At 70.9% G+C, this 56,076-nt stretch carries 51 protein-coding genes (1 of these 51 cut by a window edge); 29 read left to right on the plus strand and 22 right to left on the minus strand.

What is annotated here, in order from left to right:
• Nucleotides 1–111: 111 nt before the first annotated feature.
• A complete protein-coding gene (locus tag ACFXC1_RS23870) occupies nucleotides 112–507 on the minus strand; it encodes a hypothetical protein (RefSeq protein ID WP_381245603.1) in 396 nt (131 codons plus the stop codon).
• A 37-nt stretch (nucleotides 508–544) separates the two neighbouring features.
• Nucleotides 545–1,333, minus strand: a complete 789-nt coding sequence (locus ACFXC1_RS23875; RefSeq protein ID WP_019074910.1) for a hypothetical protein — start codon at nucleotides 1,331–1,333, stop codon at nucleotides 545–547.
• A 504-nt stretch (nucleotides 1,334–1,837) separates the two neighbouring features.
• On the opposite strand from ACFXC1_RS23875, the gene ACFXC1_RS23880 reads away from it, so the two are divergent.
• Nucleotides 1,838–2,560: a transglycosylase family protein gene (locus ACFXC1_RS23880; protein WP_381245605.1), complete on the plus strand. Its 723-nt coding sequence runs from the start codon at nucleotides 1,838–1,840 to the stop codon at nucleotides 2,558–2,560.
• Between the two features lie 76 nt (nucleotides 2,561–2,636).
• On the opposite strand, the gene ACFXC1_RS23885 is transcribed toward ACFXC1_RS23880, so the two are convergent.
• The 3 genes from ACFXC1_RS23885 to ACFXC1_RS23895 are packed head-to-tail and all read right to left on the minus strand — an operon-like array spanning nucleotide 2,637 to nucleotide 6,699.
• Nucleotides 2,637–3,272: an ATP-binding cassette domain-containing protein gene (locus tag ACFXC1_RS23885; RefSeq protein ID WP_381245607.1), complete on the minus strand. Its 636-nt coding sequence runs from the start codon at nucleotides 3,270–3,272 to the stop codon at nucleotides 2,637–2,639.
• On the minus strand, nucleotides 3,269–6,223 hold the full coding sequence (locus tag ACFXC1_RS23890) for an ABC transporter permease subunit (RefSeq protein ID WP_381245609.1): 2,955 nt from the start codon (nucleotides 6,221–6,223) through the stop codon (nucleotides 3,269–3,271). Before ACFXC1_RS23890 ends, ACFXC1_RS23885 begins: the two co-directional genes overlap by 4 nt.
• The gene (locus ACFXC1_RS23895; RefSeq protein WP_381245611.1) at nucleotides 6,223–6,699 is read right to left on the minus strand and encodes a hypothetical protein; all 477 of its coding nucleotides are present in this window, start codon (nucleotides 6,697–6,699) and stop codon (nucleotides 6,223–6,225) included. The genes ACFXC1_RS23890 and ACFXC1_RS23895 overlap by 1 nt, the downstream gene beginning before the upstream one ends.
• 122 nt (nucleotides 6,700–6,821) lie before the next feature.
• Between ACFXC1_RS23895 and ACFXC1_RS23900 the strand changes: the two genes are divergently transcribed.
• From ACFXC1_RS23900 to ACFXC1_RS23915, 4 genes are all read left to right on the plus strand, one after another.
• A complete protein-coding gene (locus ACFXC1_RS23900; RefSeq protein WP_381245613.1) occupies nucleotides 6,822–7,379 on the plus strand; it encodes a hypothetical protein in 558 nt (185 codons plus the stop codon).
• Nucleotides 7,348–8,643, plus strand: coding sequence for an ABC transporter substrate-binding protein (locus ACFXC1_RS23905; protein WP_381245615.1), 1,296 nt, complete (start codon nucleotides 7,348–7,350; stop codon nucleotides 8,641–8,643). The genes ACFXC1_RS23900 and ACFXC1_RS23905 overlap by 32 nt, the downstream gene beginning before the upstream one ends.
• 14 nt (nucleotides 8,644–8,657) lie before the next feature.
• A complete protein-coding gene (locus tag ACFXC1_RS23910) occupies nucleotides 8,658–9,659 on the plus strand; it encodes a helix-turn-helix transcriptional regulator (RefSeq protein ID WP_381245617.1) in 1,002 nt (333 codons plus the stop codon).
• 262 nt (nucleotides 9,660–9,921) lie between these two features.
• Nucleotides 9,922–10,137, plus strand: a complete 216-nt coding sequence (locus ACFXC1_RS23915) for an I78 family peptidase inhibitor (RefSeq protein ID WP_381245619.1) — start codon at nucleotides 9,922–9,924, stop codon at nucleotides 10,135–10,137.
• A 95-nt stretch (nucleotides 10,138–10,232) separates the two neighbouring features.
• Here ACFXC1_RS23915 and ACFXC1_RS23920 read toward each other — a convergent pair whose 3' ends face one another.
• Nucleotides 10,233–11,270 carry a phosphatase PAP2 family protein gene (locus tag ACFXC1_RS23920; RefSeq protein WP_381245621.1) on the minus strand — a complete coding sequence of 346 codons (1,038 nt, stop codon included), beginning with the start codon at nucleotides 11,268–11,270 and terminating at the stop codon, nucleotides 10,233–10,235.
• Nucleotides 11,271–11,507: 237 nt separating this feature from the next.
• Nucleotides 11,508–12,650: a mannosyltransferase family protein gene (locus ACFXC1_RS23925; RefSeq protein WP_381245623.1), complete on the minus strand. Its 1,143-nt coding sequence runs from the start codon at nucleotides 12,648–12,650 to the stop codon at nucleotides 11,508–11,510.
• Between the two features lie 259 nt (nucleotides 12,651–12,909).
• Here ACFXC1_RS23925 and ACFXC1_RS23930 point away from each other — a divergent pair, with 259 nt between their 5' ends.
• Nucleotides 12,910–14,511 carry an MFS transporter gene (locus ACFXC1_RS23930; protein ID WP_381245625.1) on the plus strand — a complete coding sequence of 534 codons (1,602 nt, stop codon included), beginning with the start codon at nucleotides 12,910–12,912 and terminating at the stop codon, nucleotides 14,509–14,511.
• 172 nt (nucleotides 14,512–14,683) lie between these two features.
• The gene (locus ACFXC1_RS23935) at nucleotides 14,684–15,874 is read left to right on the plus strand and encodes an acyl-CoA dehydrogenase family protein (RefSeq protein WP_381245627.1); all 1,191 of its coding nucleotides are present in this window, start codon (nucleotides 14,684–14,686) and stop codon (nucleotides 15,872–15,874) included.
• A 54-nt stretch (nucleotides 15,875–15,928) separates the two neighbouring features.
• Here the strand turns inward: ACFXC1_RS23935 and ACFXC1_RS23940 are convergent, their stop codons facing one another.
• Nucleotides 15,929–16,369 carry a cell division protein SepF gene (locus tag ACFXC1_RS23940; RefSeq protein ID WP_043681262.1) on the minus strand — a complete coding sequence of 147 codons (441 nt, stop codon included), beginning with the start codon at nucleotides 16,367–16,369 and terminating at the stop codon, nucleotides 15,929–15,931.
• 333 nt (nucleotides 16,370–16,702) lie between these two features.
• On the opposite strand from ACFXC1_RS23940, the gene ACFXC1_RS23945 reads away from it, so the two are divergent.
• From ACFXC1_RS23945 to ACFXC1_RS24000, 12 genes are all read left to right on the plus strand, one after another.
• Entirely contained in the window at nucleotides 16,703–17,896 is a 1,194-nt protein-coding gene (locus ACFXC1_RS23945; protein ID WP_381245629.1) for a DUF5685 family protein, read from the plus strand.
• A 205-nt stretch (nucleotides 17,897–18,101) separates the two neighbouring features.
• Nucleotides 18,102–20,345, plus strand: coding sequence for a sensor histidine kinase (locus ACFXC1_RS23950; RefSeq protein ID WP_381245631.1), 2,244 nt, complete (start codon nucleotides 18,102–18,104; stop codon nucleotides 20,343–20,345).
• Nucleotides 20,342–20,770 carry a roadblock/LC7 domain-containing protein gene (locus ACFXC1_RS23955; RefSeq protein WP_381245633.1) on the plus strand — a complete coding sequence of 143 codons (429 nt, stop codon included), beginning with the start codon at nucleotides 20,342–20,344 and terminating at the stop codon, nucleotides 20,768–20,770. Before ACFXC1_RS23950 ends, ACFXC1_RS23955 begins: the two co-directional genes overlap by 4 nt.
• On the plus strand, nucleotides 20,767–21,123 hold the full coding sequence (locus ACFXC1_RS23960; protein ID WP_381245635.1) for a DUF742 domain-containing protein: 357 nt from the start codon (nucleotides 20,767–20,769) through the stop codon (nucleotides 21,121–21,123). The genes ACFXC1_RS23955 and ACFXC1_RS23960 overlap by 4 nt, the downstream gene beginning before the upstream one ends.
• Complete coding sequence (locus ACFXC1_RS23965; protein ID WP_381245637.1) at nucleotides 21,107–21,706, plus strand: GTP-binding protein; 600 nt, start codon at nucleotides 21,107–21,109, stop codon at nucleotides 21,704–21,706. Before ACFXC1_RS23960 ends, ACFXC1_RS23965 begins: the two co-directional genes overlap by 17 nt.
• 403 nt (nucleotides 21,707–22,109) lie before the next feature.
• Nucleotides 22,110–23,918, plus strand: coding sequence for an FAD/NAD(P)-binding protein (locus ACFXC1_RS23970; protein WP_381245639.1), 1,809 nt, complete (start codon nucleotides 22,110–22,112; stop codon nucleotides 23,916–23,918).
• Nucleotides 23,919–24,001: 83 nt separating this feature from the next.
• Nucleotides 24,002–25,081 carry an LLM class flavin-dependent oxidoreductase gene (locus ACFXC1_RS23975; RefSeq protein ID WP_381245641.1) on the plus strand — a complete coding sequence of 360 codons (1,080 nt, stop codon included), beginning with the start codon at nucleotides 24,002–24,004 and terminating at the stop codon, nucleotides 25,079–25,081.
• Nucleotides 25,078–26,382 (plus strand): NtaA/DmoA family FMN-dependent monooxygenase, encoded by a 1,305-nt coding sequence (locus ACFXC1_RS23980; protein ID WP_381245643.1) that lies wholly within the window; start codon nucleotides 25,078–25,080, stop codon nucleotides 26,380–26,382. The genes ACFXC1_RS23975 and ACFXC1_RS23980 overlap by 4 nt, the downstream gene beginning before the upstream one ends.
• Nucleotides 26,383–26,387: 5 nt before the next feature.
• Nucleotides 26,388–27,176, plus strand: coding sequence for a DUF1684 domain-containing protein (locus ACFXC1_RS23985; RefSeq protein WP_381245645.1), 789 nt, complete (start codon nucleotides 26,388–26,390; stop codon nucleotides 27,174–27,176).
• 252 nt (nucleotides 27,177–27,428) lie between these two features.
• Nucleotides 27,429–28,328, plus strand: coding sequence for a S1 family peptidase (locus ACFXC1_RS23990; RefSeq protein ID WP_381245646.1), 900 nt, complete (start codon nucleotides 27,429–27,431; stop codon nucleotides 28,326–28,328).
• Nucleotides 28,329–28,487: 159 nt separating this feature from the next.
• Nucleotides 28,488–29,381, plus strand: coding sequence for a slipin family protein (locus ACFXC1_RS23995; protein ID WP_381246117.1), 894 nt, complete (start codon nucleotides 28,488–28,490; stop codon nucleotides 29,379–29,381).
• A gap of 229 nt (nucleotides 29,382–29,610) precedes the next feature.
• A complete protein-coding gene (locus ACFXC1_RS24000) occupies nucleotides 29,611–30,693 on the plus strand; it encodes a S1 family peptidase (RefSeq protein WP_381245648.1) in 1,083 nt (360 codons plus the stop codon).
• A gap of 97 nt (nucleotides 30,694–30,790) precedes the next feature.
• On the opposite strand, the gene ACFXC1_RS24005 is transcribed toward ACFXC1_RS24000, so the two are convergent.
• Nucleotides 30,791–31,855 (minus strand): DUF3533 domain-containing protein, encoded by a 1,065-nt coding sequence (locus tag ACFXC1_RS24005; RefSeq protein WP_381245650.1) that lies wholly within the window; start codon nucleotides 31,853–31,855, stop codon nucleotides 30,791–30,793.
• A 302-nt stretch (nucleotides 31,856–32,157) separates the two neighbouring features.
• Between ACFXC1_RS24005 and ACFXC1_RS24010 the strand changes: the two genes are divergently transcribed.
• Both ACFXC1_RS24010 and ACFXC1_RS24015 read left to right on the plus strand, forming a co-directional pair.
• Nucleotides 32,158–35,649, plus strand: coding sequence for a DNA polymerase III subunit alpha (locus ACFXC1_RS24010; RefSeq protein WP_381245652.1), 3,492 nt, complete (start codon nucleotides 32,158–32,160; stop codon nucleotides 35,647–35,649).
• On the plus strand, nucleotides 35,646–36,626 hold the full coding sequence (locus ACFXC1_RS24015; RefSeq protein ID WP_381245654.1) for a DNA polymerase Y family protein: 981 nt from the start codon (nucleotides 35,646–35,648) through the stop codon (nucleotides 36,624–36,626). The genes ACFXC1_RS24010 and ACFXC1_RS24015 overlap by 4 nt, the downstream gene beginning before the upstream one ends.
• A gap of 15 nt (nucleotides 36,627–36,641) precedes the next feature.
• Here ACFXC1_RS24015 and ACFXC1_RS24020 read toward each other — a convergent pair whose 3' ends face one another.
• Together ACFXC1_RS24020 and ACFXC1_RS24025 are read right to left on the minus strand one after the other, a co-directional pair.
• Complete coding sequence (locus tag ACFXC1_RS24020) at nucleotides 36,642–36,845, minus strand: hypothetical protein (RefSeq protein WP_381245655.1); 204 nt, start codon at nucleotides 36,843–36,845, stop codon at nucleotides 36,642–36,644.
• Nucleotides 36,846–37,029: 184 nt separating this feature from the next.
• Nucleotides 37,030–37,404 carry a cupin domain-containing protein gene (locus ACFXC1_RS24025; protein ID WP_381245657.1) on the minus strand — a complete coding sequence of 125 codons (375 nt, stop codon included), beginning with the start codon at nucleotides 37,402–37,404 and terminating at the stop codon, nucleotides 37,030–37,032.
• 93 nt (nucleotides 37,405–37,497) lie between these two features.
• Here ACFXC1_RS24025 and ACFXC1_RS24030 point away from each other — a divergent pair, with 93 nt between their 5' ends.
• Complete coding sequence (locus ACFXC1_RS24030; protein ID WP_381245659.1) at nucleotides 37,498–37,944, plus strand: MarR family winged helix-turn-helix transcriptional regulator; 447 nt, start codon at nucleotides 37,498–37,500, stop codon at nucleotides 37,942–37,944.
• A 146-nt stretch (nucleotides 37,945–38,090) separates the two neighbouring features.
• Nucleotides 38,091–38,948 (plus strand): esterase/lipase family protein, encoded by an 858-nt coding sequence (locus ACFXC1_RS24035; protein ID WP_381245661.1) that lies wholly within the window; start codon nucleotides 38,091–38,093, stop codon nucleotides 38,946–38,948.
• A 64-nt stretch (nucleotides 38,949–39,012) separates the two neighbouring features.
• Here the strand turns inward: ACFXC1_RS24035 and ACFXC1_RS24040 are convergent, their stop codons facing one another.
• Nucleotides 39,013–40,023, minus strand: coding sequence for a lytic polysaccharide monooxygenase auxiliary activity family 9 protein (locus ACFXC1_RS24040; protein ID WP_381245663.1), 1,011 nt, complete (start codon nucleotides 40,021–40,023; stop codon nucleotides 39,013–39,015).
• A 193-nt stretch (nucleotides 40,024–40,216) separates the two neighbouring features.
• Here ACFXC1_RS24040 and ACFXC1_RS24045 point away from each other — a divergent pair, with 193 nt between their 5' ends.
• Both ACFXC1_RS24045 and ACFXC1_RS24050 read left to right on the plus strand, forming a co-directional pair.
• Complete coding sequence (locus ACFXC1_RS24045; RefSeq protein ID WP_381245665.1) at nucleotides 40,217–40,573, plus strand: cupin domain-containing protein; 357 nt, start codon at nucleotides 40,217–40,219, stop codon at nucleotides 40,571–40,573.
• Complete coding sequence (locus ACFXC1_RS24050) at nucleotides 40,570–41,016, plus strand: GNAT family N-acetyltransferase (protein ID WP_381245666.1); 447 nt, start codon at nucleotides 40,570–40,572, stop codon at nucleotides 41,014–41,016. Before ACFXC1_RS24045 ends, ACFXC1_RS24050 begins: the two co-directional genes overlap by 4 nt.
• A 6-nt stretch (nucleotides 41,017–41,022) precedes the next feature.
• On the opposite strand, the gene ACFXC1_RS24055 is transcribed toward ACFXC1_RS24050, so the two are convergent.
• Entirely contained in the window at nucleotides 41,023–41,157 is a 135-nt protein-coding gene (locus tag ACFXC1_RS24055; RefSeq protein WP_381245668.1) for a hypothetical protein, read from the minus strand.
• Nucleotides 41,158–41,292: 135 nt separating this feature from the next.
• Here ACFXC1_RS24055 and ACFXC1_RS24060 point away from each other — a divergent pair, with 135 nt between their 5' ends.
• Complete coding sequence (locus tag ACFXC1_RS24060) at nucleotides 41,293–41,892, plus strand: class I SAM-dependent methyltransferase (protein WP_381245670.1); 600 nt, start codon at nucleotides 41,293–41,295, stop codon at nucleotides 41,890–41,892.
• A 7-nt stretch (nucleotides 41,893–41,899) separates the two neighbouring features.
• On the opposite strand, the gene ACFXC1_RS24065 is transcribed toward ACFXC1_RS24060, so the two are convergent.
• A complete protein-coding gene (locus ACFXC1_RS24065; RefSeq protein WP_381245672.1) occupies nucleotides 41,900–42,400 on the minus strand; it encodes a ribonuclease FAU-1 family protein in 501 nt (166 codons plus the stop codon).
• The gene (locus ACFXC1_RS24070; protein ID WP_381245674.1) at nucleotides 42,381–43,310 is read right to left on the minus strand and encodes a GNAT family N-acetyltransferase; all 930 of its coding nucleotides are present in this window, start codon (nucleotides 43,308–43,310) and stop codon (nucleotides 42,381–42,383) included. Before ACFXC1_RS24070 ends, ACFXC1_RS24065 begins: the two co-directional genes overlap by 20 nt.
• Nucleotides 43,311–43,381: 71 nt before the next feature.
• Between ACFXC1_RS24070 and ACFXC1_RS24075 the strand changes: the two genes are divergently transcribed.
• The gene (locus ACFXC1_RS24075; protein ID WP_381245676.1) at nucleotides 43,382–43,750 is read left to right on the plus strand and encodes a GntR family transcriptional regulator; all 369 of its coding nucleotides are present in this window, start codon (nucleotides 43,382–43,384) and stop codon (nucleotides 43,748–43,750) included.
• A gap of 28 nt (nucleotides 43,751–43,778) precedes the next feature.
• Here ACFXC1_RS24075 and ACFXC1_RS24080 read toward each other — a convergent pair whose 3' ends face one another.
• Nucleotides 43,779–44,873 (minus strand): DUF5925 domain-containing protein, encoded by a 1,095-nt coding sequence (locus ACFXC1_RS24080; RefSeq protein ID WP_381245678.1) that lies wholly within the window; start codon nucleotides 44,871–44,873, stop codon nucleotides 43,779–43,781.
• Nucleotides 44,874–45,061: 188 nt separating this feature from the next.
• On the opposite strand from ACFXC1_RS24080, the gene ACFXC1_RS24085 reads away from it, so the two are divergent.
• Nucleotides 45,062–46,477: a GH39 family glycosyl hydrolase gene (locus ACFXC1_RS24085; protein ID WP_381245680.1), complete on the plus strand. Its 1,416-nt coding sequence runs from the start codon at nucleotides 45,062–45,064 to the stop codon at nucleotides 46,475–46,477.
• Nucleotides 46,478–46,501: 24 nt separating this feature from the next.
• Here ACFXC1_RS24085 and ACFXC1_RS24090 read toward each other — a convergent pair whose 3' ends face one another.
• From ACFXC1_RS24090 to ACFXC1_RS24115, 6 genes are all read right to left on the minus strand, one after another.
• Entirely contained in the window at nucleotides 46,502–50,350 is a 3,849-nt protein-coding gene (locus ACFXC1_RS24090; RefSeq protein WP_381245682.1) for a lipopolysaccharide biosynthesis protein, read from the minus strand.
• Nucleotides 50,343–51,143, minus strand: coding sequence for a polysaccharide deacetylase family protein (locus ACFXC1_RS24095; RefSeq protein WP_381245684.1), 801 nt, complete (start codon nucleotides 51,141–51,143; stop codon nucleotides 50,343–50,345). The genes ACFXC1_RS24090 and ACFXC1_RS24095 overlap by 8 nt, the downstream gene beginning before the upstream one ends.
• Nucleotides 51,136–52,137, minus strand: coding sequence for a glycosyltransferase family 2 protein (locus ACFXC1_RS24100; protein ID WP_381245686.1), 1,002 nt, complete (start codon nucleotides 52,135–52,137; stop codon nucleotides 51,136–51,138). Before ACFXC1_RS24100 ends, ACFXC1_RS24095 begins: the two co-directional genes overlap by 8 nt.
• Nucleotides 52,134–52,952, minus strand: a complete 819-nt coding sequence (locus tag ACFXC1_RS24105) for a glycosyltransferase family 2 protein (RefSeq protein ID WP_381245688.1) — start codon at nucleotides 52,950–52,952, stop codon at nucleotides 52,134–52,136. Before ACFXC1_RS24105 ends, ACFXC1_RS24100 begins: the two co-directional genes overlap by 4 nt.
• 367 nt (nucleotides 52,953–53,319) lie before the next feature.
• On the minus strand, nucleotides 53,320–53,646 hold the full coding sequence (locus tag ACFXC1_RS24110; RefSeq protein ID WP_381245690.1) for a hypothetical protein: 327 nt from the start codon (nucleotides 53,644–53,646) through the stop codon (nucleotides 53,320–53,322).
• 274 nt (nucleotides 53,647–53,920) lie between these two features.
• Complete coding sequence (locus ACFXC1_RS24115) at nucleotides 53,921–55,129, minus strand: S8 family peptidase (RefSeq protein ID WP_381245692.1); 1,209 nt, start codon at nucleotides 55,127–55,129, stop codon at nucleotides 53,921–53,923.
• Between the two features lie 283 nt (nucleotides 55,130–55,412).
• On the opposite strand from ACFXC1_RS24115, the gene ACFXC1_RS24120 reads away from it, so the two are divergent.
• Nucleotides 55,413–56,076 carry the 5' portion of an SGNH/GDSL hydrolase family protein gene (locus ACFXC1_RS24120; RefSeq protein ID WP_381245694.1) on the plus strand. 143 nt of this gene lie beyond the right edge of the window, so 664 of the gene's 807 nt are visible here — the first part of the coding sequence; its start codon is at nucleotides 55,413–55,415; the stop codon falls past the right edge of the window.

Below are 56,076 nucleotides of genomic sequence, written 5' to 3' on the forward strand. Positions count from 1 at the left end.
CAGTGGGGGGGGTCGGCTTTCTCGGGCTCAACACATAGTCTATCAGTGTCTGCCTTCGTGGGGGGCCCCCGGTCCCCCACCGGGCCCCGCCCTCCTCGTGTGCGTGCCGCGTCAGATGCCCCGGCGTGGGCCGGGCGGCAGGGCCGGGATGTGGTGCATCCCGGTGTGGCCGTGCTGCTGGCCGATGTGGCCGAGCTGTCCCACGCGCTGCCACTGCGACTGCTGCCGGGCGCTGTAGGCCCCCGCGCTGTACGCGCTGTACGAGCTCCCGCCGAACGAACCGCCGCCGAACGAGCCCGTGCTGTGCGGGCTGTGCCCGAAGGCCGTGAAGCCCAGCTCCTCCTCGCCGGTTCGGTCACCCGGCAGCGAGCGGAAGGTCTTGACCCACTCCGAGTAGAGCCGGTCGTAGATCGGCGTGGCCGAGGGGCCGCCGGGGCTGTCCCGGTCCGATCGCGAGGACGGGATCGGCTGGTAGGGCCGGCTGCGGGGAACATCGTATGCGTGCACGTATGTCCAAACGACGCGTGACCTGAAGGGATGCGGCTCAGGTGCCCGCGAGCGGGAGCGCGGAGCCGACCAGCTTGCCGTTGGCCGCCGCCTTGTCGAGCGCGCTGCGCAGCAGGTCCTCGCGGGGCTGGCGGCCGATCGAGCCCACCGGTGCCGCGAACATCAGCACCTGCTGGTGCTTGTTGGCGGCGGCGCGCCAGCTGTCGGTGACCTGGAGCGGCTGGTGCGCCTGCCACCAGGCCACCGGGGAACCGCCGTTGGAACTCGGCTGGAGCACCGCGTGCAGCTGGCCCGCGGCGAGCAGCACCGACCAGCCGTGCAGTACCGGCGGCACGGTGGTGATCTCGCTGAGCGGCATGAAGCCCTGCTCGATCAGCAGCGGCAGGAAGTCGTCGCCGGCGCCGGTCGAGCCGGGCCGCACGATGGCCGCGGTCGGCTCCACCACCAGGGCGGGGTGCAACTCCCCTGAGATCAGGACGAGTCCGCTGGTCACCCCGAGCACGGCCTGCTCGGGTACGGCCTTCTCCGGTTCGCCGGCCGGGGCGTGCGCGTTGCCGCTGATGGAGCGGACGGCGCCCTGCAGCTGCTCCTCGGTGACCTGGACGATCTGGGAGGGCAGGCAGGTGGCGTGGGCGAAGGCGAGGACGGCGGTCTCGTCGCCGATGAACAGGACGGTGCTGGTGCGCTCCTGATCGGAGTCGCCCTGGGTGCGGCACGACGTGCAGTCGTAACTGCCCGGGGCGTTGTCTCCGGCGAGCAGCCGGTCGGCTTCTTCGTCGCCGATCTCGGCGCGTACGTCGTCGCTGACGTCGAGCATGCGCGGCACGGGTGGCTCCCTCGGAATGCGGTGCCCGGTGGGTCCCGGGCTCATGAAGAAGACAACGGAGGATCTGTGGCGGGAGTCACGCTCCGGGGCGAACCGAATCGAACCGACCGACGCGGACGGTCACGACTGGTACGGAATCGGACACTCCCTGTCAACTCTTTGAAAGGTCAAGGGAGTTGGTTGCGTGAACCGAGTCACAGCGTTTGTCGGCAACTGGTCGAAAAATCGTGAAATCAGCGAATGTAGTGGGTGGCCGAAAAATGCCGATACCCACGGTAACGGTGAACTGGCCTGCGGCGACGGGCAGTTGGTCGACATCGCCTCGTCCACCTCCGTACATTCCTCCGCCGTGTGCAACGAGCACCGCTCGGGACACGTCCGCCGGCCGAACAAGCCAGCAAGCAGCACCACTTCCGGCGGACGGGGAGGAGCGCGAGCACCACGTCGATGCGTGGGAACCGCGAACCGCCTTGGGGGACCCCGGGTTGTTGGAGAGGGAACTACATGTCCGAATGTGCCGATACCACTCGCGACAACACGCCTGAGACCCACCGCAAGGGTCAGGCGCGGACCGCGGCGGTCCTCGCCGGAGCGGCCCTGCTCGCCCCCCTGGGCGTGCTGGCGGCCACCGGCAACGCCGCGGCGGCCGACAGCGGAGTGTGGGACCGCATCGCCCAGTGCGAGAGCGGCGGCAACTGGCACATCAACACCGGCAACGGCTACTACGGAGGACTCCAGTTCTCCGCCGGCACCTGGCGCGCCTACGGCGGCTCGGCCTACGCGGCCACCGCCGACCAGGCCTCGCGGTCCGCGCAGATCGCCGTGGCCACCAAGGTCCAGCACGCCCAGGGCTGGGGCGCCTGGCCGGTCTGCTCGGTCAAGGCCGGAGCGAACGGCAGCGCACCCGCGGCCTCCTCGGGCAAGGTCACCGAGCAGTCGACCAAGGCGAAGACGCCGAAGACGACGAAGAAGTCGTCCACCGGGTCGACGGTCGAGTCGGCCAAGAAGGCGGCTCCGTCGAAGCCGGCGGCGAAGACGCCGGACCGCGGCACGAACAACGCCTCGCGCGGCACGTCCCGCGGCGACTACACCGTCCGCAAGGGCGACACCCTCAGCGGTATCGCCGCCGAGCACGGGACCACCTGGCGGAAGATCTACGCCGCCAACAAGGCCGTCATCGGCGGCGACCCCGATCTGATCGTGCCGGGCCAGCAGCTCGACCTCTGAGCCGACTCGGCCTCTGGGCCGAACCGCTCCCGCGCCGCCCCCGCCAGGTCCGTCGACCGGGCGGGGGCACGCCCTTTTACGCCAGTTCGGCCGCCTCGCCGCCGAACACGACCGCCCCGCGCCGCAGTTCGTAGACGAGGGCGGCCCGGCCGCGCAGCACGGGCGGCAGCCGCTGCTCGGCGACGACCACGCACGCGTCCAGCCCGCCCAGCAGTTCGTACGTGCGGTCCGCGACCGCCGGTGACATGCCCTGCGCCGGTTCGTCGACGAGCACCACGCGCGCGCGTGCCAGCAGGGCACGGGAGAGGGCCAGCATGCGTTGCTCGCCCCCCGAGAGGGTGCCGGCCCGGCGGGGGAGCAACGGGCCCAGCTGTGGATACGCGTCGAGAGCCACGGAGTGGTCCCGCGCCGCGAGTTCGAGGTTCTCGCGGACGGTGAGGGACCCGAACACGGCCCGCCGCTCCGGCACCAGACACAGCCCCCGGCGGGCTCGCTCATAGGCCGGCATACGGGTCACGTCGGCGCCGTCCCACACCACCACGCCGCCCGACAGCGCGACCGTACCGGCGAGGGCGCGCAGCGCGGTCGTACGGCCCGAGCCGTTGCGGCCGAGCAGGACGGTGAGCCCGTGGGCGGGGGCGGCGAGGGTGACGCCGTGCAGGGCTTCGAGGGGGCCGTAGCGCACGCGCGCGTGGCGCAGGGAGATGGTCATGCCGGGGTCTCCCAGCTGCCGGGTGCGTCCAGGACATGATCCGGAGGCCCGGAGGCGACGATGCGCCCCGCCGTCATCACATGGACCACGTCCGCGAGGTCGGCGACCAGATCGAGGTCGTGCTCCACGACGAGCAGCGCGGTGCCCTCGGCGGCCAGCGCCCGTAACACCAGGGCCAGCGCGGCCACTTCGGCGGTGTCGAGCCCGGCGGCGGGCTCGTCGAGCAGCAGCACGCGCGGGCTGCCGGCGAACGCCCGCGCCAGTTCGACCCGGCGCAGCGTCCCGGTGGGCAGCCCGGCGGCGGGCAGCGACCGCAGCTCCCCGTCGAGCCCGAACAACCGCAACGCCCGCTCCACGGCCGCCGGTTCGGCGACCCGCCCCTGCTCGGCCCCCACCCGCACGTTCTCGGCGACGGTCAACGAGGGGAAAACGGCGAGCTGTTGAAAGGTCCGGGCGACCCCGAGCCGCGTCCGGGCATGCGCGGGAAGCCTGGTGATGTCCCGCCCACCGAGCCGAACCCGCCCGCGCACGGGCCGCACGGTCCCGGCCAGACAGTGGAACAGAGTGCTTTTTCCAGCCCCGTTGGGCCCGACGACAGCGGTCACCTGCCCCGCCCGCACGACGAGATCGACACCGTCGAGGGCGATGAAGCCGCCGTAACGGGCGTAGAGGGCATGGGCGGTGAGAACGGGCGGGGTCCGTGGCGGGGCGGTGCGCCTCCGCGGGTCCCGAGCCCTGGAGGGTCGCCCGGGGGCGGTCTCCGCTGGGCGGGCAACGCCCTTGCGGGTGGCTGCTGTTGGGTCGATCTTGCTCCTGTGGGTGGCTGCCGTTGAGTCCGGCTCGTCCGGGTGCCCGGGCCCGGAGGTGCGTCCTCGCGGGTCCCGCGCCCCGGACATCAGCTCGGAGTCGGCTTGTGCAGGGCGCGCAGCACCCCCGCGGGTTGCTGCCGTCGTGCCCGCCTCGTCTGGCTGCCCGAGCCCGGCGGCGCGCGGGCGTGGGGCCCGGGCGCCCTCGGACACCCGGCCGGCGCCGAGCTCCACGCGGTGTACAACACCCGCGTGCGCAGGAGCCGTTGACCCCGTCCGCCCCGGCACAGCCACCAGCCGCAACCTCCGCCGCACGCCCAACCCCATCGGCGTGAGCCGCGCCCGGTGTTGGGGCCGCAGGTGCCCGACCGTCGTTCGCAGTGCCTCGTAGGGCCCTCCGGGAAACCGCCCCACGCACACCGCCAGCACCCCGATCAGTGCGGCCGCAACCCCGCCGCGCGCGCCCGCGTCCAGGCCCACCAGGAGGGCCGCGGCCGTCAGTGCGCCCAGTGTGCTGTCGGCGCCCAGGACGACCACCGCGGCGAACCAGAGCAGGCCGCGGACGGGGTCGTAGGCCGAGGGGTCGAAGGCGCGCAGGCCCATGCCGAGCATGGCGCCGCCGAGGGCGGCAAGCGCGGCGCCCGCGACGAAGGCCAGGAGTTTCAGGGAGGGGACGCGGACGCCCGCGGCGGACGCGCCTGCCTCGTGGTCGCGCATCGCGGCGAGGGCGCGGCCCGTGCGGCTCCGGCGCAGGGCGTGGGTCGCCAGCAACGCGCCTGCCAGGAGGACGAGTTCGAGGACGTAGTAGGCACGGTCCCCGTCGAAGCCGGCCGGGCGACCCAGCGACAGGCCCGACGTGGCGTACGGCTGGGCGAAGACGAAGCGGCTGACCCCGACGCCGACCGCGAAGGTCGCGAGGGCGAGGGACAGGCCGTGGCGGCCGATCGCGGGCCAGCCGGTGAGCAGGCCCAGGGGAGCCACCAGGAGGACCGCCACCGCGAGCGCGGCCAGCTCCGGGAGGCGGGGCAGGCCCGGGAAGCGGCCCGCCGCCAGCAGCGCCGTGAACAGGGCGCCCAGGCCCGCGTACGCCGCTTGCCCCAGTGAGAGTTGGCCGCCGCGCCCGGTGACCACCACCAGGGACAGCAACACCACGCCCAGCGCCGGGACTTGGACCGAGGTGTGCAGGTCCGAGCCCGCGAAGCCGAGGGGGAGCAGGAACAGCACCCCGGCCACGATCCAGGCCCCGGCAGGCGTCGCGACGCGCGCGGAAGCCGTACGGGGGAGGGCGTCCCTCGCACCGAGACCCGGTAGCACCAGCGCCGCGACCAACAGAGCCACCACGAACAGGTTCGCGCCCACCGCCTGCACCAACTGCCCGCCCCAGCCGGACAGATGAACCCTCGTCAACTGGCTCTGCCCGACCCCGATCCCCAGCGCCACCACCACGGCGACCGGCAGACTCCGCATCCGCGCGGCCACCGCGACCGCCACCACCTCCATGACGAGCAGGGGCAGGCCGTACGGGTCCAGGCGCACGTAGGGGGCGAGGAGCACGCCCGTCAGCCCCGCCGTGAAGGACCCGAACGCCCAGCCCGCCGCCGCGACCCGGTCCGCGTCCACACCGGCCAGCACCGCGAGCTGCCGGTCGTCCACCACGGCCCGCAGCTCCCGCCCGAAACGCGTCCAGCGGATCACCGCCCCCACGCCCGCCGCGAGCACCAGCACCACCGCCAACTGCCCCCAGGGATCGGCCGACACGAGCTCCGGCGCGTCGTCCCGGGCGCCCTGCCCCCACACCAGCGCGGCCCCGCCGACCAGCAGCACGAACACGCCGATGGACGCCACCAGGGTCTGCGCCGGATCGCCGCCGAGGACCGACAACGGCCGGAAGACGAACCGTTCCAAAACGACCCCGATACCCGGCGCGAGGAACAGCAACGTCACCACCGCACCCAGCCACAGCGGCCAGCCCCACCCCACCACGCACTGCCGCAGCACGTACGCGCACACCATCGCGACCGCGCCGTGCGCGAAGTTGAGGACGCCGGTCGCCCGGTACGTCACGATCAGGCCGATCCCGGTGAGCGCGGCGGCGCTGCCGACGGACAGGCCGGCGAGGGTGAGGTCGTAGGTCAGCGAGGACATCAGTCGTCGGCTTCGGCGGGCTCGCAGATCGGGCAGGGGCCCAACTCGCCGTTGGCCACGAGCTTCGAGTCCACCGGCACCGCCTCCGCCTTCCCGGCGACCAACGGGCAGTCCGCGCGGTGCCACAACGTGCCGCCCGGCACCATCAACAGGTCCCCGCTGACCGCCACGGGCGCGGCGGCGGCCTCCGCCGACTCCTCGGCGTCGTCGGGCTCGGAGGCCACGAGAAGGGCGTACAGCTCCTCCACGCGCGCGGTGGCGAGGACGCCGCGGCCGTGGGTGAGCAGGATCGCGCCGGCGACGATCAGCGCGGCGCCGGGGATCGTGCAGGAGGCCAGGTAGGGGAGTTGCCGTTCGGCGTAGCGCTCGCCGGAGACGCCGTACCAGCCGAGCACGCACAGCACCGCACCCGCGGCGAGCGCGGCCCAGCCGGCCCACAGGACGGGACGCACGGTCCGCAGTCGGGCTGTCCGCATTTACGGCTCCCACATGTCATGTGTCTGTCCATGCCGGCCAATGGCTTGCACTATGCCTTCTGACACCCGACCTGAAAACACCGGGCGCGCACGGCCCGGACCGACACCCGGCGGTGAGCCAGATGGTTCTCGGGAGCGACCTCAGGCGAAGGAACACAAGGCGCGGACGGGGCACGGCAGTTACGGCCGCCGCCCTCATGCTCGCGCTCGGCCCCGCCCTGGCGGCCTGCAGCGACGACAGCGGGGGCGGCAGCGGCGCACCACCGCCCACCCCGTCCGTCGAGCGGACGACGAGCGCACCGGCGACCGCGCCCGCCGACCCGGCTGCCGCCACCACCCAGATCAAGGCCAACTGGAAGAAGTTCTTCGACCCTGCCTCCTCCACCAAGGACAAACAGGCCGTCCTGGAGAACGGCGACAAGATGGGCGCGGTCCTGAAGGCTTTCAACGGCGACAAACGCGGCGGGCAGGTACAGGCGGAGGTCACCAAGGTCGAGTTCACCAAGGCGGACCAGGCGACCGTGACCTACACCCTGACCCTCAACGGCGCCACCGCCCTCCCGGACGCCTCCGGGACCTCCGTCGAGCAGGGCGGCACCTGGAAGGTGTCCGTCAACACCCTGTGCGCGCTGGTGGCGTTGAGCGGCGATGCCTCGTCGTCGCCCGGGTCGGGCTGCTGAGACCGCTGCCGCGGTGCTGCTGCTCCTGGTGGGCACGGCCTGCGGCAGCCGTCTCCCGGAGAGCGACTTCGACCATGGCGGCACCCGTACGCCCGTGCCGAGCACCGGCGCGCCGATCCGGGTCGGCATCATCACCAGCGCGACCAGCCCGGTCGGCGGCGACACCTTCACCGGCCCCCGCGACGGTGCCCAGGCGTACTTCGACCGCGTCAACGCGCGCGGGGGCATCGGCGGGCGCCGGGTCGAGGTGCGGTTGTGCGACGACGGCGGCAGCGGGGTCGGCGACAACGAGTGCGTGCACCGGCTGATCGACGAGGACAAGGTCGTCGCCCTGGTCGCCACCACCGCCCTCGACTACGCGGGCGCCAACCGCGTCTCCCACGCGCGCGTGCCCGACATCGGCGGCCAGCCCATCGGCGCCGCCTACGACACCTGGCCGCACCTCTACGGCATCTACGGCAGCCTCGCGCCCCGCGCGGGCACCCCGGGCTGGGGCGGCAAGCTGTACGGCGGCACGGAGGTCTACCGCTACTTCAAGCGCGAGCAGGGGGCCCGTACCGCCGCCGTCGTCTCGTACAACCAGGCCGCGTCCGCCGCCTACGCCCGGCTTGTCGAGCAGGGGCTGAAGGCCGAGGGCTACAAGGTCGTCCCCGAGCAGGTCGACTTCGCGCTGCCCAACTTCCGCGCGGCGGCGGCCGACCTGAAGCAGCAGGGCGCCGACCTCGTCTTCGACGCCCTGGACACGCACGGGAACGCCCGGTTGTGCGCGGCGATGGACCAGGTCGGCGCGCAAGTCGTCGCCAAGGTGACGAACGTACAGAATTGGACATCCACCGTCCCGGAGGACTACAAAAACGCCCCGCGCTGCCGCAACGCCCTGTGGGCGACCGGGTCCAGCCGGGATTTCGACGACGTGTCGCAGCCGGCCGTGAAGGAGTTCCGGGAGGCGACCAAGGGGCTGAAGGCGCATTCCCAGTGGCAGTTGGAGGGCTGGGCGGCGGCGATGTGGTTCACGGACGCGGCGAAGGCATGCGCGAAAACGGGCGTCACGCGCGCGTGCGTCGACGGATTCATGAACCGGAGCGAGCACTACACCGCCGACGGCCTGCTGGTTCCCGTCTCCTTCGAACGGCTGGCGGAACCGCCGAAGACGCGCAGGACCTGTCTGTCGGTCGCGCGGTGGCAGGACGGGAGGGGGTGGGTTCCGCAAGGAGACATGAACAGCACCTGCTTCGAGGTGCCCCAACTCCCCTACAGCCCTTGATACAGACTTCGACCATGTTGGAGACCTCGGCACGACTCCTGCGTCTGCTCTCGCTGCTCCAGGCCCACCGCGAGTGGTCCGGCGCCGACCTGGCCGACCGGCTCGGGGTCACCCCGCGCACCGTGCGCCGGGACGTCGACCGGCTGCGCGAGCTGGGCTACCCCGTCAACGCCAGCCCCGGCACGGGCGGCGGGTACCAGCTGGGCGCGGGTGCCGAGCTGCCGCCGCTGCTCCTGGACGACGACGAGGCGGTCGCCGTGGCGGTCGGCCTGCGCACCGCCGCCGGACAGGGCATCGAGGGCATCGGCGAGACCTCCGTACGCGCCCTCACCAAGCTGGAACAGGTCCTCCCGAACCGGCTGCGCCGCCGGGTGGGCGCCCTCAACGCCTTCACCGTGCCGATGCTGCACAACACCCTGCCGTCCGCCGTGGACCCCGCAGTGCTGACCGAGCTGGCCGCCCTGTGCCGGGACGCCGAGCGGCTGCGCTTCGAGTACGAGAGCCACGACGGCGCCCCGACCCGCCGTACCGTCGAACCGCACCGCCTGGTGTGCACCGAGCGCCGCTGGTACCTGGTCGCCTGGGACCTGGACCGCGAGGACTGGCGCACCTTCCGCGTCGACCGCGTCACGCCCAGGCCGCCGCACGGGCCGCGCTTCACCCCGCGCGAGCCACCGGCCGAGGATCTCGCCGCGTACGTCTCGAAAGGGGTCTCCACGCGCGCGTACGCCTCGCAGGCCGTCGTCCGGCTGCTGGTGCCCCTGGAGCGGGCCGCCGAGCGGATCTCACCGTCCGCCGGGACGCTGGAGGCGGACGGGCCGGACACCTGTCTGCTGCGGACCGGGGCGCCGAACCTCGATGTGATGGTGATCCATGTGGTGATGATGGGCTTCGAGTTCGAGGTCCTGGAACCTCCGGAGCTGACCGGGGCGATCAGGAGGGCCCGGGACCGGCTGTCCCGGGCGCTGGACCGGGACAGCCGGGGGCCGCACGGCGATTCTGTGCCGGAACGGTGAAACTCTTATGCCGTGTCAGCTCCCGCCGTACGGCACGGAATCGGAATGGAATGGGGTGCCCGGCCGGTTCTCGCGGAACTTTCCGCCGGGCTATTCGACGGGCCGGACCGACAGGCGGGAATTACGTTCGAATGCCCGCGTAAGGCGTACGGAACCGCTCATACGTGTGAGGTGGGCAGAACAAAACACACGTCCTGATCCTGTGACAGAAGTGTGACCGGAGAGGGTCATGGAGAGCCGGAGAAGGGCTAGCGTGGCGGGCATGGCACCCATTCCGACTCCACCGGCAGCGCCCCAGGACAGCCCGAACACCTACGTCGGCCTCGACGCGCCCGAGGCCGAGCGGCTCGCGCGGGAACGGGGGTGGTCGACCGTGCGGTCGCTGCCGCCGGGGGCGATCATCACCATGGAGTACCGCGAGGGCCGGCTCAACTTCGAGGTCGAGGACGGCACGGTGGCGCGCGCCTGGAAGGGCTGAACGCGCACATCACGAAGGCCCCGGTTCCGCAGGAGGAACCGGGGCCTTCGTCATGCGGGGATGGGTTGTGCGTACCGGCCCCGCCGCTGGGTGGGTCAGCCGCCCGCCGCCGGACGGGCCGTCGTGGAGGTGGTGCCACGTGCCACCCGGTCCGGATGCGGCGGGCGGCGGCTGCCGATCGGGGTGACCGGGGTGCGCTCCGAGCGGGTCGTGTGCGGGCTCGGCGCGAGATGGACGGCAGGCCGTGCCGCACGGCTCGCGGTGACCGTCTCGCGGGCCGCCGGGACCTCGTCGCCCGAGGCGGAGGCGCGTGGCTTGAGCAGTACGGGCGCGGTGACCGGCGGCGCGGGTACGGGGGCGGGCGCCGTACCGCCGCGGCGGGCGCGCCAGCGGTCGCGGTAGTCGAAGATGCGGGTCTCGGCCAGCGCGATCAGCGGCTCGCACCACGGGAGGGCGAGCAGGACCAGCAGACCGGCGGCCCAGCCGAGCAGTACGTCGCTCAGCCAGTGCGTACCGAGGTAGACCGTGGCGAGGCCGACGCCGAGCGAGGTGACGGCGGACGCGGCGGACAACCAGCGGCGGGCTCTCGGCGTGGAGGCCAGATACGCCAGAATTCCCCAGGTCACGACCGCGTTGGCGGTGTGGCCGCTGGGGAATATATCGCCGCCGAGGCCCATTTCGTTCGAACCGATGACGGTGGCGTAGTGCGGGCCGAGGCGGCCCATGCCGAGCTTGGCGGCGCCGACCGTGATGTTCAGCAGGAGCAGCAGGGTGCCCAGGGTCAGCAGCGGGCGCAGGGTGTGCTGCCGCCACGAGCGCCAGCCCAGCCAGGCCGCGACCATCACCGCGGTGGGGCCGCGCTGGCCCAGCACCACGTAGTAGTCGACGAACCAGTGGATGCCGGCCCATTGCTGGTACGGCCGGAAGAACATGACCTGCCAGTCGAACCGGACCAGCCAGGAAGTGGTCACGACAAGCCACACGATCGCCAGATAGAAGGCCAGGGTCGCCGCGAACAGCACGACCCTGTGCCGGCTCATCTTCGGCACATCGATGTTGGCCGGCCGTTCCGGTTCCCGGTCCAGCCGCGCGAACACCCGGTCCAGACGGGTGAGGTTTCGTTCGGTACGCACCCAATCGACGTTACAGCGAGTGAGTGTGGATGCCCGTCGAATCAGCGGCTTTGTGATGACGATGTGATGTGGGAAAGCTCTCAGGGACAGGTTTATTTCCGAGGATTCCGCAATCCCCGATGGCTCCGCCCTTCAATTCCTTTGATCATGCCGGGCCTCAGTTTTATGGCACTTATGAATTAGTTCACCAAATGCTGGGGTGAAATTAGCCGGACGCTCACCGGCCGCCGGAGTGGATCATGGCGGACCGGTGCCGTTCAGCCAGAACGCCCCGTACACGGCCGAAGCCACCGCGACACCGCCCACCACCCACGCTGACCTGGAGATACGCAGCCGCGCCAGGGCGAGCGCGAGGGGGAACAACAGGGGGAACGCGGGCATCAGCAGGCGCGGTTTCGAGCCGAAGTAGCTCGACGCGCACAGCGCGAGCGCGGTGACGACCCCGGTGAACACCAGGAGCGGCAGCGGCTGGCCCTGCCGGACGCCCACGACGTACAGCCAGAGGACCAGCCCGACCCCGACGATCAGCCCGACCCCGGCCAGGGCCGACGGGAACGAGGTGAACTTCTCGCCGACGAACCGGGCGAAGGCGGCGCCCCCGTCGAAACCGTTCCGCCAGCCCGCCTGCACGTCGAGATAGCCCAGCGGACCCTTGCCGGTGTGGTGGCCGACCCACAGGACGTACCCGGCGGCGCCCAGGGGCGCGAGCGCCAGACCGAGGGCGCACCGCCAGTTCCGTGCGCCGGGCGCGGGCGCCGTGCTGCGGTCCCGCACGAAAGAGGTGACGCCGGCGACCCACACCGCGGCCACCACCGCGAGCCCCACGGGCCGGGTCAGCCCGGCCAGCAGCGCCAGGGTGCCCGCCGTCAGCCGCCGGCCGGTCAACGCGGCGTACAGCGACCAGGCGGCGAGCGCCGTGAACAGCGACTCGCTGTACGCCATCGACTGCACGATCCCGACCGGGAGCACGGCCCACAGCAGCACGGCGTACACGCCCACGTGACGGCCGTATACATGCTCGGCGACCGCGAAGATCCCCCAGGCCGCCGCGAGCGACGCGAGCAGGCTCACCACGAGGCCGCCGTCGGCGTACGACAGCGGGAAGACCGCGTGCATCAGCCGTTCCAGCCAGGGCAGCAGCGGGAAGAAGGCGAGGTTCGAGTGGACGTCGCCGTTCGGGAGCCGCACCTCGTAGCCGTAACCGAGGTCGGCGACCCGGGTGTACCAGAGGGAGTCCCAGCGGGCCGTCAGCAAGGTGTGGGCGCTCTTGCCGCGCGCCGCGCTCCACACCGTGAGCACCACCAGGCTCAGGGCGCGGACGGCGGCGTACCCGAGGAGGGCCGGGGCCGCCCGGCGCAGGGGTGCTTCAAGATCGGTCACGGGCTCGATTATCGAGGGGGTGCGGAACCGGCAGGCCCGGCGGGGCGTGGTCCACAAGAGGGGAAGTGGTGTACGCCACACGTGTTGTCCGGGGAGTGTGAGAGGTCCGCCACGTGGCATTGGCGTGAACTCGCGTACTCTGACGGCTCACTCGCCTTCGTTGCGCGGGTCGGAGACACCGCTCCTCTCCGGCCCGAGGCACGGGGAGTCCCCACCCCGTGAGCCCGCCGAACGCGAGGGAACATCTGGGAGGTAGTACATGTCCGGGACGACCACGGCCGCCGCAGCGCTGCGCCGTCGGGCGGCCGGGGCCGGTGCCAACCGCTGGGTCGTCCTCGTCGTCCTCTGCGTGAGCCTGCTCCTCGTCGCGCTCGACGCCACCGTGCTCCATGTCGCGGTGCCCGCCGTCACCGAGGACCTCAAACCCGGCGCGATAGAGCTGCTCTGGATCGTCGACGTCTATCCGCTGGTCTGCGCCTCGCTCCTCATCCTCTTCGGCACGCTCGGCGACCGGGTGGGCCGCAGACGCATCCTTCTCCTCGGCTACGGCCTCTTCGGCATCGCCTCCGGCCTGGCCGCCTGCGCCCACGACGCCCAGGTCCTGATCCTCGCGCGGGCGCTGCTCGGCGTCGGCGGCGCCATGATCATGCCGGCCACGCTGTCGATCCTCCGCCAGGTCTTCCCCGACCGGCGCGAGCGCGCGGTGGCGATCGGCGTGTGGAGCGCGGTGGCGGCGGTCGGCGCGGCGGTGGGCCCGCTGCTCGGCGGCTTCCTCCTCGAACACTTCTGGTGGGGCTCGGTCTTCCTGGTCAACATCCCCCTGATGCTGATCAGCCTGCCGATCGGCCGCCTCCTGCTCCCCGAGTCCCGCGGCGACCGCAACGGCCCGTGGGACGTCGTCGGCGCCCTGATGGCCGCGGGCGGCCTCTTCGGGGTCGTCCTGGGCGTCAAGCGGCTCGGCGGCGGAGAGCCCGTGGAGAGCGCCTGGACCGTGGCCCCGCTGCTCGTGGGCGCGGTGCTGATGGTTCTCTTCGTACGACGGCAACGGCGCCGTACGCATCCGCTGGTGGACCTGAGCATGTTCCGCAGGCCGGCGTTCAGCACCTCCGTCGGCTGCATCGTGCTGGCGATGCTGGCCCTGGTGGGCCTGGAGCTGATCGCGGCCCAGTACCTGCAACTGGTCCTGGGCCTGTCGCCCCTCCAGACGGGTCTACGACTGCTGCCGCTGACCTTCGCGGCGATGGCGGCGGGGCTGTTCGGGGCGCGCATGCTCCGGCGTTTCGGCCCGCGCCGGATGGTGTGCTTCGGCTTCTGCCTGACCGCGTTCTCGGTGCTGACGCTCACCATGATGGGCGGCCGGGACAACACCGGGCTGCTGCTCTTCGGGTTCCTGCTGCTCGGGTTCGGCCTGGAGATGACGCTCTTCGGGGCGTACGAGTCGATGCTCAGCGAGGCACCGCCGGCCCAGGCGGGCGGCGCGGCGGCGATCGGCGAGACCTCCTACCAACTCGGCGCCGGCATCGGCATCGCGCTCCTCGGCAGCGTCATGAACGCGGCGTACGCGCCCGGACTGCGGTCCGTACCCGGGGTACCGACCTCCGCGTCGGCCTCGGCGGGCCATTCACTGGGCGAGGCGTACGACGTCGCGTCGCGTCTCGGTGGAGTGCGTGGTGCCGCCCTGCGCGACGCGGCGCGGCACGCCTTCGTGCACGGGCTGCATGTCACGCTCCTCGTCAGCGCGGGCCTGCTGCTGCTGGGCGCGGTGATGGCGTTGCGCCTGCCGCGAGTCATGCAATGCGAGGCACCTCTGGCAAAGGTCCCTGCCCCTCGCGAGGTCGCACAGCCCCGCGTCTCCGCCTGAACAACCCTCTCCCACCCACGCACCGCCCGTGACGCACCCTTCGGACGCCCGTGGACGGGCGGGCGGGTGGGAGAAGGTTTGGGGGGTGCTGGACGTGCCTGACTCGTCGTCGTAACGTCGACCCCGTTGTCGTAACTAGCGGTGATAGTTTTTAGGTGCCGGAGGCTGAGCCATGTCATCGTCCTCGAAGTTGCCCCCCTTCGACCCCGCCGACCCCCTCGGCATCGACGACCTGCTCGACCCCGAGGACCTGGCGATCCGGGACACCGTGCGCGCGTGGGCCGCCGACAAGGTGCTGCCGTACGTCGCCGAGTGGTACGAGAAGGGCGAGTTGCCCGGGATCCGGGAGCTCGCGCGGGAGTTGGGCGGGATCGGGGCGCTCGGGATGTCGCTCGACGGGTACGGGTGCGCCGGTGCCTCCGCCGTCCAATACGGGCTCGCCTGCCTGGAGTTGGAGGCCGCCGACTCGGGGATCCGGTCGCTCGTGTCCGTGCAGGGATCCCTCGCGATGTACGCCGTCCACCGCTTCGGCAGCGAGGAGCAGAAGCAGGCCTGGCTGCCGCGCATGGCCTCCGGCGAGGTCATCGGCTGCTTCGGGCTGACCGAGCCCGACCACGGCTCCGACCCGGGTGCGATGCGGACGTACGCCAAGCGCGACGGCGGCGACTGGGTGCTCAACGGGCGAAAGATGTGGATCACCAACGGATCGGTGGCCGGGGTCGCCGTCGTGTGGGCGCAGACCGACGACGGGATCCGGGGGTTCGTCGTGCCCACCGACAGCGCCGGATTCTCCGCGCCCGAGATCAAGCACAAGTGGTCACTGCGTGCGTCCGTCACCAGTGAACTCGTCCTCGACGACGTGCGGTTGCCGGCCGATGCCGTGCTGCCGGAGGTCGTCGGGCTGAAGGGGCCGCTCAGCTGCCTGTCGCACGCTCGTTACGGAATCGTGTGGGGTGCGATGGGCGCGGCGCGCGCTTCCTTCGAGTCCGCCGTCGAATACGCGAAGACGCGGGAGCAGTTCGGGCGGCCGATCGGCGGCTTCCAGCTCACCCAGGCCAAGCTCGCCGACATGGCGGTCGAACTGCACAAGGGGATTCTGCTCGCCCATCACCTGGGGCGGCGCATGGACGCCGGGCGCCTGCGTCCCGAGCAGGTCAGCTTCGGCAAGCTCAACAACGTACGGGAGGCCATCGAGATCTGCCGTACGGCACGGACGATCCTCGGTGCCAACGGGATCTCGCTGGAGTACCCGGTGATGCGGCACGCGACGAACCTGGAGTCGGTGCTCACGTACGAGGGCACCGTCGAGATGCACCAGCTCGTGCTGGGCAAGGCGCTCACCGGACTCGACGCCTTCCGGTAGACCGGCGGCTCGGGAACAACCCTGCGGGAGGCAGGGCCGGTAAGCGGCCCTGCCTCAGCTCTGGTTGAAGAAACCGTCCTCGCGGCGCGCGACCGGGTCGCCGCTGACGATCTCGGTGTTGGCGGGGGTCAGCAGGAAGACACGGTTGGCGACCCGCTCGATCGTGCCGCGCAGGCCGAAGGTCAGGCCGGCCGCGAAGTCGACCACGCGCTTGGCGTCGGTCGCCTCCATCGCCGTGAGGTTCACGATCACCGGGACACCTTCCCGGAACAGCTCACCGATGGCGCGGGCGTCCCGGAAGCTGTCCGGGGTGACCGTGCCGATGCGCCGGCCCTTCACCTCGGCGACGTCCTCGGCCACCTTCACTCGCGGGTCCGTCACCCAGGCATCCCCGGGCTGCTCGGTCCCTTCGGAGTAGTCGTCGTCGTAGTAGCGCTCGTCATCGTTGTCGTCAACGAGCCCAAGCCAGGCACTCGCCTTGCGTACCGATCCCATGGACGCCTCCTCTCACAGCGGTCTTTATTGCTATCCGCATCCCTATGGTCATCCATGATGCGGATCGCGCGCCAAGTGGATAGACGCCGCGCGGGGGGTTTGTGACGCTACTGGTGCACAGCCAATACGTCGAGGGCCCCCGTGTATCAAGGGTGTTGCCGCATACGGCTGCTGACTGAGAGTGAAATATGATTCTTCCCGGCGTCCGGGTGACGGCTGGTGCGTACGGGTGAACGGAGTGGTCGATGCGATGCGGCTGCTCAACGCCCGGTCAGATGCCATGTCGAACTCCGGATGCCCTGTCAGATGTCGTTCACGCCGCGGGGGGTTGTCGTGTTCGGAATGGTCCGGCCTTGCAGTCATCGGCTCGGCGAGAACCTCAAGAACCAGTGGCTGGCGCATTTGTGCGGGCTGTGCCTCGCGCTGCGCGGGGACCATGGGCAGTTCGCGCGGATTGTCACCAATTACGACGGTTTGCTGCTCTCGGTCCTGACGGAGGCTCAGGTCGAGCGGGAGGGCGGTGGATGGCGGCGTACGGCCGGGCCCTGCCCATTGCGCGGGATGCGGACCGCGTCCGTCGCACAGGGGGAGGGGGCGCGCCTCGCGGCGGCCGTCTCGCTGGTGCTGGCCTCCGCCAAGGTGCGTGACCATGTCGCCGACGGGGACGGGCTGCTGGCCCGCAGGCCGGTGGCGCTGGCCGCGCGGCGCGTCGCCGGGAGCTGGGGGCGGGCCGGGGCGCGGACCGGCGCGGGCGTCGGGTTCGACGCCGGTGTCCTCGTCGAGGCCGTGGAGCGGCAGTTCGGCATCGAGGCGCTCGCCGGGCCGGGCACGCCGATCCTGACCGTCACCGAACCGACCGAGACCGCTACCGCGGCCGCCTTCGCGCACACCGCGCTCCTGGCCGGACGTCCCGGCAACGCCGTACCGCTGGCCGAGGCCGGGCGCCTCTTCGGCCGGCTCGCGCATCTCCTGGACGCCGTGGAGGACCGGGAGTCCGACGCGGCGTCGGGCGCCTGGAACCCGCTCACCGCGACCGGCACCCCGCTCACCGAGGCCCGGCGGCTGGCCGACGACGCGCTGCACGGGATACGGCTCGCACTGCGGGAGACGTCCTTCACCGACGGCAAGTTGGCGCATCTGCTGCTCGCGCACGAACTCGGGCGCTCGGTGGACCGGGCCTTCGGGACACAGTCGTGCGGGCACGGACCCGAGGCCGCCTTCGGGCCGCCGCAGACGCCCTACCTGCCGGGCGATCCACGCCACGACGGCAATCCCTACGGCGGCAATCCCTTCGGCGGGAATCCCTTCGGCGGTGAGCCGCCGCGGCCCGACAAGCGCGGTTTCTGGGCCGGGTGCGCCGCCGCGCTCGGGCTGTGCTGCACCTGCAAGGTGTGCTGTGCCGACGAGTTCGAGGGGCCGTGGTCGCGGCAGCGGCGAGAGGGATGCTGCTCCAGCTGCGACTGCGACTGCTGCGACGCCTGCGAATGCTGCGAGTGCTGTGAATGCCTTTCGTGCTGCGACTGCTGACCGTGACAGGCAGTCACCAGCGTTGTATACGACCGCCTCGCGGGCCATTGCCGACCTGCGAGGCCGGGCGGCCCGCGTTTCGGCACGGTAAAACAAAAACATGATCCGGTGACCGGTGTGCCGTGAGGGTCGTTGGGCGGGAGCAGAACCATTTCTGCCTCAGGTTCGACTCTTGATCAACTCGCCACCCACTTAAGGCACTTCAGTGGACGTCACAACAAAAGCGACCACCAGCATCCGCGCCAGGCTGCTGAGGATTCTGGTCCTCGCCCTCGCGGTCCTGCTCGCCCTGCTCGGCATCGCGGCCACCGAGCAGATCTCCGCCTACCGCAACGCCTCCGCGACCGCCGACAACGCCCGCCTGGAGATCACCCTCCAGGGACTCGTGCACGAACTGCAGAAGGAGCGCGGGCTCACCACCGGATACGTCGGCGGCGTCCGGCAGTTCAGCGCCAAGCTGCCCGCGCAGCGCAAGGCGACCGACGCCGCGCGCCGGCAGCTGGACGTGGCCCTGAAGGGGCGCGAGGACGCGGCCGCCGGTTCCGTGCGCGAGTCCCTCGGGCGGCTCGACGGCCTGGCCGGGATCCGCAAGGACGCCGACGACGGCACCGGCGTGGTGAAGGACACCTTCGACTACTTCACCACCACCATCACCTTCCTCGACCGGCTCGACCTGGGCCTCGAAGACGTCCACGACGCCACCCTGCGCGACGCCTACCAGGCGCTCCAAGTCCTCGGCAACGCCAAGGAGTTCACCGGCGAGGAGCGGGCCATCGTGCTCGGCTCGGTACGCGCCGGGAAGTTCCGCGGTGACGACTACGGCCGGTTCATGGAGATCCGCGCCGGGCGTCTCGCCGCCCTCGACGCCTTCCCCCGGTCGGCCACCGCCGTGCAGGAACGGCGGCTGGACACCGCCCTGACCACGCCCGACGCCGAGCGCGCGCTGTCGTACGAGAGCAAGGCGGTGCACGGCACCGGGAAGCTGAAGTCGAGCGTCATTCCGCCCATGGCCTGGTGGGACTCGATGACCTCCACCATCAACGGGATGCGCGGCGTACAGATCGGCCTCGGCGCCGATGTCGAGAACCGGGCCGCGCAGCTGGAGAGTTCGGCCCAGCGCGACCTGCTGCTGTTCCTGCTGCTCGCGCTCGGCACGGTCGCCGCGCTCGGTGCGCTGGCCCTCGACTGTGTCCGGTCCGTCTCCTCGCCGCTGGTCGAACTCGCCCAGCAGGCACGGGAGGTGGCCGGGAGCCGGCTGCCGCAGGCCGTGGCCGCCGTACAGGACGGGTCGTCCGGGGCGGCGCCGCAGCCGCCCGCCCGGCTGGTCGTCGCCGACCGGGCCGGGGCCGAAGTCCGGGAGGTGGCCGAGGCGTTCGACCGGGTGCAGCGGTCCGCCTTCGATCTCGCCACCGAGCAGGCCGTGTTGCGGCGCAACGCCACCGACTCGCTGGTGAGCCTGGGCCGTCGCAACCAGAACCTGGTACGCCGTCAGATCAGCTTCATCAACAAGCTGGAGCACGAGGACGCCGACCCGGCGACCCTCGCCAACCTCTTCGAACTCGACCACCTGGCCACCCGTATGCGCCGCAACGCGGAAAGCCTCCTCGTGCTCGCTGGAGAGTCCAGCCCCCGCCCCTGGTCGACCCCGCTGGCCGTCAACGACGTGCTGCGCGCGGCGCTTTCGGAGGTCGAGGAGTACCGCCGGGTCACCCTGCGCCGGATCGAGCCCGCGTTCGTCACCGGCTCCGTCGTCGTCGAAATCGCCCATCTGCTGGCCGAGTTGGTGGAGAACGCGCTGAGCTTCTCGCCGCCGGACTCCGACGTGGAGATCGAGGGACGGCGCACCAGTGCCGGCTATCTGATCGCGATCGTCGACCACGGGCTCGGCATGGACAACCAGGCCCTCGCCGAGGCCAACGTACGGCTCTCGGGAACCGCCAGCTTCATGGCCGAACCCACCCGGTTCCTGGGCCACTTCGTGGTCGGCGCGCTGGCCCGCAAGTGCGGTATCGAGGTACGGCTCGGCGAGGCGCCGGCGGCCGGTGTGGTCGCGCGGGTGCTGATCCCGGCGGCGCTGCTGACGGAGAAGGCGGTCGAGGCGAAGCCCTCGGTCCCGGCACCGAGGAAGGCGGAGACGGACATGGAACCGAAGACCGAACCGGCGGCGGCCCAGGTGGCGGCCCCGGTGGCCGCCAAGGGCGGTTCGTCCGCCGCGCGCACGCGCAACGGCCTGGTCAAGCGCCCGCAGCGGAGCGGTATCGCGGCGGCGGTGAGCGAGACCGACCGCACCGACCGGACCACCCCCACCGCACCGCCCAACCCGGAACGGACCCCCGAACAGGTCTCCGGGATGCTCTCCACGCTGCGCAGCGCCCATATGCGGGGCGGGATCAGCGTCGAGAAGGAGAAGCAGCAGAACGCCGAGACGAACGAGGGTGCCGCCAAGTGACCGCCGTCGACACCCAGCACGACTCGGGGACCTTCAACTGGATGCTCGCCAACTTCGTCAAGAGCACCGACGGCGTGCGGGACGCGGTCGCCGTCTCCTCCGACGGGCTGCTGATCGCCGTGTCGGACGGGCTCGGGCGGACCGAGGCCGACCATCTCGCCGCGATCGTCTCGGGGCTGAGCAGTCTGGCCCGCAGCGCGTCCAAGCGTTACAGCTTCGACGGGGTCAAGCTGATCATGATCGAGATGGGCCGGGGTTTCCTGCTCGTCTCGGCGATCCGGGACGGCAGCTGTCTCGGTGTCCTCGCCGACAGCAGCGGTGAACTGGGCCTCGTCGGCTACGAGATGGCGGTGCTCGCGGAGCGGGCGGGTGATCTGCTCACCCCGACCCTCATCGCCGATCTGCGGCAGGCGTTGCCACGGTGAACGGTGAACAGTCCAGGGACGTAGAACCTGAAGAGGACGCGACGTTCGTCCGGCCGTTCATCATCACCGGCGGCCGGTCCGAGCCCCTCCAGGCCGATCTGCGGCTGGAGACGCTGGTCGTCGCCGTCGGCGTGCCGGATCCGTCGCTCGCTTTCGAGCGGCGCCACATCGTCGCGGTGTGCGAGCGGCCGACGACCGTCGCCGAGGTGGCGCACCGGGTCGGGGTGCCGCTCGGAGTGGCGAAGGTGCTGATCTCCGACCTCGTCGTCGCCGGGCAACTCGCCTGCCGACAACCCGCGGAGCTGCCGCTCCAGATGCTCGAAAGGATCAGGGACCATGTCCGGGCGCTCTGACAAGATCGTGCCGCTGGCCGTGAAGATCGTGGTCAGCGGCGGCCTCGGGGTCGGCAAGACCACGTTCATCGGGGCCATTTCGGAGATCGAACCCCTCGACACCGAGGCCGCGATCACCCAAGTCTCCGTAGGCGTCGACTCGTTGGTGGGGGTCGAGGCGAAGACCACCACGACCGTCGCCCTCGACTTCGGGCGGATCACGCTCGATCCGACGATGACGCTGTATCTGTTCGGGACCCCCGGACAGGACCGCTTCTCGTTCCTCTGGGACGACCTGGTGGAGGGCGCGCTCGGCACGGTGGTCCTCGTGGACACCCGGCGGATCGAGGACTGCTTCCCTGCGGTCGACTACTTCGAGTCGCAGGGCGCGCCCTTCGTCCTCGCCGTGAACCGCTTCGACGGCGCCGACCGCTTCGACGTGGAGGAGGTCCGGGAGGCGCTCGGGCTGAGCGCGGACGTACCCGTGCTGGAGTGCGACGCGCGGAACCGGGACTCCGTACGCGATGTGCTCGGCGCGCTGATGGACCGGGTGATCGGGGTCCGGGCGACGCCACGACGGCGTACGGCCGCGCTGTCGCGCTAGGTGTGGCGGAGGAAGTGTGGACGAAACCCGAGGGGAGGGGTGCGTGTGAAGGCGGAACGGGTGGAGCGGGAGAACGCCTGAAGCGCACGGTCAGAGGGAGATTCCGGCGACCGGGACGCGCAGTGGGTCAGCTCAACAGGAAGAGGACCACACTCGACCGAGGTCGATGTGGGAGCGCTTGACCAGCCACTGCTGCCGATTCATGGACTAAGTGGAACAGGCATCCGGTGGGGCGTCAACCGAGATGAGACGTACTGCTCACAGTGTGGACGTCCTTGACAGTGAGGGGAAACGGCGCCGTACAGTCGGTGGACGGCCCTGCTGAGGGGCTCGGCCGTACGGTGCCGCTCGGCGCCCTGTGTGAAGGCATTCGCCCGTGTTGCTCACGTCACGGAGTCTTCGCATGTCTTCCGACACTCCCACCCCCGTATCCGCCGCCCCGGGCACAAGGTCCTCCCTCGTGATCGTCGGGGCCGGGCCGCGGGGGACCGGTCTCATCGAGCGCATCGCCGCCAACGCGCCGGAGCTGTACGCCGGTTCGGGCATCGCGGGTCTCGACATCCACCTCGTCGACCCGCATCCGCCGGGCGCCGGACGGATCTGGCGCGCGGCCCAGTCGCCGCTGCTGTGGATGAACTCGCACGCCGAGGACGTCACCATGTTCACCGACGAGACGGTGGTCATGGACGGCCCGGTACGCCCCGGCCCCACGCTGCACGAATGGGCGGACATCGAGGGCTCCACCTTCGCCGACCGACAGCTCCAGGGCGCCTATCTGCGCTGGGTGCACGAGGAGGCCGTGGCCGCGCTGCCGCCGGGCGTCACCGTCCACCACCACCCGCGGCGCGCCCTCAGGGTGAGCGGCTCGCGCGAGGGCCGCCAGCAAGTGTGGCTGGAGGGCCGCCCGCGCCCGCTCCTCGCCGACCTCGTCGTCCTCGCGATCGGCCACCTCGACGCCGAACTCGACGACGAGCAGCGCGAGTTGGCGGCCTACGCCCGCGCCCACGACCTGGTCCACCTGCCGCCCGACTTCACCGCCGACAGCGATCTGACCTCCCTCGCGCCCGGTGAGAGCGTCATCGTCCGCGGCTTCGGGCTCGCCTTCGTCGACCTGATGGTGCTGCTCACCGAGGGCCGGGGCGGACGCTACGACGGCGACAACACCTACATACCTTCGGGGCAGGAGCCGGTGCTGTACGTCGGCTCGCGGCGCGGGGTGCCGTACCACTCGAAGATCGGTTACGAGTGGAGCGGTGAACGGCCGCCGCTGCCACGGTTCTTCGGGCCCGCCGAGGTCGACGCGCTGCTCGCCCGGCCGGACGGCTTCGACTTCCGACGGGACGTATGGCCGCTGGTCGAGAAGGAGTTGGGGTTCGCGCACTACCACCGGCTGTTCGGTGTGCACCCGGAGCGGACAGCGATCGCCTGGACCGACTTCGAGGAGAAGTACGCGGCCGGTGAGGCGGCGGAGCGCGAGGCCCTCGTGGCGTCCGCCGTGCCCGACCCCGCCGACCGGCTCGACCTCGCGGCGCTGGACCGTCCACTGGACGGGGCGCGGTATCCGTCGCCGGAGGCGTTCCAGGAGGGCCTGCGGGCCTATGTCGAGGCCGATCTGAGCCGCCGTCACGATCCCTCCCACAGCCCCGACTTGGCGGTCTTCCTCGGACTGCTCTCCGTCTACGGGCAGTTGATCCGGCTCGGTGACATAGGGCCCTGGTGGCACGGCTTCTTCAGCTACCTCGCCTCCGGGCCGCCCGGACCCCGGCTGCGCCAGCTGCTCGCGCTGTCCCGGGCCGGCATCGTCCGGTTCGTCGGCGCGGACATGGCCGTGACCGCCGAGGACGGGGTGTTCCGGGCGTCCAGCCCGACCGTGCCGGGCGCCACCGTCGAGGCACGGGCGCTCGTCGAGGCCCGGCTGCCCGAGCCCACGGTCGGACGCGCCCTCGACCCGCTGCTGCGCGAACTGCACGCCGACGGAGCCGTGGAGACCCCGGAGGGGCTGCTGCGGGTGGACCGCACCGACGGCCGGATCCTCGACGCGGCCGGCCGCCCGCACCCCCGGCGCTTCGCGCTCGGCCCCTACACCGACGTACGGACCCCCGGCGCCTTCACCCGCCCGCGCACCGGCGGCCCCGCCTTCCGGCAGAACGACGCCACCGCCCGGGCCGTACTGGCATTTCTTCGGGACCTCGCGTGTCGGGCCGCGGCGTGACAGCCGATCGGTGAAGTCCCGGGCTTCATCGAGGACTTGGCCCTCTCCGAGGTGCTCCCGAACGACAGGAAGGCTTCCCTCCCATGACCTCCTCGCACGGCCGGGGCCTGCATCTGGCCGCCGCCGTCGACCAGCGGTCGGCTTATGACGCCGGCTCCTACGTCGAGTTGGCGCGGCTCGCCGAGAGCGGCGGACTCGACTTCGTGACGCTCGACGACACCTTCGCGCGCCCCGGCCCCGACGCCCTCGCCGTGCTGTCCCGGGTCGCCCCGGCGACCGGCCGGATCGGCCTGGTGCCCACCGTGACGGTCACCCACACCGAGCCCTTCCACGTCCAGGCGGCGGTCGCGACCCTCGACTGGGTCAGCCGGGGCCGGGCCGGCTGGCGGATCGACGTGTCGACCACCGAGGGCGAGGCCCGGCTCTTCGGCCGCCGCCATGCCGCGCCCGCCGACGCGCTGTGGCAGGAGGCGGGCGAAGTCGCCGAGGTGGCCGCCGAGTTGTGGGACAGCTGGGAGGACGACGCCGAGATCCGGGACACCGCGACCGGCCGCTTCGTCGACCGCGACAAGCTGCACTACGTCGACTTCCAGGGCTCGGAGTTCTCCGTCAAGGGCCCCTCGATCGTGCCCAGACCCCCGCAGGGCCACCCCGTCCGCGTGGTCGACGCCACCGAGGGCCAGGCCCGCCGGACGGCCGCCCGGTACGCCGACGTGGCCCTCGTCCGCGCGGCGAGTTCCGCGCAGGCCGGCGCCGTACGGGCCGAACTGCGCGCGTCCGCCGAGAAGTTCGGGCGTGATCCCGACACCCTGCGGGTGCTGGTGAGCCTGGTCGTCGACCTCGGCGACGGCGAGCACGCGGCCGAACCGGGACACGGCGGGGGCGGCCCCCGGCAGACCGCGCACGGCCCGCTGTACCGGGGCGGCCCGGTCGACCTCGCCGAACTGATCGCGGCCTGGCACGGCGACCGTACCGTCGACGGCTTCCACCTCACGCCCGTCGAACCCCGCCGCGACCTGGAACGGCTGGTCAACGGCACGGTCGCGCTGCTCCAACACCGGGGCCTGTTCCGCACGTTCTACCCGGGCAGCACACTCCGCGAGCACCTGGGCCTGGCCCGGCCCGCCAACCGGTACGCCGTGACCGGGGGAGCGGCGTCATGACCGTACAGCCCCGTAAACAGATCCATCTGGCGGCGCACTTCCCCGGCGTCAACAGCACCACGGTGTGGGCCGATCCGCGGTCGAAGTCGCAGATCGCCTTCTCTTCCTTCGAGCATCTCGCGCGCACCGCCGAGCGTGGACTCTTCGACTTCTTCTTCCTCGCCGAGGGGCTGCGGCTGCGCGAACACAAGGGCCGTATCCACGACTTGGACGTGGTGGGACGGCCGGAGTCCCTCACCGTCCTGAACGCGCTGGCCGCCGTCACCGAGCGGATCGGTCTTGCCGCCACGGTCAACGCGACCTTCAACGAACCGTACGAACTCGCCCGCAGACTCGCCACGTTGGACCATCTCAGCGGCGGCCGGGCGGCCTGGAACGTGGTGACCTCCTCGGATGCCTTCACCGGCGAGAACTTCCGGCGCGGGGGATATCTGGACCGCGCGGACCGGTACACACGTGCGGCCGAATTCGTGGACGTGGCAAGGGAGTTGTGGGACTCCTGGACCGGGGACGGACTGTCCCACCTCTTCGCCCACAAAGGTCAACACTTCGACATCGCGGGCGAGTTCACCGTGCCGCGCTCACCGCAGGGGCACCCGGTCGTCATCCAGGCCGGGGACTCGGGGGAGGGACGGGAGTTCGCGGCCCGATCGGCCGACGTGATCTTCACCAGGCACGGCACGCTGGAGGACGGCCGCGCCTTCTACGCCGACGTGAAGGCGCGCCTCGCCAAGTACGGCCGTAGCGCGGACGATCTCAAGATCATGCCCGGGGTCACCGTCGTCCTCGGCGACACGGCGGCCGAGGCGCAGGAGCGGGCCGCCGAGATCCGGCGGCAGCAGGTCTCCCCGCAGAACGCGATCCTCGCCGTGGAACAGATCTGGGGCACGGACCTCTCCTCCTACGACCCCGACGGCCCGTTCCCCGACTTCGACCCGGTGCCGGACCCATCGCTCACCCAGGGGCGGACCCGGCGGGGCGACAGCGTCGCGACGGCCGAGAAGTGGCGGGCGCTGTCCCGGCAGAAGGGCCTGTCCATCCGGCAGACCGTGATCGAGACGAGCGGCCGGCAGTCCTTCATCGGCACCCCGGAGGCGGTCGCCGCCGAACTGGAGACATTCGTACGGCAGGACGCCGCCGACGGCTTCATCCTGGTACCGCATCTCACGCCGGGCGGGCTCGACGAGTTCGTGGACCGGGTGGTACCGCTGCTCCAGGAACGCGGTGCGTTCCGCACGGAATACCGGGGCGCCACCCTGCGCTCACACCTCGGGCTCGCCGAGCCGGGAGGGAAGGGTTGATCAGGATGCCTTCGGACGCGGTGGTCGAGTGGAAGCAGTGGCACGAGCACCGCGTGGAGTCGGTGTCCGCGCCCCACGGCCCGCTCGCCCTGACCGGTACGCACTGGCTGGAGGACCATCCGGACGGGCACCTTCCGGGCATCCCCGGGGTGTGGCTCCTCGATGGTGACGCGGTCGTCCTCACCGCTCCGGAGGACGGGCGGACCGGACTGACCCTCGACGGGGAACCCTTCACCGGGTCGGTCCGTCTCGGCGCCGACACCGGCCCGGCGGGCGCGGCCCGGGTCGGCCTCGGCGGGCGCCGGCTGGTCGTCCTGGTCCGCGAGGGCAACTGGGGGGTGCGCGACTACGACCCCGACTCGGCTGCCCGGCGCGCGTTCCGGGGTATCGAGGCGACACCCTACGATCCGCGCTTCTCGGTGCCGGGGCGCTTCACGCCGTACGACAGCTGGCGCGTCGTGCGCGTCGACGCGGCGGACGGTGTCCGGCGCGGGCTCGGGCTCGCGGGTGAACTCGCCTTCCGGCTCGACGGGTTGGACGTGACGCTCCAGGTCGCGGTGCAGGACGACGGCAGGTTGTGGGCGGTGTTCGCCGACTCCACGAGCGGGCACAGCAGTTACCGGTTCCGGTTCCTGTACCCGGACGCGCCCGATGCGGAGGGGCGCACGACGGTCGACCTCAACCGGGCGGTGCTCCCGCCGTGCGCGTTCGCCGACCATTTCATCTGCCCTTTCCCGCCGCCGGGGAATACGCTGGGCGTCGCGATCGAGGCGGGGGAGCGCACCCTTCGGTAGACGGGGCATCGGCCCTGGTGGGCGGGGATGTGGCTGTCGGCGGCGGGGTGATCAACTCGCGTAGACCGTGGGCCGGTTGAAGGCTGCACGGCCGAAAGGCGCCCTTGCGCCCGTCGGCCACGCAGCCGAATACTCCCCCACAGCGCTTGTCAGGGACACGGCTTGTTCGAAAACCGGACGCCCGCCCCCGACTGCGCCTCACGGGCCCCGACCCCACGCGGGCCCCCGAATTCCCCTAGGAGGGAACGAAACGTGAGGATCAAGCGCACCACCCCCCGCAGCGGAATCGCGAGACGGGCCGGGCTGATCGCCGTGGCCACCGGATTCGTCGCCGCTGCAGCGTTCGCCGTCCCCACCGCGAACGCGAGCGAAGCCCAGACGTTCAGCGCGACCCAGCTCTCCGCGGCCAACTCGTCCGTGCTCAAGGCCGATGTCCCGGGCACCGCCTGGGCGGTCGACGCCAAGACCAACCGTGTCGTCGTCACCGTCGACAGCACGGTCTCCCAGGCCGAGATCGCGAAGATCAAGTCGCAGGCGGGCAGCACCGCCGGCGCGCTCACCATCAAGCACACGGCCGGCCAGTTCAAGAGGCTGATCACCGGTGGTGACGCCATCTACGGCGGCGCCTACCGCTGCTCGCTCGGCTTCAACGTGCACAGCGGGAGCACGTACTACTTCCTGACCGCCGGGCACTGCGGTGAGGTCGCCTCCACCTGGTACTCCAACTCCGGACACACCACGGTGCTGGGCACGAACGTCGGTTACAGCTTCCCGACCAACGACTTCGCGTTGGTCAAGTACACCAACACGTCGATCGCCCACCCGAGCGCGGTCGGCAGCCAGACCATCTCCAGCGCGGCCACCCCGGCCGTGGGCACGACCGTCTACCGGCGTGGCTCCACCACCGGCACGCACAGCGGCCGGGTCACCGCCCTGAACGCCACCGTCAACTACGGCAGCGGCGACATCGTGTACCAGATGATCCAGACCACCGTCTGCGCCGAGGGCGGCGACAGCGGCGGTCCGCTGTACGCCGGCACCGTGGCCTACGGTCTGACCTCGGGCGGCAGCGGCGACTGCACCTCCGGCGGCACGACCTTCTTCCAGCCGGTCACCGAGGCGCTGAGCTACTACGGCGTGAGCGTCGGCTGACGTCCGCCTGAACGTCCTCCGCTCCGGACTGCAGCCGGCAGCGGGTGAGCCCCCGCACGCAACTGGCGTGCGGGGGCTCGCTCTTGTGCGGAGCGCGGAGTTACCTTCGTGGTATCGGAGCAAGCACCTGATGCGCCACGTCGGACCCTGGGGGCCGTGATGGTCGAGGAGCTGGTGACGGCGGGAGTGACGCTCGCGTCCGTCGGAGCGGTGTACGCGATGGCGGCGGCGCGGGTCGTCAAACAGTACGAGCGGGGCGTGGTGTTCCGGCTCGGCAGGCTCAGGCCGGACGTGCGCGGACCCGGGTTCACCATGGTCGTCCCGTTCGTGGACAAGCTCCGCAAGGTCAACATGCAGATCGTCACGATGCCGGTGCCCGCGCAGGAGGGCATCACCCGCGACAACGTCACCGTGCGCGTGGACGCGGTCGTCTACTTCAAGGTCGTAGACGCGGCGGACGCGTTGGTGCAGGTCGAGGACTACCGCTTCGCCGTCTCGCAGATGGCGCAGACGTCCCTGCGCTCGATCATCGGCAAGAGCGACCTCGACGACCTCCTCTCCAACCGCGAAAAACTCAACCAGGGCCTGGAGTTGATGATCGACAGCCCCTCCATCGGCTGGGGTGTGCAGATCGACCGGGTCGAGATCAAGGACGTGTCCCTGCCCGAGACGATGAAGCGCTCGATGGCCCGCCAGGCCGAGGCCGACCGTGAGCGCCGGGCCCGGATCATCAACGCGGACGCCGAGTTGCAGGCCTCGAAGAAACTCGCCGAGGCCGCCGAGCAGATGTCCGAGCAGCCCGCGGCACTGCAACTCCGGCTGCTGCAAACGGTGGTGGCGGTAGCGGCCGAGAAGAACTCCACGCTCGTCCTCCCGTTCCCGGTGGAGCTGCTGCGCTTCCTGGAGCGAGCCGCCCCGGCCGCGCCCGCGGCGCCCGTTGCACCGGTGGCGCCGGTGGCCGCTGTGGCGTCGCAACCGGTGCAGGAGCAACTCCCGCCCGCAGAGCCCCACTCGGATCCGGAGCCCGAGGGGTCGATTTCCGGACAGGACTAGTCCTCACCGGTTGCTGGCCGTTGCTCGCATGCGGTGTTTGCAGTGCGAACGGCCTGGCATGACCGTGGACATTCAAAGCGGGGGGCGTGCGGCCCAGTCACCCGCACGACCTGAAGTCGACCTTGTGCGCTCCCTGTGCGATTCGGAAGAGTAGGCGCTCGTCAGCCTACCTTTCGGCCTGTCGGGCGCTCATGGCCCGCCGGGCCGACCCCCCACAGGAGGACACGAGTTGAAGCACCGACGCATATCCGGGCGACGGGCGGTCGTCGCGGGCGCGGGCACAGCCGCGCTGGTCGTCGCGGGAGTCACCTTGCAGAGTGCGAACGCCAGCGAGACAACGCAGCCGGCCGCACTCCGCACCCTCTCGGTCCCGTCGGCCGGAAAGCTCGCCTCGGCGCTCGGCAAGGACCTCGGCACCGACGCGGCCGGCACGTTCTACGACGCGAAGACCAAGAGCCTCGTGGTCAACGTGCTCGACCGGGCCGCCGCCGACACCGTCGAGGCGGCCGGCGCCAGGGCGAGAATCGTCGAGCACTCCCTCGCCGAACTGACGAGTGCCCGTACGACCTTGAAGCAGGACGCCACCATCCCCGGCACCTCATGGGCGACCGACCCCACCACCAACAAGGTCGTCGTCACCGCCGACCGCACGGTCTCCGGCGCCGAGTGGGCCAAGCTCACCAAGGTCGTCGACGGACTCGGCACCAAGGCCGAACTCCAGCGCACCAAGGGGGAGTTCCAACCCTTCATCGCGGGCGGGGACGCCATCTCCGGCTCGGGCGGCCGCTGTTCGCTGGGCTTCAACGTGGTCAAGGGCGGCGCGCCCTACTTCATCACCGCCGGGCACTGCACCGAGGCCATCTCCACCTGGTCCGACTCCAGCGGCAACGAGATCGGCACGAACGAGCAGTCCAGCTTCCCGGACAACGACTTCGGCCTGGTCAAGTACACCTCTGACGTCGCCCACCCGAGCGCGGTCGACCTCTACAACGGCTCCTCGCAGCCCATCACCCACGCCGCCGACGCCACCGTCGGCGAGAAGGTGACCCGCAGCGGCTCGACGACCCAGGTGCACACCGGCACGGTCACCGGCCTGGACGCCACCGTGAACTACGGCAACGGCGACATCGTCAACGGCCTCATCCGGACCGACGTCTGCGCCGAGCCCGGCGACAGCGGCGGCTCCCTCTTCGACGGCGACGCGGCGATCGGCCTCACCTCGGGCGGCAGCGGCGACTGCACCTCGGGCGGCGAGACCTTCTTCCAGCCGGTCACCGAGGCACTGTCGACGTTCGGGGCGCAGATCGGCTGACCTGTCGTAGGACGCCGTTCGCACGACGTCGTGAAGTCCCGCCCGCGCGCGAGGGGGCGGGACTTCACCACGTCAACAGGCCTGCGGCGAAGGGTGGTTACGGGCCGGCCGACCCCGGCCGGTCCAGGAGGTCCTCGTGCTTCCGCCGCAGCGTCGCCGCCAGCAGGGTGATCACGATCCCGGCGAACGCCCAGGCGGACAGCACCAGCAGCGGCCCGGTCACGGCGTTGCCCTTGAAGTAGGCGATCGAGCGCGCCACCCAGGTCCCGGCGCCCGGCGGCAGTGAGGGCCCGATCGCGTTCCAGAACGGCGGCAGCAGCGGCAGCGGAAAGGCACCGCCCGCGCTCGGGTTGCCCGCGATCACCACCAGCAGGATCGCCAGCCCGATGCCCACGACCCCGAAGACCCCCTGGAGGGCGAGGGTCGCGGCCCCCACGGCGAAGGTGATCAGCGCGCCGAGCCCCCAGAACGCCGTCACGCTCCCCGGCAGCGCGCCCAGGACCGGCCCGACGATCACCGCGCCGCCGAGCCCGCCGACGATCGCGACCAGCGCCATCACGATCAGCCGGATCACCGCGCGGCGCGGGTTGGCGGGCCGGGCGCCAGTGCTGATCGCCAGGATCGAGGCGCAGAGATAGCCGCCGACGCACCAGCCGACGACCAGGTAGAAGGACGACAGCCCGTCGAAGTCCTGGGACGAGGCCGGAGCCACGTCCACCACCCTCACCGTGCGCTGCTCGGCCCTCTCCAGGGTGGCGGTGATCGTCTCCAGGGTGGTGGCGAGGACCGTGCCGCCGCCGGTCGCGACCAGGAGCGTGTCCTTGATGCCGCGCGAGTCGATGACGAGAGCGCCGTCGATGTCCCGGTTCAGGATCTGCCTCCGCGCGGTCGCCGCGTCGGACACCACGCGCGGGTCCAGCGGCGAGCCGGGCAGCTGCTCCAGCCGGGCCACCGTCTGCTCGGCCGTGACCCCGGGCGCGACAACCCCGAAAGCCACGTCCCTGGGCTTCGGGTTGTGGAGCGCGCCCACATAGGAGGCGATGAAGAGCAGCTGAAGGGCGACCACACCGATGACGAGCAGGGCCGCCCGCAGGCTGACCGCGTCCTTCACCTCGCTGAGAAAGGACGTACGGGACGTACCGGCACCGGGAGGCTCTGTCATGTCCCCACGGTCGCGGTGGCCGGGTGTTCACGCAGGCGGGAAGGGTCCGAACGGATGTCGTGCATGTGTTCGGAAAAGTTTTCCTCCCAACTGCTCGGCCCGGGTGGGGAGCTGACGGGGTGGCGTCTGTTTCGGACACCGGGCACCTCCCCAAGGAATCGCTGATGTGTTCGAATGTGGGTCGCCGGCCGGGGTTGACGTGGGTCGCTGACCGGGGCTGATGAGGTTAGGGTAATCGAACGGGCGTACGATGAACATATCGGGCGAATGGTCGAAAAGGGGTGGAGTGATGGAGGTGCGGCATGGCGGGCTTCGCCCATCTGCACGTCGCGTCCGGTTACTCCGCCCGCTACGGCGCCTCCCATCCCGAGCAGCTCGCCGACCGGGCGGCCGAGCGCGGGATCGCGGCCCTCGCGCTCACCGACCGGGACACGGTCACCGGTGCCGTCCGCTTCGCGCAGGCGTGCGCGAAGGAGAGGGTCCGGCCGGTCTTCGGCATCGACCTGGCGGTGGAGGCGCTGGCACCCCCGCCGCCCGCACAGCGCCCGCGCACCCCCGCACGTGGCGGCGCGCATGTGGTCGAGCCGCCGCTGCGGTTCGTGCTGCTCGCCCAGGACCGGGAGGGATGGGCCCGGCTCTGCCGCATCACCTCGGCCGCCCACGCCGGCACCGCGTCCGGCGCGGCACCGGTGGTGGTGCCGTGGGAGGCGCTGCGCGAGTACGGCGGCCCCGGCCTGACCGTGCTGCTCGGCCCGCTCTCGGAGCCGGTGCGGGCGCTGTCGGTGGGCCGGAAGGACGTCGCGATGAAGTTGCTGGCGCCCTGGCGGGAGATCTTCGGGCGGGAGGTCCGGCTGGAGGCCGTAGCGCAGAAACGTTTCGGCACAGGTCCGGGCTCCCTCCGCCTGGCCGCCCGCACCCTGGCGCTCGCCGACCGCACCCGCACCACCGCCGTGCTCTCCAACGCCGTCCGCTACGCCGACCCCGACCAGCACCGCCTCGCCGACGTCCTCGACGCGGCCCGGCTGCTGCGCCCGATCGACCGGCGCCGACTGGACAGCGGACAGCGCTGGCTCAAGAACGAGAAGGAGATGACGGTCGTGGCGCGGATGATCGCCGAGTGTGCCGGGGCGGACGCCCGCCGGGCGCGCCGGCTGATGGCGGACACCGTGGCCACGGCGGACGGGTGCGCCGTCGACCCGGCCGTCGACCTCGGCCTCGGCACCCCGCACTTCCCGGAACCGTCGCTCTTCGGCGCCGGACCGGAGCCGGGCGGTGCGGCCCGGCTGCTGCGCCTGAGATCCGAGGAGGGCCTGGCCCGACGCGGCCTCGACCGCGACCGGGCGGCACTCGACCGGCTGGAGGAGGAACTCGCCGTCATCTCCCACTGGAACTACGACGCGTACTTCCTCGCCGTCGGACAGGTCGTCGCCGACATCCGGGCCAAGGGCATCCGGGTCGCCGCCCGAGGCTCCGGCGCCGGCTCGCTGGTCTGCCACACCCTGGACATCGCCACCGCCAACCCGCTCGACCACAGCCTGCTGTTCGAACGCTTCCTGAGCAGACGCCGCGAATCGCTGCCCGACATCGACATCGACGTGGAGTCCGCCCGCCGCCTGGAGTGCTACGACACGATCTTCGAACGCTTCGGGAAGGAACGGGTGGCGGTCACCGCGATGCCCGAGACCTACCGGGCACGCAGGGCGCTGCGCGACACCGGCCTCGCTCTCGGGATCGCCCCGGCCGACGTCGACCGCATCGCCAAGAGCTTCCCGCACCTGCGCGCCTCCGACATCACGAGCGCCCTCGCCGAACTGCCCGAACTACGCCAACTGGCGGGAGAGGTGGGCCGGTTCGGCCCCCTGTGGGAACTGGCCGAGGGCCTCGACTCCCTGGTCCACGGCATGGCCATGCACCCCTGCGGTGTGGTCATCAGCGACGCGACCCTCCTGGACCGGCTGCCGGTGCAGCCCACCCCGCAGGGCGACTACCCCATGGCCATGGCCGCGAAGGAGGAGATCGAGGCGCTCGGCAACATCAAACTCGACGTCCTGGGCGTCCGTATGCAGTCCGCGATGGCCCACGCCGTCACCGAGATCGAACGCACCACCGGCAACCGCGTCGACCTCGACGACCCCGGGCAGGTGCCGCTCGACGACGTCTTCGCCTTCAAGCTCATCCAGGAGAGCCAGACGCTGGGCCTGTTCCAGCTGGAGTCGCCGGGTCAGCAGGATCTGCTGTCCCGACTGCAACCCCGTGACGTGCAGGACGTCATCGCCGACATCAGCCTCTTCCGCCCGGGCCCGGTCGCCGGCGGTATGCCCGAGCGGTACATCGCCGCCAGACACGGAGGCACACCGGAGTACGCCCACCGGGACCTAGAGCCGGTGCTGGCCGACACTTACGGCGTGACCATCTGGCACGAGCAGATCATCGAGACCCTCCGGGTACTGACCGGCTGCGACCGGGCCTTCGCGGAGATCACCCGGCGGGCCCTCGGCGACAAGGACCAATTGCCCAGGATCAAGGACTGGTTCCACCAGAAGGCACGCGCGCGTGGCTACAGCGCGGCCGTCCGGGACGAGGTCTGGGAGACCGTCGAGGCCTTCGGTGCCTACGGCTTCTGCCGTGCCCACGCGGTCGCGTTCGCCGTACCGGCCCTGCAGAGCGCCTGGCTCAAGGCGCACTATCCGGCGTTCCTGCTGGCCGGGTTGCTCGAACACGACCCCGGGATGTGGCCCAAGCGTGTGCTGGTCTCCGACGCGCGGCGGCGCGGGGTGCAGGTCCTGCCCGTCGACATCAACCGTTCGAAGGTGAAGCACGTCGTGGAGATGACCGAGCAGGAGGAGTGGGGCGTGCGGCTCGCGCTGTCCGGGGTGCGCGGTATCGGCGAGGAGGAGTGCGCGCGGATCGAGGAGGGTCAGCCGTACGGGTCGTTGTCGGACTTCTGGCAGCGGGGCCGGCCCAGCAGACCGGTCGCCGAACGGCTCGCCGAGATCGGCGCGTTGAACTGCCTCCATGACGGCCGGCTCACCCGGCGTGATCTCCTGCTCCAGATCACCGAGTTGCACCGGCAGTCCCGCAACCGGACCGCAGGGGCAGGTCAACTGCCCATGGACACAGGGGCTGTTGGGGGAGCGGAGCCGAGCGGGCTGCCGGAGCTGACCGGACGCGAGGCGCTGAGCGCCGAGTTGGAGACTCTCGGCATCGATGTCTCCCGGCATCTGATGGAGCATCACCACCGGCTGCTGCGCGAGATCGGCGCGACGGACGCGGCCCACCTGGCCGAACTGCGCGCCGGACAGCAGGTGTTGGTCGCGGGTGTCCGTGCTTCCACCCAGACCCCGCCGATCGCGAGCGGCAAGCGGATCATCTTCGTCACCCTGGAGGACGGCTCGGGGCTGGTCGACCTCGCCTTCTTCGAGGACTCCCACCCGGCCTGCGCGTACACCGTCTTCCACAGCGGGCTGCTGCTGGTGCGCGGCACGGTCCAGGTGCGCGGTACCCGTCGTACCGTCGTCGGTTCCATGGCCTGGGACCTGGACGAGATCGCGGGCGCCCGCCGGGACAACGGCCCCGAGGCGGCGCTCGCCCTCCTGGGCGCCGACCGCCCGCACCCGACCCCCGCCCAGCCGGCTCCGGGACAGTCGCAACCCGCCCCCGCCCAGCCGCAGCGCACTCTCGCCAACGGCACCACCGGCGCCCGCCTCCATCCCTACGCCGACCTCCAGCCCGCCGGCACCCGCTCCGCCGACCTCAAGAAGTTCGGCCACCGCAGTCCGGGGAGCGCGGGATGAGCACACGTCAGCGGCACATCGCCCACTTCCATCTGCATGCCGCGCTGAGCGGGGCCCAGTACGACGACGTAATCGAACTGGTGTCTGGAATCACGCCCCATGTCCAGGCGATCCCGCCCAACGCCCTTCAGGTGGACCTGACTTCGGCGCTCCGGTACTTCGACCTGTCTCCCTACGACGCGGTCCAGACGGTGAAGATGAGACTGAAGGCCCTCTACGACATCGACAGCAGCGCCGGCCTCGCGGGCAACCGCATGCTGGCGGCGATGGCGGCCGACGCGTCCGCCCCGGGGGACACCACCTGGGTGCCCACCGGGCAGGCGGCCGACTGGCTGCACCCCCGGCCGGTCACCGCGCTGCCCGGGATCGGCCGCGCCACTGCGGACACGCTGCACCGGTACGGCCTGCACACCATCGGCCAGCTCACCGACCTGCCTCCGGCGACCCTGCAACGGCTCCTCGGGGCGGGCCAGGCACGGCTGTTGACCGAGCGCGCCCGCGGCCACGACCCCCGCCCGGTCGTCCCCACGGAACCGGCGGCGCAACTGGTCGCCGACCTGGTCCTGAGCCGGGACTGTCTGGACCCGGCCCAACACCACCGGGCCGTCCTGGGACTTGCCGACCGGATCGGCCAATGCCTGCGCAGGGAAAGGCAGTTCGCGAGCCGCCTCACCCTCACGGTCCGCTACGCCGACCGCACCTCCACCACCCGCACCCGCACAATGCCGGAACCCACCGACCACTCACCCGCTCTCGCGGCCACCGCCCTGGGCCTGTTGACCTCCCTGGGACTGCAACGCGCCCGCGTCCGCGCCTTCGTGCTGCGCGCCGACGACCTGCGTCCGGCCGGCAGCGCCTACCGCCAGCTCTCCATGGACCCCGCCGACGCCCGCGCCCGCGCGGTCGAAGCCGCCGCCGACCGGGCCCGCCGACGCTTCGGACCGGGGGTCGTACGTCCGGCCGCTCTGGCCGACTGAGAACCGCCCCTGCGTTCAGGGGTGTTGGCGGCGGTCGTTGTTCCGCACCCGCCAGGCCCGCACCAGCAGGAAGAGCCCGATCAGCGCGACCGCCACGCCCAGCAGCGCGTACTGGCCGTGGCCGGACATGGCCGAGCCGCTCATCGCGCCGGTGCCCTGCGCGATCCAGACCGCGCCGAGCGCGACGAGGACGATCCCGCCGATACCACGGACCAACATGGTCACTCCATTCCTCGCACCGGCACCCGCCCGCGCTCGGCCCCCAGCTTCGCCCTGTTGGACGCGGCCGGGGCGGTCGAAAACCTTACGGAACGAGAACGTCGTACCGACCGGGGCCGTCCCGAGAGCGGCGAACCGAACGCTCCGGCCGTCCATATGTGACCGAACTCCCTTTGCGCACAGCTCAGTTTGCCCACGGCGGGACGATGCGTGAGCCGTCGGCCAGCTCCGCCTCCAGCCCGATGGACGTGGTGACCCAGGTGATCACGGCGCGGTCGGTCGGGTTCTCGGCGCCGAAGGTCGCGCCGGGGTTGATGATCAGCGTGTCGCCCGCGCCGACCCGGTCGGTGCGGCCGTCGAGCGTGACGATCAGCTCGCCTTCGAGGATGTGCAGGATCTCCTCGCGGCTGACGGTGTGCAGGGGCGCCTTGGTGCCGGCCGGGATCTCGCCGCGCCAGGCGCACAACTCCTTGCTGCCGGTGTCGGGACGGGCGTACGAGACGAAGCGGGCGCCGTGGATCTCGTGGGTGACGGCTTCGGTCGAGCGGATGACGGGCATGCGTGGGCCTCTCCCAAGATGGTCAAGCTGCTTGACTATGTGCTCTATGGTCAAGCTGCTTGACCGGTTCGTCAAGGGTGTTTCAATGCCCCCGTGCAGAACTCCGAGGCCATCGCCCTGTCCGCCGCCGTGCTCGCCGTCGCCGGTGAGCTCACTCAGCGCATCAATGAGGGCGTCGTCGCCCGCGGCTTCGAGGGGGTGCGGCCCGCGCACGGGTTCGCCTTCGTCCGTCTCGCCCCGGACGGTGCGACGGTCACCGATCTCGCCGCCCACCTCGGAGTGACCAAGCAGGCCGCCAGTCAGCTCGTCGAAGAGCTGGTGCGCAAGGGGTATGTCGAGCGGCGCCCGCATCCCGTCGACGCGCGCGCCCGGCTGATCGTGCTCACCGAGCTGGGCTGGGCCTGCACGCGTGCGGCGGAGGAGGCCGCCGCCGACGCCGTGCGGCCGTGGGTCGAACTGCTGGGGGAGGGTGAAGTGCGCGTGTTGTGTGACCGTTTGCTGCGTATTGCGCCCTACGGTCCCATCAGGCCCACCTGGTGACTGGTTATCACTGGAAGTTTTTACTGACGCGTAACTTCACAGTTCACCTACTCGCTCGTAACTTGACGAGTGAACAGCATTCTTGTGATCCGGATCACAGGGCGTAAGGCCGTCGCAACTCCCTTGAGCCGCAAGGAGATCACACGATGCTGCCCTGGAAACGAGTGCTCAGACCCCTGACCGCGCTGCTCCTGACCGCCGCGGTCGCCGCTCTCCCCACCGCCGCCCACGCGTCGAGCGCCCCGAGCACCGGCTGGAACGACTACACGTGTAAGCCCTCCGTCGCCCACCCCGACCCGGTCGTCCTCGTACACGGAACGTTCGCCAACAGCACCGACAACTGGCTCGTTCTCGCGCCGTATCTGGAGGCCCGCGGCTACTGCGTCTTCTCCCTCGACTACGGCCAGCTTCCCGGCGTCCCCCTCATCTACGGCCTCGGCCCCATCGACAAGTCGGCAGAGCAACTCCAGGCCTACGTCGACAAGGTGCTCGCCGCGACCGGCGCGACCAAGGTCGACCTCGTCGGGCACTCGCAGGGCGGCCTGATGCCCCGCTACTACCTCAAGTTCCTCGGCGGAGCCGCCAAGGTGGACACCTTCGTCGGCATCGCGCCCGACAACCACGGCACCACCCTGGACGGCCTCACCGAACTCCTGCCGTACTTCCCCGGAGCCGAGGACGTGATCTCCTCGACCACCCCCGCCCTCGCCGACCAGATCGCCGGCTCGGCCTTCCTCGCCAAGCTGAACGCGGGCGGCGACACCGTCCCCGGCGTCCACTACACGGTCATCGCCACCCGGTACGACGAGGTCGTCACGCCGTACAAGAGCCAGTTCCTCAGCGGATCCGACGTGCACAACGTGCTGATCCAGAACCTGTGTTCAGTCGATCTCTCCGAGCACGCGCTGCTCGGGCTGTCGGACCGGATCGCCTTCCACGAGGTCGCCAACGCCCTCGATCCCGCGCACGCCACCACCACCAACTGCCTGTCGGCACTGAGCTGATGGCACCTCGCGGGGTCTGTCCGACCTGAGCCGCCGGACAGACCCCGCCCCCTGGACGGCCGTACTAACGGCCGTGCCGTCCACCGCCGTTGGTCGCCCGGCGGCGGACCGAGGCGAACAGGGCCGCGGCGCCGAGCGCCAGGGAGGCCGCGCCGCCGATGACGAGATACGGCGAGCTGTCGTTGCTGCCGGTCGCCGCGAGCTTCTGTGAACTGCCCGCGGGCTGGGGCGCGTTGACCTGTGTCGTGGCGGCGGCCGGCTCCGCCGAGGTGCTCGCGTCCGCGTCCCCGTGACCGTGGTGTTCTACGGTCGACTTGTCGGCCCCGGCCGCGATCTGCCCGTCGGAGGGGGCGGAGGCGGACGGCGCGGGAGTGGTCGGGGCGGCCGGGGCAGGCGTCGAACTGCTCGATGCCCCACCGCCGTTGGCGCCCGCACCGCTCCCGCCGAAGCTGACGTCCGAGCAGGAGTAGAACGCCTCCGGGCTGTCCGAGCGCTGCCAGATCGCGTACAGGAGCTGCCTGCCGGAGCGCTGGGGGAGGGTGCCGGAGAAGGTGTAGAAACCGCCCGAGGCGACCGGGTCGGTGGCCGTCGCGACCGGATGCTCCAGGTCCAGGTCGGCCCAGGCGAGCGGCCGCGAAGGGTCGTAGCCGGACTTGGTGAGGTACACCTTGAAGGTGCCCTTGTGCGGTGCCGTCACGCGGTACTTGAAGGTGTACGAGCCGCTGCTCACGCTGGTCGCCGGCCAGTCCGCGCGGGCCAGGTCGAGGCCCTTGAACTCGTCGTTGTTCGCGCTGCACAGCTTGCCGTCCGGGATCAGCGTCCGGTGCTGCCCGTCGGCGTCGCCGATGCGGATGCCGTTCCAGTCGTAGAGCGCCTGTGTGCCGCCTGCCGCGACCGCAGCCCTGCACGCGGCCGACTTCGGGTTCTCCGGGCCCTCCGCGTAGCACTGCGCGACCCGGCTGACCGGATCCCCCATCGAACCGTGGGCCGCCGCGGGAGCCGCGGCGAGCGCGGTAAGTACGAGGGGAGCCATGCCGAGGACGGCGGCAGCGGCGGCCTTGCGGCGTGCGAGCATGGCGGAACTCCAACTCCTCGGACGGTTCGCGGCGCGGGGGACGGATCCCGTGGGGTGATCAGAAGCTAGCCCCTGGAAACCGCGGAATCGCCTGCTGGAGACGGGGGAGGGAGATCCTTATGGTCGTGTTAAGGCAGGGCTAATCGAGGGCTCAGGGAGGGGTGGGTGTCGTGAGGGTGGAGAGGTGTCGCAGATGAGCAGACCGCAGTCCGAGTTCCATCGCCCCGAGGCACCCTGGCGGCGGCCGGCCGGGGCGGCCGCCGGAGTGTGGGAGCAGGAGCTGGCCGTGGATCCGGTCTCCGGGGACTCCACGGTGCTCCAGCGGTACGAGCCGGGGACCGACACCGGCGCCCAGGGTGCCGTCCGGCACGACTACTTCGAGGAGGTGTACATCCTCGAGGGCGACCTCACCGACCTGCGCCTCGGCGAGACCTTCACCGCGGGCATGTACGCGTACCGGCATCCGGACATGGAGCACGGGCCGTGGAGGAGCGCGGAGGGTGTGCGGATGCTTGTGATCAGTACGCACAGCGCCGGACCCCGCCCATGACCGACGGCGTTCGCGCGGCCGTCCCCGCCGATGTACCGGCCGTGCAGGCCGTGACCGACCTGGCGTACCACCACTACATCGCGCGCATCGGTGTGGTGCCGCAGCCCATGGAGGCGGACCACATGGCGAATGTGGCTGCCGGGCGGGTGTTCGTGACGGGGGACCCCGTGATCGGGCTCGTGGTGATCGAGGAGCGCGCCGATCACCTGTTCCTCGACAGCATCGCCGTCCACCCCGACGCGCACGGCACAGGGGTGGGACGGCTGCTGTTGGAGTTCGTGGACGCACGCGCGCGTGCCCTGGGCCTGCCCGAGGTCAGGCTCTACACGAACGCGCTGATGTGGGAGAACCAGAAGATCTACCCGAAGTTCGGCTACGAGGTCGTCGAGCGGCGCACGGACGGGCCCTACGACCGCATCCACTACCGCAAGCCGCTGGACTGACCTGACTCAGCCGTCCGGCCACCACGTGCGGGCGATGTCCTTTCGGACCTCGGGGCGCTCGACAGGGCGCTCGTCGGTCTTGTCCCGCACCCGACGGGCGTCCGACTTCTTCAGGGGCTTCTGCACGGTTACGCGGCGCATGGCTGCCTCCTTGTGTCCACCCGGGTTCGTGTTCTCACGAGGTGGACCGTTCCCGGGAGAGTGACTCATCGGTGCGGGTCTGTCTGTGGTGGCTGTCACGATGGGACTGTCAGTGGCGGGTGTCACGCTGGGCCCATGAGTGAACTCGAAGCGAACGTGGACTGGGACGCGGAGGCCTCGACCTTCGACGAAGAGCCTGATCACGGCCTGCGCGACCCGGAGATCCGGCGGGCCTGGGCGGACCGGCTGCGCGGCTGGCTGCCCGCCGCCGCGGCCGATGTCCTCGACCTCGGCTGCGGCACCGGCACCCTGTCGCTGCTCGCAGCCGAGCAGGGACATCACGTCACCGGCGTCGACCTCTCCCCGGCGATGGTGGACCTGGCCCGCGCGAAGCTGGCCGGCCGTGACGCGGTGTTCCTGGTGGGTGACGCGACGGCTCCGCCGGTGGGTGAGCAGCGCTACGACGTCGTCCTCGTCCGGCATGTGCTGTGGGCGCTGCCCGACCCCGCCCGGGTCCTGCGGCACTGGAGCGGCCTGCTGCGCCCCGGCGGGCGGCTGGTGCTGATCGAGGGCCGCTGGGGGACGGTGAGCCCGGCCGGCATATCCGCCGACCGGCTCACCGAGCTCCTGGCACCCGTCGCCGGGCACGTGCGCGTGGAGCGGCTGTCGGACGACCCGCTGCTGTGGGGGAAGACCGTGGCCGACGAGCGGTACGCGGTGGTCGCCATGGAGTGATCGGACCTCACCGCAGCAGCGCGTCGAACCCGCCCGCACGGGCCAGCCCCTCCAGCTCGTCGAGGGCCGCCGTGGCCGCCGCCGCGGCCACGGGGTCCGAGGCGGCCAGCCCGCTCTCCTCGAACTCGTCCTCGTCCAGGCGAAGTACGTCCGTGCCGTCGGCGGACACCCACAGGTCCAGATCGAGGTCCTCTACGACGAGTTCGGCGCCGGAGCGGGTCGCGGGGCGGGTGATGTCGCAGTACCAGCCCTTCAACTCCCCGGTGCCGTCCCGGACTTCCTTCACCGCGAACCAGCGGTCCCGCCAGTAGTACTCGGTGAACACATCGCCGGGCTCGAAGCGCACGAAGCCGAAGTCGCGGACACCGTCACCGGCCCACGGGGCACGGACGGCGAGACGGACGCCGTCGTCGAAGAGCAGCTCGGCCGGGTAACGGATCTTCGTCCGGCCCGCCTTGACGAGGACGACGTCCAACTGGCTTGCGGGATCAGGTGAGTTCACGGACATGGCGCACCTCCGTGGCGCAGATTTCGTAGCCGAACCATTTGTTGATCGCGAGCATCGGCCCGTTGTCGGCGTCGTTGCCCGTGAACGCCTCCGTGCAGCCGGCGGCGCGGGCGCGGTGCAGGGAGTCGTTCTTGGCGAGCTTGGCGAGGCCCCGGCCGCGGTGGGCACGGGCGGTGCCGGTCATCGCCGTGCCGTAGCGGGCGGCGCCGTCCGTGCGGGCGGCGCTGAAGGCGGCCGGGCGTCCGTCGACGAGGGCGACGGAGGTCAGCTCGGCACTGAACAGGGGGTGTCGCCAGGTCTCGTCCAGCCAGGTCTCGAAGTCCGTGAGCTCGGCGTCGATGTCGCCGGGTTCGTCCAGCGTCACCTCCGTGTCCAGCTCGAACAGGGGGCGCGGGTCCGCGGAGAAGTCCGAGCCCGGGCGGACCTCGACCCCGGACGGTGGGGCCTGGAGCGGGGGCAGCGTGCCCTGCGCCAGGTCCAGTCGGAGGAGATGTGCGGGGCGGCTCGCGGTGTAGCCGGAGCGCTCGGCGAAGGCCCGGTTGCCCGGCTCGTCCAGGACCCAGGAGTAGAGCCTGGTCGCGCCGTGGGCGACGAGGTGCTCCTCGGCCGCGCGGACCAGCAGCGAGCCCGCGCCGAGGCGGGTCCGCCCCGGGTCCACGAACACGTTGAGCATGCCCTGGCCGGGTTCCGGGCTGTCGTAGGCGATGTCGATCTGGGCCATGCCGATGATCTCGCCGTTCTCCTCCGCGAGCAGCTTGCGCGAGTGCGCGTCCGGGTGGGCATGGGCGAGGTCGTGGGCGATGGACTCCGGGGTGGCCAGCATGAAGGGGAAGGCACGGGCGAGGACCCGGACGTAGCCCTCCAGGTCTGCTCGGACGTCGGGGCGCAGGTCGCGCACGCTCACTGTCATGTCGCCGCACGCTACGGCGGAGCCGTGCCCTAGTGCCTCTCATTTTCCGGCCGGTGCGGGACAATCGGGCCGTGACCTTGAAGATCCACATCGATGACAGTGCCGCGCCCTACGAGCAGATCCGCGCCCAGATCTCGGAGCAGGCCCGGTCCGGAGCGCTGCCGGTCGGCCACCGGCTGCCCACGGTACGGGGACTGGCCGAGTCGCTCGGCCTCGCCGCGAACACCGTCGCCAAGGCGTACCGGGCGCTGGAGACGGACGGCGTGATCGAGACGCGGGGCCGTAACGGAACGCTGATCGCTGCCGCGGGCTCGGCGGCGGAGCGGGAGGCGGCGTTGGCTGCGCAGGCGTACGCCGAGCGGGTACGGCGGCTCGGCCTCACGGAGTCCGACGCGCTGGCCGCCGTAGGGGATGCCCTGCGGGCGGCCTATGAGGCCTAGGACAACCGGAGTTGTCCGCTCGGAGTCGCTACAGGTACAACCCCGCGTCCGCCCCCTCCCGTTGGTCCGGTACCGATGTCGGCTGCGTGCCCCGGCGTAGTGCGTACAGCTCCGCCAGTGTCGCGCCCTCGCGGCCGATGCCCTTCTCCGTGCCGAGCCAGGCGATCGCCTCGCGACGGGTGAGTGCGCCGACCTCGATGCGGGCGAGGCAGCGGCCGGGGCGGACGACGGCGGGGTGGAGGCGCTCCAGGTCCTCGTTGGTGGTGACGCCGACCAGGACGTTGCGGCCCTGGCCGAGGAGGCCGTCCGTGAGGTTCAGGAGGCGGGAGAGCGCCTGGCCGGCCGTGTGCTTCGCCTCGCCGCGGATCAACTCGTCGCAGTCCTCAAGCAGGAGGAGTCGCCAGCGGCCCTTGCCCGTCGTGTCGTCCTCGCCGATCGCGATGTCCATCAGATAGCCGACGTCGGAGAAGAGGCGCTCGGGGTCCAGGACGCAGTCCACCTGGCACCAGTCCCGCCAGGAACGCGCCAGCGTCCGCAGCGCCGAGGTCTTGCCGGTGCCCGGCGGGCCGTGCAGCAACAGCAGGCGGCCCGCGATGTCCTCCGGGGTCGTCTTCATCAGGGTGTCCATCGCATTGGCCACCGGACCCGTGTAGTTGGGGCGCACCTCGTCCCACGTGCCCGCCGAGATCTGCCGGGTCGTGCGGTGCGGGCCGCGCCGGGGGGAGACGTACCAGAACCCCATCGTCACGTTCTCCGGCTGGGGTTCGGGCTCGTCCGCCGCGCCGTCCGTGGCCTGTTCGAGGACCTTCTCGGCGAGTTCCTCGGTCGTCGCCGTGACCGTGACGTCGGCGCCCCGGTTCCAGCGGGAGATCAGCAGCGTCCAGCCGTCGCCCTCCGCGAGCGTCGCGCTGCGGTCGTCGTCGCGGGCGGCGCGCAGCACGCGGGCGCCCGGCGGGAGCAGGGTCGCCCCGGACCGTACGCGATCGATGTTCGCGGCGTGCGAGTACGGCTGCTCGCCCGTCGCGAAGCGGCCGAGGAACAGCGCGTCGACGACGTCGGACGGGGAGTCGGAGTCGTCGACGTTGAGCCGGATCGGCAGTGCGTCGTGCGGGTTGGCGGACATGGGGCCATGATCCGGCACACGGACGCCGTGTGCACCCGCTTTCCGCAGTGCGCCCCCGAGTGTCGCCTGCGCCCGGTCCATCCGATGTGTCCGCTCCGTGTCGGCCGTGTATCCCCTCGGTCCTGTTACAAGCCTGTGCATGTGGAGCCCTGCCCCACCATGGGGCACCGACGTTACTGTTGCCCTTGATGGGACGTCATGGGTGGAATTCGGGGGCACGACGGTGGCGGCTCACCGCGCTGCTCGGCGTGGGTGTGGCCGCACTGGCTCTGATCGTGACCCTGATCAACACGCTTCCCGGCGGCGGAAGCACCGCGGGCACCTCGCGCGACGGCGACAAGGTGCACGGCACCCCGGCCAGCCCGCCCGACGAGGACCGGCCGGAGGTCGGCTGGGGCTTCACCCACACCCAGTACAGCGCCGACGAGGGCAGCGACACCGCGACCGAACGCGTCGAGGGGCTGCTCGCGAAGTCCCGACTCCCGCAGGACCAGGCCATCATGGGCTGGGGCGCCGACAACCCCGAGCCGGTGAAGGGGCGTTACGACTTCGGCGCCCTCGACCGCCGTATCGACTTCGTCCGCAAGTCGGGCGGCACCCCGGTGATCACGCTGTGCTGCTCGCCGGACTGGATGAAGGGCGGCAAGTCGGGCGTCGACAACACCGACTGGAGCCAGTCCGCGCTGGAGACGGCTCCGCAGCCGGACCACTACGCGGACTTCGCCGCGCTCGCCGCGACCGTCGCCAAGCGGTACCCGGACGTCACCCACTTCATCGTGTGGAACGAGTTCAAGGGCTTCTGGAACAACGCCAAACAGCGCTGGGACTACGAGGGTTACACCCAGCTCTACAACCTGGTCTACAAGGCGCTGAAGAAGGTCAACCCGAAGATCATGGTCGGCGGTCCCTATCTGGTGATGGACAGCGTCGACCCGCGCGACCCGGACGCCTCCAGCACCTTCAAGGGCAGTTGGGGCGCGATGGACCAGCGGATCATCGACGCCTTCGACTACTGGAACAAGAACAAGGCCGGCGCCGACTTCGTGGTCGTGGACGGCTCCAGCTACACCAACGACGACGAGCTGCTGCCGAACGAGTTCGGGGCCACCGACAAACTCACCGCGGTGAGCGAGTGGGTACGGCAGCAGACGAGCGACCTGCCGCTGTGGTGGGCCGAGTACTACGTCGAGCCCGCCGACGGCAACGACGACCGCAAGGGCTGGTCCGAGACCCGTCGCGTCGCCGTCCAGGCCGCCGGCATGATCGCCATGGCCAAGGGCGGCGCCACCTCCGGTTTCTACTGGAACCCGGAGACCGAGAAGGGCGCGAACTGCGCGGGCTGTCTCTGGACCCCGACCGACAGTTCCGACGGCGGGCAGCAACTGCCCATGTACGACCTGGTCTCCCGCTTCGACGCGGCCTTCGGGCCCGGTACGAAGTTCGAGACCGTGTCGATCGCGGCGGACGACGTGCCCAACGTGAAGGTCCTCGCCACCGACAAGACGGTCCTGGTCGTGAACACCCTGGACCGGCAGATCAGCGCGAAGGTCGACGGCCAGGCCTTCGACCTGGCGGCCTACGGGGTCAAGTGGCTTACACGATAAGCCACTTGACCCCGTAGGACACCGCTACTTCATCGTCAGGAACCGCTGCACCAGCGAAGCCAGCAGCACCGCCAGCAGGGGCAGCGAGAACCAGAAACTGCTCTGCAGCCAGCGCAGTTGACGCACGCTCGGCCGCACCGCGACCCGGACGACCTCGCGGGCCGTCAGCATCAGGATCAGCGCGAGGGCGGCGAGCGCGCCCACCACCGACCACGGGGTCCAGGTGATCTGCGGTCCGATCGGCCCGGGATCGGGCTTGGGGACCGCACCGGCCGGCTGCTTGCGCAGCGCGTACATGGTCACGTCGTCGTTGACGAGGACCTTCCTCAACTCCTGCCGGTTGTCCAGGTTCTGGATCAGCCGGGTCTCCCAGGTCGCCGAGTAGCCCGCGTCCAGCTGGAGCGAGACGACCTGGCTCTTGTTGAGCATCAGATACGAGTTCGGGCCCGCGTCCTTGAGCGCCTTGACCAGGCCGGACACCAGCACCGGGTCCGAAGGGGCAAGCGTGGGCACGTAGTTGACGCGCTCCATGTCCTTCGCGCCCCACGGCATCGCCGGTGTCACGTCGTTGACCGTGTCGTTGCTCAGCCACAGCAGCCGTACGGTCGGTTTGTCGTGGGCGTACACGTAGTTCATGGCGGCGACCTCGCCGGGCCGCACCCGCTCGAAGCCCTCGTTGCCCCAACGGGCCACCAGGAAGCCGCCCATGAGCACCAGGCCCGCGACCAGCGCGGCCAGCGGGGCGAGGCTCACGCGGTCCTTCTCGCGCTCCTTGGCGGTGACGCCGGTGCGCGGGAAGAGGGCCAGGCCCGCGAGCAGGGCCGCGCCCGGCACCGCGAACATGAAGACCCGCAGCGCCATTTCGCCGCCGTAGGACTGCATGCCGAAGCCGAGGAACGGGACGAAGGTGAGGACGAGGAGGGAGCGTTCGCGGTACTTGTGGTCACGGCGGCGCCACCAGCCCCAGCAGGCGAAGGCCATGACGCCGCCGGCCAGCAGGACGCGGGTGTAGAGGACCAGCTTGTGGGTCGAACTGCCGCCCTGGATACGGCCGGAGACGGAGGTCGAGACATTGCTGCCGACGCCGCCGACCCCGCCGAAGAGGTCGTTGAAGTGCCCGGACCAGTACGGCTCGGCCATGAAGCCGATCCATACGGCGACCAGCACCGCGAACAGGATGGGCAGGCCGCGCAGTTCGGAGCGGCCGATCAGGACGAGGACCGTGAGGACGCCCAGCATCACGAACGGGGTGAGCTGGTGGGCCGGGACGCTCGCCGCGAACAGACCGATCAACACCAGGAGCAGGACGGCCTGTTGGCGCCGGTCGGTCGGTTCGACCTCCGCCTCGCCGGGCCGCATCCTCGTCCACAGGACCCCCGGTGCCCGGAACCAGACCAGGAGGATCGCCACGAAGGCCAGATAGAGCAGGAAGGTGAAGCCCTGCGGGGAGAAGTAGTCCTGGCCGACCCAGCCGCTGAGCACGAAGATCCAGACGCCGGTCCACTTCGCCCGCCAGCTGGCCCGCATTGAGCGGACCAGGAGGAACAGCGGTGCCAGATAGGCGAGTTGGATGGCGGTGGGCCACCAGCGGATGACCTCGGTCCAGTCGGTGATCCCGCAGGCCCTGCCGATGAACGCGGCCACCGCGAAGAAGCCCGGCCAGCTCCAGCGCGCGTCCAGGTCGGGCACGGCAGAACCGGTGCGGTCGATGTAGTCGATGAACCCGAGGTGCTGCCAGGCCGTCGGGAAGCGCGGCTCGGTCTCGATCACCGCGGGCAACGCGTGCAGCGAGACCACCGTCGCGAGCAGTGTGATCAGCAGCAGCGCCTTGTGTTCGCGGCCCAGCCACAGCAGCGAGGCGAACACCGTGATCAGCAGCGCGGCCCCGACCAGCGTGGGCAGCGGCAGCACCGAGATCAGGCCCAGCCCGCCCATACGGTCGAGGTCGGACTCGCCGAGCCGTAGCGCGGGCACCCAGTACAGGAGCAGCGCGGCGACCAGCAGACAGCCGATGACGACACCGGGCCGGGTGGGCACCAGGCGTTCGCGCAGCGACAACGGCCTTGCGGGCGGCGGTACTTCGGCTTCCGGGGACTCCGCTCCCCGGGACTCCGCCTCCCGTGCTTCCGCCGCCACGAGCGCCGCCTCCGATACGACCACCCGGTCGGAGCCGTTGGCAGGCTCGAACGGCGCGTCCACCTCCGGCTCCGCGAGCGGGCTCACCGAGGACTCCGAGCCGGGTTCGCGCTCTTCCACCGGCAGGCCCACGACCTCGGACCGCTTGATGCCGAGCGCCCAGGTCGGCCGCTGCTCGCCGGACACGATGGGCGTGCCGGCGGGCGGGGTGCCGGGACCCGGGCGTACGTCGGGCCGGCGTTCGAGGTGGTCGAAGTCCACGTGGATGCCGAGTGCGAGGGTGTCGGAGTCGAGCGCCCAGGCCGGGCCGCGACGGCGCGTGGCGGCCGGGACCTCGCGGGCCCCCAGGTCGGCGAGGTCGCCGTCCGGCGCCGCGTCCTCGGGCAACTCGGCGGGCGGCGCGGACTTGAGCGTCCTGAAGAGTCTGGGCGCGGCGATCGTCACGATCACCGCGAGGCTGGAGATCTCGGCGACGCCCGCGCCGGTCAGGCCCATGCGGGGGAGCAGCAGCAGCGTCAGACCGAGCACCAGGACGCACAACAGGCCCTGCAGCCAGGCGAGTCCACCGGTACGGCTCTGGGCGCGCAGCACCGCGAAGTACGTCTCCATGACGACCCGCAACAGCGCGCCCACCGCGAACCAGCGCAGCAGCGGGGTCGCCGCGTCGGCGTAGCCCGCGCCGAACACGCCCAGGATGTACGGGGCCCCGATGAACAGCAGCCCGCAGATCGGCAGCATGATGCGGGCCATGCGCTTGAGCGCGGCCCGGGTGTTGGCGGCGATGCGCGCCGGGTCGTGGGAGCCCTCTACGGTCAGCGAGGCGCCCATGTTGATGGCGAGCAGGTTGACCGTGCCGCCTATCGTCGTGGTGATGTAGAAGTACGCGTTGTCCTCGGAGCTGACCTGCGAGGCGATGATCACCGGCACCAGGTAGACCACGGCGAGCGAGAACAGCGAGCCGGTGTAGTCCCCGGCGAGGAACCGCCCGATCTCCCGCAGCGTCGGCGGCTCAGCGTGTTCCTCGGTCGCCTTGATGTGCCGGGGCACCAGCCGCCGGAACACCAGCCAGCCGAGCGGCAGCACGGAGAACGCGATCGCGGCGACCCACGACACGAAGACACCGCTCATGGTGAAGACCGACGCGAGCCCGACCAGCAGCCCCAGCTTCACCGCCGAGAACACGGTGTTGCCCACCGGCACCCAGGGCGCGCTGCGCAGCCCGGTCAGCACCCCGTCCTGGAGCGTGAGCAGGTTCCAGGCGACGACGGCGACGACGAAGCCGAGCGCGGGGAGCGGCCCGTGCAGGAAGCGGTACGAGGGTCCCCAGTCGCTCAGGGTCAGCAGGAAGATTCCGGCGCCGAGCGCGACGACGAGCGAACTGCCCGCGTACGTACGGAAGATGAGGCGTCCGGTGGCGCGTCCGGCGACCGGGATGAACCGGGCCAGGGCGCCCGTCAGGGTCACCGCGGTGAGTCCGGCGAGCAGCTTCATCGCGGCGATCGCCGCCGAACCCTGTCCGACGGCGGAGGCCGAGTAGTAGTGGGCCGCGATCAGCCAGTAGCCGAGGCCGAGCACCGCGGAGATCCCGGTGTTGAGCATCAGGGCGTAGGCGTTGCGGAACAGTGGGCTGCCGCCGGGGGACTTGCGCCTCCCCGGCAGGCGAAGGCGGCGCCCCGACTGCTGGGGCGCTCGGGTCTCGGGCACTGCATCCTGGGTGGTGGTCGTCGTGTCAGACACGGGAACGGCTGGCCTTCCGGCGGACCTGTCGGGCTCTGCGGACCATGGCGTAGCCCTGGGTGAGGGCACGGTCCCTGGCGAAGTTGCGGGCGATCGCACGGCTCTGGACGAGCCGCTCGAACTCCTCGACACCCGTACTGCGGCGCACGGTCACCCGCCGCAGCGCGTACGGCCCCTGTCGGCGGCGGGCGAGGTCGTTGCCGACGGCGAGCGCCTGCGCGAACCCGGTCTCCCGCACCGCGACGCGCACCCGGCGGCTGGAGTAGCCGTACGGATAGGCGAACGAGACGGGTACCGCGCCGAGTTCGTCGGCGACGATCTCCCTGCAGCGGACCAGTTCCGCGCGCAGGGTCTCGTCGTCGAGCTGGTCGAGCTGCGGGTGGGTGTGGCTGTGGCCGCCGATCTCGACCTCGGCGTCCGCGAGTTCGCGCACCTGGTCCCAGTCGAGCATGGTGTCGAGGCCGCCCCCGGTGTCGTACGCGCCCCGGATCCAGCCGGTGGAGACGAACAGGGTGGACGCGAAGCCGTGTTGGGCGAGTGCGGGCAGCGCGTGCCGGTGCACGCCCTCGTAGCCGTCGTCGAAGGTGATCAGGACCGGGCGCTCGGGCAGCGGTTTGCCCGAACGCCAACTGGCCGCCAGATCGGCGGTGTTGATCGGGGTGAAGCGCAGATCGCCGAGCAGGGCCATCTGCTCGGCGAACGCCTCCGGTGCGACGGACAGGGCGCGGGTGGCGTCGTTCGGGGCGGCGGCGACGGAGTGGTACATGAGGATCGGCACCGGTGTGTCACTCATGTGTGTCCCCCCGATCGATCCCGGCCACCTCGAACGTGGCCCCGCCCCGTCGCGCCCGCACGCTCCCGACGAGATACCCGCCCGCCGCCGTGAACACCCCGGCGACGATCGCGCCCGCCCGGCCCGCGCCGCCCGGCCGGGCGATTACGAAGTCCCGCAGCCCGCGTGCCACCCCGGCCGGCAGAACCCTGGTCGTGTAGCGGCGCTCCGACTCAAGTCCCTTGTCGGCGCCGACACTTCGGGCCACCAGTGCCTTGGACAGGCCCTCGGCGTAGGTGCGGGTACGGAAGTACCCGAAGTGCTCGCGCCCCTCGGGCACCCGGTGGTGGATCACCGCCCGGTCGTCGATCAGCAGCACCGCGTCCGGTCTGGCCCGCGTGAGCCGGATGCACAACTCCGTCTCCTCGCAGCCCAGCGGACGCTTGTCGCCGTCCCGCCCGATGCCGGTCGCGAAACCCCCGGCCGCGTCGAACGCCGTACGCCGGAACGAGGCGTTGCCGCCGAGGACGTTGCGCACCCGGACCCGGCCCGGCGGGAGGCCCTTGTACGTGCAGCCCACCACCCAGTCGAACTCCTCGGGGAACCAGGCCGGCCGGCGGCCCGACGCCCAGATCGGCATCGTCCTGCCGCCGACGGCCATGACCCTGGGGTCGGCGTACGCCTCGGCGAAGTGCCGCAGCCACTCCCGCTCGGCCACGGCGTCGTCGTCGAGGAAGGCGATGACCTCGCCGCGCGAGACGGCGATGCCGGTGTTGCGGCCGGCGGACAGGCCGCGCGGGCCCGCGTTCGCCAGCACGCGGACCTCGCCGCTCTCCTTCAAGTCCTTGTACTCCCTGGTGAGTCGGTCCAGGAGAGCGGGGTTGTGGTCGACGACCAGCAACGTCTCCAGCGCGGGCCGCGACTGCGCCCGCACCGAGGAGACCGCCGCGAGGATGTCCTCCCAGCGGTCCTCGGTGTAGACGCAGATCACGACGGAGATGTCGGGACCGCTCAAGACACCTCTCCCCGGACCGGGTCGATCACCCTCGCGTGCGAACGGCTGCGCAGCGCACGCCGGTTGGAGCGCTCCTTGAGGATCACCTTGAGCACCCGGATCCCGTCCCGCACGGCGCGCAGATTGCTCGTGCCGTGGATGCGGAGGTACTCGTGGCTGGGGATCTCCTGCACTTTGAGGCCGGCCTTGACCACCCGGATGTTGATCAGGGTCTCGATCTCGAAGCCGGTGCAGTCGAGGTCGATCTTGTCGAGGCAGTGCCGCCAGAACGCGTTGTATCCGTAGCAGAGATCGGTGTAGCGGGCGCCGAACTTGCGGTTGACGATCGTGCACAGCGCCCAGTTGCCGAGTTTGCGGATGAACGTCATGTCGTCCGTGCCGCCGCCGTTGGCGAAGCGGGAGCCCTTTGCGAAGTCCGCGCCCGAGACGAGGGCGGAGACATAGCTGACGATCTCGTTCCCGTCGGCCGAGCCGTCCGCGTCGACCATCACGATGATGTCGCCGCTGCACGCCTCGAACCCGGTGATCAGGGCATCCCCCTTGCCCTTTCCCTGCTGTTCGACGACCTTCACCCCGGGCCACAGCTCGCGGGCCACTTCCACGGTGTTGTCGGTGGAATTGCCGTCCACAAGAACCACTTCGTGTATCCACGCCGGAATGGTCTTGAAGACGTAGGGAAGATTCTCCGCCTCATTCATGGCGGGAATCACGATGCTCACCGGCGGTGTGATCGCCAGGTGAGAAGAGATCGGCCGGTATTCGGCCGACATTAATGGATCTTGGCCCGATGTGGCTGGGCGCAGAACAGAACTCACGAGTCTGGTCCCTCTCGTCCGGCGGACCGCCCGCCCCTGGGCGGCCCGGCTCTGTGCTCCGGTTCGAAAGGGGGGTTCTCACAGGCGCCACGGACAAATGGATCTCCGTGCGCGCGTGGTGAGCTGGCAAAGCTGGTCGACCCCCGAAAGGCGTGAAAGCCGGCCGCGCGGCACGACTCGGTCACCGGTACGGTCACCGAGCACGGCACCCCCCTACCGCGCCCCGCGCCGGTTCATCGCGGTCCTTGAGCCCTCCCCTAGAGCCGCTCGATGATGGACCAGTGCGGGTGAGATTACGACGGTATTGATGATTGAACCCGTATGGCAAGGCCTGGAACGAGGCCTCACGTTTTTGTTGGTTTGACCGTTACACTCCTTTGTCAGCCGTTGTACGGCGTCGCATATGCCGCACGAATACCGATAGCGCTGTCAGGCCACTGATCACCGTCACGGCGATGATTCCCCCGTCGACCGACCACCGGTGCACGGCCAGCATTCCCTGGGCGACCAGCATGTCGACGACCACCGCGCCCGCGACCGACGCGAGAACACGGCCGTAGGGATCAAGTCCGTGCAACGCCGCGGCAATTGCCGAGGCCGGTGCGGAGAAAAGGAAGAACAGTGCGAACGGTCCGCGCAGAGGCGATCCGGAGCCGGTGAGCGCGAGCACCGCGCCGACCGTCCCGATGGCCACGGCCGCACCCGCGAAAAGCGCCGACAGGTCCCTCCCCGGTCCTGATCGCGCCCGCTCGATGTCGGCGGTGGATGTTCTCTTGATACCTAAGGTCTGCATTGGCGACTTTGCCCCCCAGCGCGCCGGATGCCGGGTTTCAATGTGGCGCAGCCCGACCGGGCACGTCAAGGTGCGGAAGGCGCTTGCACCGGTTCTCGTGGCTCTCCGAATGAATGTTCCCCGGAGGTGGCTGTTGCCTCCGGGGAACAATTGATCGGGTGGGGTCGACCGGGCGTTACGGGACGATTTTCAGCAGCTTGTTCGGCGAACCGGTACCCGCACTGGTCACGACATTCGACGTGGCGCCGTTCACCAGGGCCGTGGCGACCTGGGCCGGGGTGGACGAGGTGTGGCCCGAGAGGTAGACGGCCGCCGCGCCCGCCACGTGCGGGGTCGCCATCGAGGTGCCCGACAGGGTGGCGGTGGCGGTGTCACTCGTGTTGTAGCCCGCCAGGATCGACGAGCCCGGCGCGAAGATGTCCAGCACCGAGCCGTAGTTGGAGTAACTGGCCTTGGCGTCCGTGCTGGTGGTGGCGCCGACCGTGATCGCGGTGGCGACCCGGGCCGGGGAGTACGAGGAGGCGTTGGCACTGCTGTTGCCCGCCGCGATCGCGTAAGTCACCCCGCTGGAGATGGAGTTGGCGACCGCCGTGTCGAGCGAGGTCGAAGCGCCGCCGCCGAGCGACATGTTGGCGACCGCCGGCGTGGTGTGGTTCGAGGTCACCCAGTCGACGCCCGCGATCACACCGGCCGTCGTACCCGAGCCGCTGTTGTCGAGCACCCGGACCGCCACGATGTTCGCCTTCTTGGCGACGCCGTACGTCGAACCCGCGATCGTCGTGGCCACATGGGTGCCGTGGCCGTTGCCGTCGGAGGCGGTGGTGTCGCCGTCGACCGCGTCGTAGCCGTAGGAGGCACGGCCGCTGATCTGGGTGTGGGTGATCCGGACGCCGGTGTCGATGACGTACACGGTCACCCCGCTGCCCGCGCTGTCCGGGTAGGTGTACGTCCCCGAGAGCGGCAGTGCGGCCTGGTCGATGCGGTCCAGGCCCCAGGGCGCGCTGGACTGGGTGGTGTCGGTCAGGTGGACGCGCTGGTTCTGCTCCACCGCGGCGACGGCCGGGTCGGCGGCGAGTCTCGCGGCCTCGGTCGCGGAGAGGCTCGCCGTGTAGCCGTTCAGCACGGTGCCGAACGTCTTCGTGACCGTGCCGCCGTACTCCTTGACCAGCCCCTTTCCCGCGGCCGAGGACGCCTTGAGGCCGGCGCTCTTCTTGAGGGTGACGATGTAGCTGCCGTCGACGGCTGTGGGGGAGCCGGCGGCCAGGACCGTCCCCGTGGCCGGGGCGGCCTGGGCGGGGAGCGCTGTGAGCCCGCCGACGAGAGCGGCGGTGGCGGCGCCGGTCATCGCGGCGAGCCGGAGCTTCTTGCTGCGCAGGAGTGCCATTGCGAGGGAGTCCTCCTCCAGGCGGCGCGCCCGGGTCGGCGCGCGAATGTGGGGGTGCGCGCGTCGTCGTGCGCACAGCCGTGGAGCGTTGCGTTCCGCACCAAGGCTGAGTAAAGCGTGGGTCATGTACCGGTGTGCTTCAAGGGAGTTGACGGTCTGTCACGTAGCTGTCATGAACACGCAATCAATGACCCCGGTGGACTCTCTATTGGCATGGACACTTCCCGGCAATGCGCCTGGTTGGTACGACAGTTGTGGCAGAGATCCTGCTAAGGGAGGTTCCATGAGACGTTCCCGATTTACGGCATACGTGACCTCGCTCCTCCTCGCCGCCGGACTCGCCCTCACCGGGGCGATGACGGCGCAGGCGTCCCAACTCGCCGCCACCGGCGGCTATGTGGCCCTCGGCGACTCCTACTCCTCGGGCGTCGGCGCGGGCAGCTACATCAGCTCAAGCGGCTCCTGCGACCGCAGCACCAAGGCCTACCCCTACCTCTGGGCAGCCGCCCACTCACCCTCGACGTTCGACTTCACCGCTTGCTCCGGCGCCCGAACGGGTGATGTTCTGGCGAGTCAACTCGGCCCGCTCAGCTCGGCCACGTCCCTCGTCTCGATCTCCATCGGCGGCAACGACGCCGGCTTCACCGACGTCATGACGACCTGCGTCCTGCAGTCCGACAGCTCCTGCCTGACCCGGATCGCCACCGCGAAGGCGTACGTCGACTCGACGCTCCCCGCCCAACTCGACAAGGTCTACTCGGCGATCAGCGCCAAAGCCCCCGCCGCGCACGTGGTCGTGCTCGGCTACCCGCGCTTCTACAAGCTCGGCACCACCTGCCTCGGCCTCTCCGCGACCAAGCGCACCGCCATCAACGGCGCCGCCGACTACCTCGACGCCACCCTCGCCAAGCGCGCCGCCGACCACGGCTTCACCTTCGGCGACGTAC

Origin of the sequence: Streptomyces hokutonensis (assembly GCF_042751305.1) — a bacterium.
Classification (GTDB): domain Bacteria; phylum Actinomycetota; class Actinomycetes; order Streptomycetales; family Streptomycetaceae; genus Streptomyces; species Streptomyces hokutonensis_A.

Excerpts from the sequence above, each read along its gene's own strand:
- ACFXC1_RS23880 (WP_381245605.1), top strand. The coding sequence starts at position 1,838 with ATGTCCGAATGTGCCGATACCACTCGCGACAACACGCCTGAGACCCAC.
- ACFXC1_RS23885 (WP_381245607.1), bottom strand. The coding sequence starts at position 3,272 with ATGACCATCTCCCTGCGCCACGCGCGCGTGCGCTACGGCCCCCTCGAA.
- ACFXC1_RS23890 (WP_381245609.1), bottom strand. The coding sequence starts at position 6,223 with ATGTCCTCGCTGACCTACGACCTCACCCTCGCCGGCCTGTCCGTCGGC.
- ACFXC1_RS23895 (WP_381245611.1), bottom strand. The coding sequence starts at position 6,699 with ATGCGGACAGCCCGACTGCGGACCGTGCGTCCCGTCCTGTGGGCCGGC.
- ACFXC1_RS23900 (WP_381245613.1), top strand. The coding sequence starts at position 6,822 with ATGGTTCTCGGGAGCGACCTCAGGCGAAGGAACACAAGGCGCGGACGG.
- ACFXC1_RS23905 (WP_381245615.1), top strand. The coding sequence starts at position 7,348 with ATGCCTCGTCGTCGCCCGGGTCGGGCTGCTGAGACCGCTGCCGCGGTG.
- ACFXC1_RS23910 (WP_381245617.1), top strand. The coding sequence starts at position 8,658 with ATGTTGGAGACCTCGGCACGACTCCTGCGTCTGCTCTCGCTGCTCCAG.
- ACFXC1_RS23915 (WP_381245619.1), top strand. The coding sequence starts at position 9,922 with ATGGCACCCATTCCGACTCCACCGGCAGCGCCCCAGGACAGCCCGAAC.
- ACFXC1_RS23930 (WP_381245625.1), top strand. The coding sequence starts at position 12,910 with ATGTCCGGGACGACCACGGCCGCCGCAGCGCTGCGCCGTCGGGCGGCC.
- ACFXC1_RS23935 (WP_381245627.1), top strand. The coding sequence starts at position 14,684 with ATGTCATCGTCCTCGAAGTTGCCCCCCTTCGACCCCGCCGACCCCCTC.
- ACFXC1_RS23940 (WP_043681262.1), bottom strand. The coding sequence starts at position 16,369 with ATGGGATCGGTACGCAAGGCGAGTGCCTGGCTTGGGCTCGTTGACGAC.
- ACFXC1_RS23965 (WP_381245637.1), top strand. The coding sequence starts at position 21,107 with ATGTCCGGGCGCTCTGACAAGATCGTGCCGCTGGCCGTGAAGATCGTG.
- ACFXC1_RS23970 (WP_381245639.1), top strand. The coding sequence starts at position 22,110 with ATGTCTTCCGACACTCCCACCCCCGTATCCGCCGCCCCGGGCACAAGG.
- ACFXC1_RS23975 (WP_381245641.1), top strand. The coding sequence starts at position 24,002 with ATGACCTCCTCGCACGGCCGGGGCCTGCATCTGGCCGCCGCCGTCGAC.
- ACFXC1_RS23980 (WP_381245643.1), top strand. The coding sequence starts at position 25,078 with ATGACCGTACAGCCCCGTAAACAGATCCATCTGGCGGCGCACTTCCCC.
- ACFXC1_RS23985 (WP_381245645.1), top strand. The coding sequence starts at position 26,388 with ATGCCTTCGGACGCGGTGGTCGAGTGGAAGCAGTGGCACGAGCACCGC.
- ACFXC1_RS23995 (WP_381246117.1), top strand. The coding sequence starts at position 28,488 with ATGGTCGAGGAGCTGGTGACGGCGGGAGTGACGCTCGCGTCCGTCGGA.
- ACFXC1_RS24005 (WP_381245650.1), bottom strand. The coding sequence starts at position 31,855 with ATGACAGAGCCTCCCGGTGCCGGTACGTCCCGTACGTCCTTTCTCAGC.
- ACFXC1_RS24010 (WP_381245652.1), top strand. The coding sequence starts at position 32,158 with ATGGCGGGCTTCGCCCATCTGCACGTCGCGTCCGGTTACTCCGCCCGC.
- ACFXC1_RS24015 (WP_381245654.1), top strand. The coding sequence starts at position 35,646 with ATGAGCACACGTCAGCGGCACATCGCCCACTTCCATCTGCATGCCGCG.
- ACFXC1_RS24020 (WP_381245655.1), bottom strand. The coding sequence starts at position 36,845 with ATGTTGGTCCGTGGTATCGGCGGGATCGTCCTCGTCGCGCTCGGCGCG.
- ACFXC1_RS24025 (WP_381245657.1), bottom strand. The coding sequence starts at position 37,404 with ATGCCCGTCATCCGCTCGACCGAAGCCGTCACCCACGAGATCCACGGC.
- ACFXC1_RS24035 (WP_381245661.1), top strand. The coding sequence starts at position 38,091 with ATGCTGCCCTGGAAACGAGTGCTCAGACCCCTGACCGCGCTGCTCCTG.
- ACFXC1_RS24040 (WP_381245663.1), bottom strand. The coding sequence starts at position 40,023 with ATGCTCGCACGCCGCAAGGCCGCCGCTGCCGCCGTCCTCGGCATGGCT.
- ACFXC1_RS24045 (WP_381245665.1), top strand. The coding sequence starts at position 40,217 with ATGAGCAGACCGCAGTCCGAGTTCCATCGCCCCGAGGCACCCTGGCGG.
- ACFXC1_RS24050 (WP_381245666.1), top strand. The coding sequence starts at position 40,570 with ATGACCGACGGCGTTCGCGCGGCCGTCCCCGCCGATGTACCGGCCGTG.
- ACFXC1_RS24055 (WP_381245668.1), bottom strand. The coding sequence starts at position 41,157 with ATGCGCCGCGTAACCGTGCAGAAGCCCCTGAAGAAGTCGGACGCCCGT.
- ACFXC1_RS24060 (WP_381245670.1), top strand. The coding sequence starts at position 41,293 with ATGAGTGAACTCGAAGCGAACGTGGACTGGGACGCGGAGGCCTCGACC.
- ACFXC1_RS24065 (WP_381245672.1), bottom strand. The coding sequence starts at position 42,400 with ATGTCCGTGAACTCACCTGATCCCGCAAGCCAGTTGGACGTCGTCCTC.
- ACFXC1_RS24070 (WP_381245674.1), bottom strand. The coding sequence starts at position 43,310 with ATGACAGTGAGCGTGCGCGACCTGCGCCCCGACGTCCGAGCAGACCTG.
- ACFXC1_RS24080 (WP_381245678.1), bottom strand. The coding sequence starts at position 44,873 with ATGTCCGCCAACCCGCACGACGCACTGCCGATCCGGCTCAACGTCGAC.
- ACFXC1_RS24085 (WP_381245680.1), top strand. The coding sequence starts at position 45,062 with ATGGGACGTCATGGGTGGAATTCGGGGGCACGACGGTGGCGGCTCACC.
- ACFXC1_RS24095 (WP_381245684.1), bottom strand. The coding sequence starts at position 51,143 with ATGAGTGACACACCGGTGCCGATCCTCATGTACCACTCCGTCGCCGCC.
- ACFXC1_RS24115 (WP_381245692.1), bottom strand. The coding sequence starts at position 55,129 with ATGGCACTCCTGCGCAGCAAGAAGCTCCGGCTCGCCGCGATGACCGGC.